General features: G+C 60.6%; 54 protein-coding genes, 4 pseudogenes and 1 riboswitch (1 of these 59 cut by a window edge). Of the genes and pseudogenes, 30 read left to right on the top strand and 28 right to left on the bottom strand.

Annotated features, from left to right (window positions below):
- Positions 1 to 137, bottom strand: partial view of a rhodanese-like domain-containing protein gene (locus tag BMF89_RS14440; RefSeq protein ID WP_078107799.1) — the start only. It extends 481 nt beyond the left edge of the window; 137 of the gene's 618 nt are visible here — the first part of the coding sequence; the start codon lies at positions 135 to 137; its stop codon lies off the left edge, out of view.
- 123 nt (positions 138 to 260) lie between these two features.
- Here BMF89_RS14440 and BMF89_RS14435 point away from each other — a divergent pair, with 123 nt between their 5' ends.
- The 6 genes from BMF89_RS14435 to BMF89_RS14405 all read left to right on the top strand — a co-directional run bounded on the left by BMF89_RS14435 (position 261) and on the right by BMF89_RS14405 (position 4,020).
- Positions 261 to 518 (top strand): metal-sensitive transcriptional regulator, encoded by a 258-nt coding sequence (locus tag BMF89_RS14435; protein WP_078107798.1) that lies wholly within the window; start codon positions 261 to 263, stop codon positions 516 to 518.
- 33 nt (positions 519 to 551) lie between these two features.
- The gene (locus tag BMF89_RS14430; protein WP_078107797.1) at positions 552 to 959 is read left to right on the top strand and encodes a DUF302 domain-containing protein; all 408 of its coding nucleotides are present in this window, start codon (positions 552 to 554) and stop codon (positions 957 to 959) included.
- A gap of 117 nt (positions 960 to 1,076) precedes the next feature.
- A complete protein-coding gene (locus tag BMF89_RS21980; RefSeq protein ID WP_171983503.1) occupies positions 1,077 to 1,733 on the top strand; it encodes a hypothetical protein in 657 nt (218 codons plus the stop codon).
- A 309-nt stretch (positions 1,734 to 2,042) separates the two neighbouring features.
- Positions 2,043 to 2,462 (top strand): metalloregulator ArsR/SmtB family transcription factor, encoded by a 420-nt coding sequence (locus BMF89_RS14415; RefSeq protein ID WP_139359675.1) that lies wholly within the window; start codon positions 2,043 to 2,045, stop codon positions 2,460 to 2,462.
- On the top strand, positions 2,459 to 3,409 hold the full coding sequence (locus BMF89_RS14410; protein ID WP_078107795.1) for a cation diffusion facilitator family transporter: 951 nt from the start codon (positions 2,459 to 2,461) through the stop codon (positions 3,407 to 3,409). The genes BMF89_RS14415 and BMF89_RS14410 overlap by 4 nt, the downstream gene beginning before the upstream one ends.
- Positions 3,409 to 4,020 (top strand): cation transporter, encoded by a 612-nt coding sequence (locus BMF89_RS14405; protein ID WP_078107794.1) that lies wholly within the window; start codon positions 3,409 to 3,411, stop codon positions 4,018 to 4,020. Before BMF89_RS14410 ends, BMF89_RS14405 begins: the two co-directional genes overlap by 1 nt.
- On the opposite strand, the gene BMF89_RS14400 is transcribed toward BMF89_RS14405, so the two are convergent.
- A complete protein-coding gene (locus BMF89_RS14400; protein ID WP_078107793.1) occupies positions 4,017 to 4,832 on the bottom strand; it encodes an MBL fold metallo-hydrolase in 816 nt (271 codons plus the stop codon). The genes BMF89_RS14405 and BMF89_RS14400 overlap by 4 nt on opposite strands.
- A 195-nt stretch (positions 4,833 to 5,027) precedes the next feature.
- Here BMF89_RS14400 and BMF89_RS14395 point away from each other — a divergent pair, with 195 nt between their 5' ends.
- Positions 5,028 to 6,137, top strand: coding sequence for an EAL domain-containing protein (locus BMF89_RS14395; RefSeq protein WP_078107792.1), 1,110 nt, complete (start codon positions 5,028 to 5,030; stop codon positions 6,135 to 6,137).
- A 25-nt stretch (positions 6,138 to 6,162) separates the two neighbouring features.
- On the opposite strand, the gene BMF89_RS14390 is transcribed toward BMF89_RS14395, so the two are convergent.
- Positions 6,163 to 6,807 (bottom strand): TetR/AcrR family transcriptional regulator, encoded by a 645-nt coding sequence (locus tag BMF89_RS14390; protein ID WP_078107791.1) that lies wholly within the window; start codon positions 6,805 to 6,807, stop codon positions 6,163 to 6,165.
- Positions 6,808 to 7,009: 202 nt separating this feature from the next.
- On the opposite strand from BMF89_RS14390, the gene BMF89_RS14385 reads away from it, so the two are divergent.
- A complete protein-coding gene (locus BMF89_RS14385) occupies positions 7,010 to 8,515 on the top strand; it encodes an FAD-dependent oxidoreductase (protein ID WP_078107790.1) in 1,506 nt (501 codons plus the stop codon).
- A gap of 18 nt (positions 8,516 to 8,533) precedes the next feature.
- On the opposite strand, the gene BMF89_RS14380 is transcribed toward BMF89_RS14385, so the two are convergent.
- Positions 8,534 to 9,109, bottom strand: coding sequence for an NAD(P)-binding domain-containing protein (locus BMF89_RS14380; protein WP_078107841.1), 576 nt, complete (start codon positions 9,107 to 9,109; stop codon positions 8,534 to 8,536).
- Between the two features lie 623 nt (positions 9,110 to 9,732).
- On the opposite strand from BMF89_RS14380, the gene BMF89_RS14375 reads away from it, so the two are divergent.
- The 3 genes from BMF89_RS14375 (at position 9,733) to BMF89_RS14365 (ending at position 12,841) form a co-directional block, all read left to right on the top strand.
- Positions 9,733 to 10,392 carry a response regulator transcription factor gene (locus BMF89_RS14375; protein WP_078107789.1) on the top strand — a complete coding sequence of 220 codons (660 nt, stop codon included), beginning with the start codon at positions 9,733 to 9,735 and terminating at the stop codon, positions 10,390 to 10,392.
- Positions 10,389 to 12,146 (top strand): hypothetical protein, encoded by a 1,758-nt coding sequence (locus BMF89_RS14370; protein ID WP_078107788.1) that lies wholly within the window; start codon positions 10,389 to 10,391, stop codon positions 12,144 to 12,146. Before BMF89_RS14375 ends, BMF89_RS14370 begins: the two co-directional genes overlap by 4 nt.
- A gap of 89 nt (positions 12,147 to 12,235) precedes the next feature.
- A complete protein-coding gene (locus BMF89_RS14365; protein ID WP_078107787.1) occupies positions 12,236 to 12,841 on the top strand; it encodes an ElyC/SanA/YdcF family protein in 606 nt (201 codons plus the stop codon).
- A 245-nt stretch (positions 12,842 to 13,086) separates the two neighbouring features.
- On the opposite strand, the gene BMF89_RS14360 is transcribed toward BMF89_RS14365, so the two are convergent.
- From BMF89_RS14360 to BMF89_RS14350, 3 genes are read right to left on the bottom strand one after another with little or no spacing between them, the layout of a single operon-like run.
- On the bottom strand, positions 13,087 to 14,529 hold the full coding sequence (locus BMF89_RS14360) for a dihydrolipoamide acetyltransferase family protein (protein WP_253190825.1): 1,443 nt from the start codon (positions 14,527 to 14,529) through the stop codon (positions 13,087 to 13,089).
- 2 nt (positions 14,530 to 14,531) lie between these two features.
- Positions 14,532 to 15,659 (bottom strand): alpha-ketoacid dehydrogenase subunit beta, encoded by a 1,128-nt coding sequence (locus BMF89_RS14355; RefSeq protein ID WP_078107785.1) that lies wholly within the window; start codon positions 15,657 to 15,659, stop codon positions 14,532 to 14,534.
- A complete protein-coding gene (locus BMF89_RS14350; protein ID WP_078107784.1) occupies positions 15,656 to 16,888 on the bottom strand; it encodes a thiamine pyrophosphate-dependent dehydrogenase E1 component subunit alpha in 1,233 nt (410 codons plus the stop codon). Before BMF89_RS14350 ends, BMF89_RS14355 begins: the two co-directional genes overlap by 4 nt.
- Positions 16,889 to 17,059: 171 nt before the next feature.
- On the opposite strand from BMF89_RS14350, the gene BMF89_RS14345 reads away from it, so the two are divergent.
- On the top strand, positions 17,060 to 17,524 hold the full coding sequence (locus BMF89_RS14345) for an Lrp/AsnC family transcriptional regulator (RefSeq protein WP_078107783.1): 465 nt from the start codon (positions 17,060 to 17,062) through the stop codon (positions 17,522 to 17,524).
- Positions 17,525 to 18,432: 908 nt separating this feature from the next.
- Here BMF89_RS14345 and BMF89_RS21670 read toward each other — a convergent pair.
- A pseudogene (locus BMF89_RS21670) lies at positions 18,433 to 18,780 on the bottom strand (integrase core domain-containing protein); the annotation flags it as partial.
- Between the two features lie 394 nt (positions 18,781 to 19,174).
- Between BMF89_RS21670 and BMF89_RS14330 the strand changes: the two are divergent.
- On the top strand, positions 19,175 to 20,701 hold the full coding sequence (locus tag BMF89_RS14330) for a polysaccharide biosynthesis tyrosine autokinase (RefSeq protein WP_078107781.1): 1,527 nt from the start codon (positions 19,175 to 19,177) through the stop codon (positions 20,699 to 20,701).
- Positions 20,702 to 21,175: 474 nt separating this feature from the next.
- Here BMF89_RS14330 and BMF89_RS14325 read toward each other — a convergent pair whose 3' ends face one another.
- Positions 21,176 to 21,478 carry a transposase gene (locus BMF89_RS14325; protein ID WP_078107780.1) on the bottom strand — a complete coding sequence of 101 codons (303 nt, stop codon included), beginning with the start codon at positions 21,476 to 21,478 and terminating at the stop codon, positions 21,176 to 21,178.
- Between the two features lie 197 nt (positions 21,479 to 21,675).
- On the opposite strand from BMF89_RS14325, the pseudogene BMF89_RS14320 reads away from it, so the two are divergent.
- Positions 21,676 to 22,081: pseudogene (locus tag BMF89_RS14320) on the top strand (transposase); the annotation flags it as partial.
- Positions 22,082 to 22,159: 78 nt separating this feature from the next.
- Here BMF89_RS14320 and BMF89_RS14310 read toward each other — a convergent pair.
- Both BMF89_RS14310 and BMF89_RS14305 read right to left on the bottom strand, forming a co-directional pair.
- The gene (locus BMF89_RS14310; protein WP_139359674.1) at positions 22,160 to 23,011 is read right to left on the bottom strand and encodes a hypothetical protein; all 852 of its coding nucleotides are present in this window, start codon (positions 23,009 to 23,011) and stop codon (positions 22,160 to 22,162) included.
- Positions 23,012 to 23,423: 412 nt separating this feature from the next.
- The gene (locus BMF89_RS14305; protein WP_216353825.1) at positions 23,424 to 24,278 is read right to left on the bottom strand and encodes a glycosyltransferase family 2 protein; all 855 of its coding nucleotides are present in this window, start codon (positions 24,276 to 24,278) and stop codon (positions 23,424 to 23,426) included.
- A gap of 561 nt (positions 24,279 to 24,839) precedes the next feature.
- On the opposite strand from BMF89_RS14305, the gene BMF89_RS14295 reads away from it, so the two are divergent.
- Both BMF89_RS14295 and BMF89_RS22175 read left to right on the top strand, forming a co-directional pair.
- The gene (locus tag BMF89_RS14295) at positions 24,840 to 25,934 is read left to right on the top strand and encodes an acyltransferase (RefSeq protein ID WP_078107774.1); all 1,095 of its coding nucleotides are present in this window, start codon (positions 24,840 to 24,842) and stop codon (positions 25,932 to 25,934) included.
- A 249-nt stretch (positions 25,935 to 26,183) separates the two neighbouring features.
- Positions 26,184 to 26,333 (top strand): hypothetical protein, encoded by a 150-nt coding sequence (locus tag BMF89_RS22175; protein WP_216353824.1) that lies wholly within the window; start codon positions 26,184 to 26,186, stop codon positions 26,331 to 26,333.
- 82 nt (positions 26,334 to 26,415) lie between these two features.
- Here the strand turns inward: BMF89_RS22175 and BMF89_RS14290 are convergent, their stop codons facing one another.
- From BMF89_RS14290 to BMF89_RS22635, 6 genes and pseudogenes are all read right to left on the bottom strand, one after another.
- On the bottom strand, positions 26,416 to 27,801 hold the full coding sequence (locus tag BMF89_RS14290; RefSeq protein WP_171983502.1) for an O-antigen ligase family protein: 1,386 nt from the start codon (positions 27,799 to 27,801) through the stop codon (positions 26,416 to 26,418).
- A 59-nt stretch (positions 27,802 to 27,860) separates the two neighbouring features.
- Positions 27,861 to 28,802 (bottom strand): hypothetical protein, encoded by a 942-nt coding sequence (locus BMF89_RS21665; RefSeq protein WP_139359673.1) that lies wholly within the window; start codon positions 28,800 to 28,802, stop codon positions 27,861 to 27,863.
- A gap of 80 nt (positions 28,803 to 28,882) precedes the next feature.
- The gene (locus BMF89_RS14285) at positions 28,883 to 30,796 is read right to left on the bottom strand and encodes a glycosyltransferase (RefSeq protein ID WP_078107772.1); all 1,914 of its coding nucleotides are present in this window, start codon (positions 30,794 to 30,796) and stop codon (positions 28,883 to 28,885) included.
- Entirely contained in the window at positions 30,786 to 31,955 is a 1,170-nt protein-coding gene (locus BMF89_RS14280; protein WP_078107771.1) for a glycosyltransferase family 4 protein, read from the bottom strand. The genes BMF89_RS14285 and BMF89_RS14280 overlap by 11 nt, the downstream gene beginning before the upstream one ends.
- Positions 31,956 to 31,969: 14 nt before the next feature.
- Positions 31,970 to 33,121 (bottom strand): glycosyltransferase, encoded by a 1,152-nt coding sequence (locus tag BMF89_RS14275; protein WP_078107770.1) that lies wholly within the window; start codon positions 33,119 to 33,121, stop codon positions 31,970 to 31,972.
- Between the two features lie 84 nt (positions 33,122 to 33,205).
- A pseudogene (locus BMF89_RS22635) lies at positions 33,206 to 33,379 on the bottom strand (hypothetical protein); the annotation flags it as partial.
- Between the two features lie 350 nt (positions 33,380 to 33,729).
- Between BMF89_RS22635 and BMF89_RS14270 the strand changes: the two are divergent.
- The 5 genes from BMF89_RS14270 to BMF89_RS14250 all read left to right on the top strand — a co-directional run bounded on the left by BMF89_RS14270 (position 33,730) and on the right by BMF89_RS14250 (position 40,138).
- Positions 33,730 to 35,166: a sugar transferase gene (locus BMF89_RS14270; protein WP_078107769.1), complete on the top strand. Its 1,437-nt coding sequence runs from the start codon at positions 33,730 to 33,732 to the stop codon at positions 35,164 to 35,166.
- Between the two features lie 48 nt (positions 35,167 to 35,214).
- Positions 35,215 to 36,528 (top strand): UDP-glucose/GDP-mannose dehydrogenase family protein, encoded by a 1,314-nt coding sequence (locus BMF89_RS14265; RefSeq protein ID WP_078107768.1) that lies wholly within the window; start codon positions 35,215 to 35,217, stop codon positions 36,526 to 36,528.
- 99 nt (positions 36,529 to 36,627) lie between these two features.
- Complete coding sequence (locus BMF89_RS14260) at positions 36,628 to 38,418, top strand: DUF4012 domain-containing protein (protein ID WP_253190824.1); 1,791 nt, start codon at positions 36,628 to 36,630, stop codon at positions 38,416 to 38,418.
- 186 nt (positions 38,419 to 38,604) lie between these two features.
- On the top strand, positions 38,605 to 39,216 hold the full coding sequence (locus BMF89_RS14255) for an LPXTG cell wall anchor domain-containing protein (RefSeq protein WP_078107839.1): 612 nt from the start codon (positions 38,605 to 38,607) through the stop codon (positions 39,214 to 39,216).
- Between the two features lie 319 nt (positions 39,217 to 39,535).
- The gene (locus BMF89_RS14250) at positions 39,536 to 40,138 is read left to right on the top strand and encodes a low molecular weight phosphatase family protein (RefSeq protein WP_078107766.1); all 603 of its coding nucleotides are present in this window, start codon (positions 39,536 to 39,538) and stop codon (positions 40,136 to 40,138) included.
- Here the strand turns inward: BMF89_RS14250 and galU are convergent.
- Positions 40,135 to 41,025, bottom strand: coding sequence for a UTP--glucose-1-phosphate uridylyltransferase GalU (galU, locus tag BMF89_RS14245; RefSeq protein WP_078107765.1), 891 nt, complete (start codon positions 41,023 to 41,025; stop codon positions 40,135 to 40,137). The two genes, BMF89_RS14250 and galU, sit on opposite strands and share 4 nt — an antisense overlap.
- Positions 41,026 to 41,268: 243 nt before the next feature.
- Here galU and BMF89_RS22630 point away from each other — a divergent pair, with 243 nt between their 5' ends.
- The 5 genes from BMF89_RS22630 to BMF89_RS22795 all read left to right on the top strand — a co-directional run bounded on the left by BMF89_RS22630 (position 41,269) and on the right by BMF89_RS22795 (position 43,786).
- On the top strand, positions 41,269 to 41,394 hold the full coding sequence (locus BMF89_RS22630) for a hypothetical protein (protein WP_290439680.1): 126 nt from the start codon (positions 41,269 to 41,271) through the stop codon (positions 41,392 to 41,394).
- An 89-nt stretch (positions 41,395 to 41,483) separates the two neighbouring features.
- Entirely contained in the window at positions 41,484 to 42,092 is a 609-nt protein-coding gene (locus tag BMF89_RS14240; RefSeq protein WP_139359672.1) for a hypothetical protein, read from the top strand.
- 166 nt (positions 42,093 to 42,258) lie between these two features.
- Entirely contained in the window at positions 42,259 to 42,513 is a 255-nt protein-coding gene (locus BMF89_RS14235) for a hypothetical protein (RefSeq protein WP_078107763.1), read from the top strand.
- Positions 42,514 to 43,063: 550 nt separating this feature from the next.
- Positions 43,064 to 43,372: a hypothetical protein gene (locus BMF89_RS21655; RefSeq protein ID WP_139359671.1), complete on the top strand. Its 309-nt coding sequence runs from the start codon at positions 43,064 to 43,066 to the stop codon at positions 43,370 to 43,372.
- A gap of 3 nt (positions 43,373 to 43,375) precedes the next feature.
- A complete protein-coding gene (locus tag BMF89_RS22795; RefSeq protein ID WP_078107762.1) occupies positions 43,376 to 43,786 on the top strand; it encodes a MauE/DoxX family redox-associated membrane protein in 411 nt (136 codons plus the stop codon).
- A gap of 165 nt (positions 43,787 to 43,951) precedes the next feature.
- Here the strand turns inward: BMF89_RS22795 and BMF89_RS14225 are convergent, their stop codons facing one another.
- The 5 genes from BMF89_RS14225 to BMF89_RS14205 all read right to left on the bottom strand — a co-directional run bounded on the left by BMF89_RS14225 (position 43,952) and on the right by BMF89_RS14205 (position 50,084).
- Complete coding sequence (locus BMF89_RS14225) at positions 43,952 to 44,434, bottom strand: carboxymuconolactone decarboxylase family protein (protein WP_078107761.1); 483 nt, start codon at positions 44,432 to 44,434, stop codon at positions 43,952 to 43,954.
- Between the two features lie 38 nt (positions 44,435 to 44,472).
- Complete coding sequence (locus BMF89_RS14220) at positions 44,473 to 45,807, bottom strand: LCP family protein (protein ID WP_078107760.1); 1,335 nt, start codon at positions 45,805 to 45,807, stop codon at positions 44,473 to 44,475.
- A 128-nt stretch (positions 45,808 to 45,935) separates the two neighbouring features.
- On the bottom strand, positions 45,936 to 47,051 hold the full coding sequence (locus BMF89_RS14215; protein ID WP_078107759.1) for an LCP family protein: 1,116 nt from the start codon (positions 47,049 to 47,051) through the stop codon (positions 45,936 to 45,938).
- 8 nt (positions 47,052 to 47,059) lie between these two features.
- Positions 47,060 to 48,358, bottom strand: coding sequence for a CBS domain-containing protein (locus tag BMF89_RS14210; protein ID WP_078107758.1), 1,299 nt, complete (start codon positions 48,356 to 48,358; stop codon positions 47,060 to 47,062).
- A gap of 64 nt (positions 48,359 to 48,422) precedes the next feature.
- A complete protein-coding gene (locus BMF89_RS14205) occupies positions 48,423 to 50,084 on the bottom strand; it encodes an NRAMP family divalent metal transporter (protein ID WP_253190823.1) in 1,662 nt (553 codons plus the stop codon).
- Between the two features lie 250 nt (positions 50,085 to 50,334).
- Positions 50,335 to 50,506, bottom strand: a riboswitch (M-box (ykoK) riboswitch).
- Positions 50,507 to 50,553: 47 nt separating this feature from the next.
- Between BMF89_RS14205 and BMF89_RS14200 the strand changes: the two genes are divergently transcribed.
- Positions 50,554 to 50,919 (top strand): metalloregulator ArsR/SmtB family transcription factor, encoded by a 366-nt coding sequence (locus BMF89_RS14200; protein WP_078107757.1) that lies wholly within the window; start codon positions 50,554 to 50,556, stop codon positions 50,917 to 50,919.
- Positions 50,916 to 51,383 (top strand): peptidase, encoded by a 468-nt coding sequence (locus BMF89_RS14195; RefSeq protein ID WP_253190822.1) that lies wholly within the window; start codon positions 50,916 to 50,918, stop codon positions 51,381 to 51,383. The genes BMF89_RS14200 and BMF89_RS14195 overlap by 4 nt, the downstream gene beginning before the upstream one ends.
- Positions 51,384 to 51,385: 2 nt before the next feature.
- Here BMF89_RS14195 and BMF89_RS14190 read toward each other — a convergent pair whose 3' ends face one another.
- Genes BMF89_RS14190 through BMF89_RS14180 form a run of 3 tightly spaced genes read right to left on the bottom strand, consistent with a single transcriptional unit; the run spans position 51,386 to position 53,807 of the window.
- On the bottom strand, positions 51,386 to 52,075 hold the full coding sequence (locus BMF89_RS14190; RefSeq protein WP_078107755.1) for a hypothetical protein: 690 nt from the start codon (positions 52,073 to 52,075) through the stop codon (positions 51,386 to 51,388).
- On the bottom strand, positions 52,072 to 52,881 hold the full coding sequence (locus tag BMF89_RS14185; protein ID WP_078107754.1) for an ABC transporter permease: 810 nt from the start codon (positions 52,879 to 52,881) through the stop codon (positions 52,072 to 52,074). The genes BMF89_RS14190 and BMF89_RS14185 overlap by 4 nt, the downstream gene beginning before the upstream one ends.
- Positions 52,878 to 53,807, bottom strand: a complete 930-nt coding sequence (locus BMF89_RS14180; protein ID WP_078107753.1) for an ABC transporter ATP-binding protein — start codon at positions 53,805 to 53,807, stop codon at positions 52,878 to 52,880. Before BMF89_RS14180 ends, BMF89_RS14185 begins: the two co-directional genes overlap by 4 nt.
- A gap of 38 nt (positions 53,808 to 53,845) precedes the next feature.
- Between BMF89_RS14180 and BMF89_RS14175 the strand changes: the two genes are divergently transcribed.
- Positions 53,846 to 54,361, top strand: a complete 516-nt coding sequence (locus BMF89_RS14175; protein WP_171983500.1) for a DUF2127 domain-containing protein — start codon at positions 53,846 to 53,848, stop codon at positions 54,359 to 54,361.
- Positions 54,362 to 54,394: 33 nt separating this feature from the next.
- Here the strand turns inward: BMF89_RS14175 and BMF89_RS14170 are convergent, their stop codons facing one another.
- Entirely contained in the window at positions 54,395 to 55,069 is a 675-nt protein-coding gene (locus tag BMF89_RS14170; protein ID WP_139359670.1) for a hypothetical protein, read from the bottom strand.
- Positions 55,066 to 55,755, bottom strand: a complete 690-nt coding sequence (locus BMF89_RS14165) for a cation diffusion facilitator family transporter (protein ID WP_171983499.1) — start codon at positions 55,753 to 55,755, stop codon at positions 55,066 to 55,068. Before BMF89_RS14165 ends, BMF89_RS14170 begins: the two co-directional genes overlap by 4 nt.
- Positions 55,756 to 55,910: 155 nt before the next feature.
- Here BMF89_RS14165 and BMF89_RS22435 point away from each other — a divergent pair.
- A pseudogene (locus BMF89_RS22435) lies at positions 55,911 to 56,317 on the top strand (HNH endonuclease); the annotation flags it as partial.

The following is a 56,317-nucleotide window of genomic DNA, read 5'->3' as shown; positions in this document are numbered from 1 at the left end:
CCCTTGATGTGCAAGGACTCGAACTCGGCGCCGGAACGCACATCGATGACCATCAGGTCCTGGTGCTCGGCGATCCAGGTTCGCAGGGCCTCCGGGGCAAGGGCGATAACGGCTGAAGCCGCGGAAGGGGAAGTCATTGCTGGCCTCTCGATAGGAAAACGTGAATACCCCACCGAGTATTACAGATACCCCCGGGGGTAGTCAAAACACCCTAGGGGGTATATAGTTGATGGAAGCGCACCCCACCAATGGAGACCCCTATGGAACTGAACCCAACCGAACTCACGCCTGTGATCAACCGCCTCAAGCGCGCACAGGGCCAGCTCGCCGCCGTCACCCGCATGCTGGAGGAGGGCCGGGACTGCAAGGACGTCGTCACCCAGCTCGCAGCTGTATCCAAGGCCCTCGACCGTGCCGGGTTCGCCATCATCGCCACAGGCCTGGAACAGTGCATCACCCAGAAGGACGCAAGCATGGACAGGAAAGACCTGGAAAAGCTCTTCCTCTCCCTCGCCTGACCATCCCCGCACTCAAGTCCCCCAAGGAGAACCATGACTTACACGCTCAGCACGACCATCGATCTTCCGTGGGCCGAAGCACTGGACCGCACCCGGGACGCCCTGTCAGCCCAGGGGTTCGGAATCCTCACCGAAATTGACGTGCGTTCCACCTTCGAAGCCAAGCTTGGAGCCGAAGCCGCTGACGCCGTGGGCGACTACACCATCCTTGGTGCCTGCAACGCGGCGCTGGCCAGCCGGGCCATCGCCGCAGAGCCGGAAATCGGTGCGCTACTGCCTTGCAACGTCGTCGTGCGGCGCGGCAAAGACGCTGGCACCACCACCATCGAGGCCATCGACCCGCAGACGATGGTCCAGCTCAGCGCTGCGCCTAGCGTCGAAGAGATTGCCGAGGATGCCGGCACTCGCCTGCGCAAAGCCCTCGCCACCTTGAGCAGCTAGAAAGGCCTTGCCAGCCAACGAAGGCGCCCCGGCGGTCCACCGAACCAGTCCTGGGATGTGAGATGGCCGGACCTGTTTGCCGATTCCGCGTGGATCACGGCGGCCGGCTAATCCGCTATGAGCGGCCTCAGCTTCCTCTACCGGATCATCGAGTCCGGGGGGCACGGGGAAGGGATTGCCGGTGTATTTGGGGGCGGCGGCGTCCATCAGGTGAGCCCACTGGCCACCGGCGATGTCCGCTCCGTCGACCCCGGCATAGTATTTTCCGTTGATCCTGATGTCCTGGTTCACCCATTGCGGTCCGATGCCCTTGTAGCTGCCGAACCAGGAAGCGGTCGAGATTCCCGTAGTAGCACCGACGGTCCAGGTCATGGTGTTTCCGTCAGTAGTACCGGTCTTGGCGAAAATATCGTGATCCTTGTTGACGGGAATGTTGTAGCCGGACCCTTTCACCAGGACGTTCTGCTTGCCACCAACACGGTCAGCAACCTGGTGCAGCAAATGGTGACTGCGGGCCTGGTCGAACGCACCCCTCGGCCGGGTGACCGCAGGGCCGCGAACCTGAGCCTGACACAGAGCGGCACGGAGATATTGGCGGCATGGCAGGCCGCCAACGACAGACGACTCGGGCAAGCCCTCGAACGGCTCCCGGAGAGCTACCGGAACGCAATCGAAAACGCCGTCCCCGCCCTGGCGGCCCTCGCCGCATTGCTCGAAGCCGACGACGAGGCCCAGAACCGGGATCAGGCCGGGCAAAACGGGACACGGCCGTAGCGGATTGGCGTTATGGTCCCTAGCGTCGCAGGGCGATGACGACCACGACCGCGGTCGCCAGAGCGAGGATCCCCAGCCCCACGTACGCGAGCACGTGAAGGCGCTGCTTCCGAATTTCCTGCTTCGATTCACGAGCCGACAGCCCAATCATCTTGTTCCCCATACCGGGAACAGTACGCCGCAATTGTTTCGCTCGGGCGACAAACGGGATAACTCCTACGAAGTTCCCAGACGGCAGCCTCTGGCTGGGATTTGTGGCCCCTTCGCCTATACTGACCTCTGAATACTTGTTCATACGTTGGAGGTCCCGTGGCTGCCCGTGAAGCCGTCGATGAATGCGGCGTGAAACTTGTCGACCCTGACAAGGTCGAACTCGTCCGTGCGTCCCTGCCCTCGGATCATGACATTGCCGAGCTTGCTGATGTGTTCTCGCTGTTGGGCGATCCGGGACGCTTGCGTCTGTTGACTTCCCTGCTGGAAGGCGGGGAACTGTGCGTGTGCGACCTCGCGGCGACGACGGCGATGAGCGAGAGCGCGGTCAGCCATGCGTTGCGGCTGTTGCGCGCCCACCGGGTGGTTTCCGTTTCGAGGCGCGGCCGGATGGCTTATTACCGGCTGGATGACGCCCACGTCCGGATGCTGCTGGACCTGGGCCTGACCCACACCGGTCACACCGTCGCCGTTCACCCCGAGCGCACGGCTCGTTCCAAGAAGGACAGTGCCCAGTGAGCACCAACCACACCCACGACTCCCCAGGCAACACGGCCAAGCACCACGGCCACAGCCACGCGATAGCGGCGAACGCGGACCGGCGCTTTCTGGTGATTGCGTTGGCGTTGATTGTCGGGTTCATGATCGTCGAGGTGATTGTCGCGGTGGTTTCCGGGTCCTTGGCGCTGCTGTCGGACGCCGGGCACATGCTTACCGACGCCGGGGCGATCGCCGCCTCGCTGTGGGCGATCAGCCTCGCGGCCCGTCCGGCGCGGGGAATCTGGACGTTCGGGTTCAAGCGCGCGGAGATCCTCTCCGCGGCGGCCAACGGAATCACTTTGCTGGTCATCAGCGCCCTCGTGGCCGTGGAGGCCATCCACCGCCTCGTCGATCCGCCACCGGTCGAGGGCGGTCCGGTCCTGGTCGTCGCGATCTTCGGGGTGATCGTGAACCTCGTGGCGGTGTGGGTGCTGGCCAAAGCCAACCGGTCCAGCCTGAACGTGGAAGGATCCTTCCAGCACCTCCTGACCGACCTCTACGGATTCATTGCGACGGCGATCGCCGGGCTCGTCGTCCTGACCACCGGTTTTACCCGTGCAGACGCGATCGCTTCCCTCATCGTGGTGGCCCTGATGCTGCACGCCGCGTGGGGGTTGCTGCGGGACTCCGGGAGGATCCTCCTGGAAGGCGCACCCGAAGGTGTGGACCTGGACCAGGTCAGGAAACACCTGCTCGAAACCGGGCATGTGCACGATGTCCACGATCTGCACGTCTGGACAGTCACCTCGGACCTGCCTGCTCTCTCCGCGCACGTTGTCCTGGACGAGAGCTGCTTCCACGACGGACATGCCCCGCTGATCCTTGATGAACTGCAAAGCTGCCTCACCGGGCATTTCGACGTCGAACACTCCACCTTCCAGCTCGAACCCGCCGGCCACGCCGTCCACGAAACCGGAACGCACTGATGACCACTCCCCTGCCTCAGCAAGGAACCAAGGACCGCGTGATCTTGTTGCGCCGCGGGTTGCGGCTGGAATACGCAACCCTGGGCTGGAACGTGGCAGGCCTCGGCGTCCTGGCAGCCGCCGCCATCCAGGCCGGTTCCCCGGCACTGGCGGGTTTCGGCCTGGATTCCCTGATCGAGATCTTTGCTTCGATCGTGGTGGTGTGGCAGCTCAAAGGTTCCCACAAGGAGCGCGAAGCCCCTGCGATGCGACTGATCGGGATAGCCTTCGCAGTGCTAGGCGCCTACTTGCTCATCCAGGTGGCCGTCGTGTTTGCCACGGGAGTCCGCCCGGCCACCTCAGTTCCGGGGATCGCCTGGACGGCCCTGACCTTCGTGGTCATGCTCGCCCTGGCGTGGGGCAAAATCCGCACGGGACACCGCATGGGCAATCCGGTGCTCAGCGCGGAAGGAAAAGTGACCCTCGTGGACGCCTACCTGGCCGGCGCGGTGCTGGCCGGGCTAGCACTGAATGCCCTGTTCGGCTGGTGGTGGGCCGATCCCCTGGCGGGAGCCGTGATCATCTATTACGCAGCCCGCGAGGCCGGGCACGCCTTCAAGCACACCGCTTAGTGCTGCGCTTGCGTCTCCTGGAGCCGCTTGATGAACCAGCGTGATTGCTCGGGTCCGTAGGGAAGCACCGGGATCGCTTTGGTAGCGTCCGACGGCGTGTCCCGGATCGACTGCCTGGCCTGCCGGACCGCTGTGGACATGGTGTTGGCCATGGTCTTCACGAACTGGTCGCTGCACGGCTTGCCGTGGCCGGGGATGAGGAACTCGTAGCGGTGGCGCAAAGCGGAGATGTGCCGCAAGGCGTCGGCCCAATCCTCCGGGTAGGAGTCCTCGAACGAGGGATGCGCACCTTGTTCCACGAGGTCACCGGCGTAAAGGGTGCTGGGCGTGCCGACCAGGAGGTCGCCGTCGGTGTGGCCACGGCCGAGGTAGAACAGCGTCGCGGTGAGGCCGCCGAGGTCAACCAGCACAGGCTGATCCTTGACGATCGCGTTGGGAATGACGATCTCGACGGCGTCGCCGTGGCCCGCGGCCATCTCAGGTTCCGTGGCGGCGACGAAGCGGCGCTGGTGGTCGCCGTCGTCGTCGATTGTCGCCGCACAGTTGACGTGCCCCCAAAACTCCGTGACGCCGTCGTCGGCAAAAACGGCGTTGCCGAAGTAGTGGTCGTAGTGGGCGTGGGTGTTCACGACGACGAGCGGCAGCTGGGTCTTTTCGCGGACGGCCGCGAGGATCTGCTTGCCCTGGCGGGGGCCGCAACCGGTGTCGATCACCATGGCTCGTTCCGTTCCTACAACGAGGCCCGTGTTGAGCAGGCACCCTTCGGTCTCCAACACATAGTTGTTAGGGCCGACTTCGAGCCATGCTGACATTGTTTCTCCGTCTGATGCGTTCCGGCAGTGTTCAGGCCTCGATTCTACCCACGTGGAGCTGGGAGGATCGAGAGCGCCTTTCCTTCCAATTGAGATTTCATTCCAATGCACGCCTGCTGGATTGTTCGCCTGTAGTATTCCCCTTGTTTGCAGGTCCCGGGCTCGGGGGGGAGCTAAAGGCAAAGGAATGATTTCATGTCGACGCGAAAACCGTCTCATTTTGCATTGACCGACGCCGGGTTGCGGGCCAGCGGGGAGACTGCCGAGCGGCCGCTCAAGCAGCTGAGTGGGCTGCGCCGCCAGGTTCTCGAAATCATCGATGAAGTCTTGTCGGACTCTTCGCAAGCGACGGACGCTGTGCGTGAGCAACTTCGCCAGCACATTGCCGCCAACCCCGGGCATCCGGAAGAGGCGTTGCTGGAGCACTTGTCTGAGCTCAGGTCGGAACAGCCGGACCAGCAAGGCGAGAGGGACGAGCCGGCCGAACAAGGCGAGCCGGCCCCGCAGGACGAGCCGGAGTCTCAGCACCCAAGCAGCCCGCGGCTTGAGGCCGTGCTCCGGGACCACATGCTGATGACCGCCTTCCAGCCCGTTTTCGACCTCACCACGGGCACGCCGGTCGGCGCCGAGGCGTTGACCCGCTTCGTCAGCGACAGCGGAGATCCTGCCGATTTCTGGTTCGCGGAAGCCGAGGACTCGGGGCTCCGGACCGATCTCGAATTCGCGGCGTTGGAGTCGGGGCTTGAGGCCGCGCTCAAGCTGCCGCCCCACCTTTTCGTGGCGCTGAAGCTTTCCGACGAGGTCTGCCTGGATCCGCGTCTTCCAGGGCTTTTCGAGCAAACTCCGGTGGCGCCGGGTCGGGTGATCCTTGAAGTCTCCGGGAAGTTTCCGCAAGATCAGGCTGATTCGCTCGACGCAGCAGTGGCTCCGTTGCGCAGTGCCGGCGTGCGGTTGTGCATCGAGAATACGGGTTCCTTCTTTGCTGCGGCGAGCCACGTTCTTCGGCTCAAGCCGGAGATGATCAAACTGGAGCGGAATCTGACTGCGGGCCTGAACCTGGATTCCCTCCGGCAGGAACTCGTCGAGGCGGAGGTTGCGTTCGCGCGGGAGATCGGGGCGGTCTTGACTGCCCAGCGCATCGAAACCAAGGACGAGCTCGACACTCTTACCGGCTTGGGTGTCCCCCTTGGACAGGGGTATCACCTTGGCCGGCCCTCGGTCCAGCCCCGCGAATGGGCAAAGTGGGCCGGAAAAGCCGGGCGCCTCGCCTCTCCCGGCGGTCGCGGCCGCACCGCGCGCACCTGACCCGGCCCGCAGGACTCGGGACGTCTCAGGCGGTTACCGGGCGCTCCGGACCCCGATGTTGTTCTATCAGCCAGGAGGCCATCTGTTGGGCGCGCTTCGACGCCAGGACGTCCCCTTCGGTGGCCGAGATGATGGACCCCTTCATCAGGATGTGCCAGGAGCGCGCGAAATCCTCGGTGCGTTCCAGTCCGGCTTCTTCTGCCAACTCCTGGATGTGCCCCCTGATCCTGGCAAGGTAGCCGATGCTGGCTTTGCCCAGGGGATGTTCACGCCCCATTTCAAGCAGGACGTTGATGAACGAGCACGCCTCAAAATCCTCCCGCTGGAACCAGTCGCCGAAGACGTCAAAGATCGCGAGCAACTGCTCCTCGGGGGTGTTTCCCCGGTTCCGGGCGTCGGAGATGATCAAGTCCACGGTCCAGATCTGGTCGCGAAGCGCCAGGAAGGCAAGAACCAGATCGTCCTTCGAGGGGAAGTGGCGGTAGAAGGTGGCCTTCGCTACTCCTGAACGCTCGATGAGCTGATCGACCCCCACCGCGCGGATCCCGCGGCGGGAGAAGAGTTCGTAGGCGGCGTCCAGGATACGATCCAACGCGTCATCACGGGTGGTCGTTTGTCCGGCTGGCAATGAAGACGAACCGGGTGCTTCCGAGGCATCTGGCGTACTCATGGTGAGAGTAATCGTACTCCCGGAGCAAGCAGACAGACCGGTCTGTCAGACCCCGTTTTTCGTTGACTCGGCACAGCATCCCGCGAAGCCCGCACGCTCCCCTATTGCTTCTCTTGCGGCCTTCTGCTTCTCTGGCACTACCGGGCCGCCGCCGCGCTAATTCCGGTGTGGGCCGCGGCCGGCTGAAGGGACATGGGACGCTATGACTTCTCTGTGGCTAGACGCCCGCGAGGCTTCCGCAGCTGCGAGCCCCGATGAATTCATGCCAGGGAACAGTTACGACGCCGTCGTGGTCGGCGCCGGGATCACGGGCCTGGCCACGGCCCTCATGCTGGCACGGGCCGGCAGCAGCGTGCTGGTCCTCGAGGCCCGGCACATCGGTGCGGTCAACACCGGCAACACCACGGCCAAGTTGAGCCTTTTGCAGGGCACTACGCTGTCCAGGCTCCGGGACCAGTATTCGGTGAACGTGGTCCGCGCCTACGTGGACGCGAACCGGGCAGGCCAGAAGTGGCTGCTCGAGTACCTCGAGGGCCGGGGTGTGCCTTTCCAGTACCGGGACGCTTACACCTTCGCCACCACGCCGACCGGCGCGGAACACCTCGTCGCCGAAGCCAACGCTTCCCGGGCGTGCGGGCTCAACGTCAAGTCCACCCGCGAGACGGGGCTGCCGTTCGACGTCGACGCCGCCTTGCGGCTTGCGAAGCAGGCCCAGTTCAACCCCATGGACGTCCTGGATGCGCTGGCTGCGGACGTCCGGGCTGCCGGCGGCAGCATTGTTGAGGGTATCCGCGTCATGAACGTCCGCAACGGCGATCCCCTGACGGTGGTCACACGGAAGGGCGAGGTCCGCGCCCGCAACGTGGTGCTCGCCACCGGGACACCCATCCTGAACCGCGGACTGTACTTCGCGAAGCTGCGGCCCAATCGTTCGTACGCCGCCGCGTTGCGGCTGCCGGACGGCATCAACCCGCCTCCCGGAATGTACCTTTCCGCGGAGCCGCCCACCCGCTCACTGAGGGACTATCCAATGCCCGACGGCGGGTCGTTGCTTTTGGTGGGCGGGTTCGGTCATGCGGGTGGCCGGGCGCCGTCGACGCAGGTCCATGTGAATGAGCTGCTCGGTTGGGCCCAACAGCACTATCCGGGGGCCGAGGTCACGCACACGTGGGCTGCCCAGGACTACCAGGCCGGCAATCTCATGCCGTTCTTCGGCAGGCTTCCCCGGGGCCACGGGAAGATCTTCTTCGGCACCGGCTACAACAAGTGGGGCATGACAAACGGTGTTGCGGCGGCGCTGGATATCACTGCGGATATCCGTGGCGAAAAGCCGGAGTGGGCCCGCACGATCCACCACCGGATCACCGGTGCCCGCGGGGCAGCGTCGACGATTTCGCTCAACGTCGAGACACAGCAGCAGAATTTCCGGGACAAGGCGGCCTTGAAGAAGAAGCCTGCCATCACGGAAGAGACCAGCCCCGCCGAGGGAACGGGCGTCACAGGACTTTTCCACGGGAAACCCGCCGCTATCTGCACGGTGGATGGCGTGGTGTGCCGGGTGTCGGCAGAATGTGCGCACTTGGGCGGGATCCTGCACTGGAACGACGCCGAGAAGTCCTGGGACTGCCCGCTGCACGGATCGCGATTCTCGGCCGCGGGCAAACTGCTGGAGGGGCCGGCCACGCACAATTTGTTCAAGCTGCAGTAGGGGTTGGCGGGCTGGAACTCAGCTCGGGTTGAGGCCCAATCGTGCCGCCATCTCGCCGGGGCGGTTGAAGCGGTAGAAGAACGGACCGAGTTCTCCCCTGTCCAGCGTTGAGGTCAGGGCGATGAGGCTTTCCAGCAGTGGAGCCTTTGCCAAGTCGCCAAGGTGGATCGGCTCGAATCCTGCGTCCCTGATGAGCTGCTCGGCCACCTGGCGAGCATCGGCGTCGGACGCGTAGAGGGTTCCTGGAGGCATTGGCTCCGCATCGACGGCGTCGTAGATCGACGCGAAATTGGTGTTGAACGCCTTTGCGGTGGGCCCGCCGATCATCGCTTTGACCTGATGGGCGATCGAGTCGTAGCCCGGCGGCCGATCGCCGAAGGTATTGCTGGCATCGATGGTCACCTTGCCGTCGAGGCCGGCAATGTTGGCGAGCCCGACGGCGATCGAGTCTCCCGGGATGGCGACCACCACCACGTCAGCGCCGGTGGCATCACCGCCGTCACGGCCGAGCGCAGTCACGTCGTGGCCTGCGGCCGTCCAGCGTCGTGCGAGGGCGCCGCCGACGTGACCCCGCCCAATCACGGTAATCCGCATGGATTCCACCTATTCATTTCGAGGCAAGTACCGACGACGGGCGCCTCCCGGAGGAAGCACCGACGACTATTCGCTGGGACCCACCGGCTCGTGGCCACCCGATTCACCACGTGAATTTCGTTCGGCGTCGAGGCAATCATCGCAGCGACCAACGAATTGATGTGGGCAATCGGGCCCGCCATCGCCCTCCCCGCGGAGCAACGTAACTTTCATTCCGGCATCCTAGTCCCCCGCGCTGATCGTCGGAAGGCGTCCTGGCCGTGTCCTTCCTGGGAACGGCCGGTCGCAATACCCGAACCCCGGCAGGCGAGCGCAGATTCAGCGGCGATATCCTCGCGGCATGGGGAACTTCAGAACGGGATATCTGGCCAGGGATGAACGGCGTGAGCGTCGGAGAAGGTTTCAGCGGAGACTGTCCTACGTTGGATTGGCGATTCTGGCTGTCGCCACAGGCGTCGTTGTCACGATCGCCCTCCGCCACTGAGGCCGTCGCCTGGGGCAAGCACTCCGGCAGGCGGCGTCGCGAAGCGGACCGCGAGCGCGCCGCCGTCGTAATCCATCCTGAGTTGTAACAACTGGCTGCTGCCGGTGAATCACCGGGCGCGCTCGGATAGCCTTCAACCATGGGGGATCTGGGGTGGGTTCGGCGGGTGCTGGTTGTCGAAGATCAACCATTCATGCGCGGGCTTGTTGCCGAGGCCTTGAAGGGCGCGGAATTCGACGTGCATGATTGCGCGTCCGCGTCCGAGGCGCTGTCGATGTTCGCCGCCGTCGATCCCGATGTCCTGGTGACGGACATCGATCTGGGAACCCGGCCCAACGGCGTCGAACTGGCGCATGTCGTGAAGTCGCTCTCCCCGGGGTGCGCCATTGTGTTCCTCACCAACTATCCGTCGGAAGCTCCCTTTTCCGAGTTGCCGGCCGGGGCAACCTTCGTCAACAAGGCGTCCCTTGACTCCGTGGACGGCCTCATCAGTGCAGTGAACTCGACCCTCGTGGAACTTCCGCTCACCGTGACTCCCCCTGTGGCGTCGGACGCAGCGAAGATCGGCGCGCTGACCCGCGTACAGCTGGATATCCTGCGCATGATCGCGGAGGGCTGGTCGAACGCTGAAATCGCCAAACAACGGGGAAGCAGCATGCGATCCGTGGAGAAGGCCGTTTCGCGCACGTTCGAGGCGCTCGGCTTGAACCGTAGTCCGGGCGTGAACCCGCGTGTTGCCGCAGCGACGCTGTATGCGCGCACGTTCGGGTGGCCGGACCCTGCCGATAGCGGCCAATGAGCGGCCGCTCCCCTGCACTCTGGGCCCGGGGCATCGGAGGTAACAATGCCCTGAGCCTCTGGTCGTGGCTTCTGACCTTGCCCTTGTCGCTGACGGTCATGAACATGTTCGCCGGATCGAACACGCTGTCCGGGACCGGATCGGCCACGATGGTGGGGGAACGTGCCGGCATCGCGATCCTGCTTCTTGCGCACGTCATGCTTGGTCTTTTGGGGATACTCCTTCGCCCTTTGATCACGGCACGCCCGAGCCCTAAGGGCAGGATCACGACGGCGTTCGGCACCTTCGCGTTGTTGGGCGCCTGCCGCCCGGTCCTCGTCGCTTGGTCCGCGCAGGTTCTGAACATTGCGGACCTCAGCGAAAACCTCTGGGCCCGCATCCTCATCAACGTCGGGATGGCCCTGGTTTTCCTTTCGGCGATTGCGATGCTGACGGACTCGATCCGCGGGCACGCCGTGCTTGAACGCAGGCTCCGCGCTGCTCAGGCTGTGATCGAAGCGCAGCTCGGATTCGATGAGAACCGTCTGCGCTCGATCCGATCCGACTATGTCACCGAGCTCTCCACACGCCTTGACGCGGCCCTCCCTGCCGGGATGATGACAAGCCTCGACAGAGCCGAGGCCGCACGCCTGCTACGGACGATCTCCGATAGCGTCGTCCGCCCGATGAGCCACCAGCTCTTCCACGACCACACACCTTTGCCGCCCGAGTCAGCCCCTCCGCAGCGGCCTTCCCGTGCAGAACGCACGCCGGGGCTGGCGCACTTGATCCAAGCTGCACCGGTTGCTTTGCCTGTCCTGCTCTTCGCTTCACTCATCGCGGTGCGACTGCTGACGGAATACGGCCTCCTTTTCCTTCTTGTTCAGTGGGTTGTGGGCGGGGCCATCCTGCTCGCCGGAAACGCCGCGACGGCCCGGACGGTGCGGCGGATCACCCATCCCCTGATTCGGATTTCCGCCATGACCCTCTGCTACGCGGGCACGGCCGCAATTGGAGCGTCGGTGACGTGCCTGCTGCAGGACGCATTCGGCTATGCCCCGTACTTCTACTGGTCCGCCATCTGGGCCTATCCGCTGACTGCGCTCACTGTGGCGGTTCTTCGAGCTGCCGAGAGCCAACGACGGCGGCATGAGGTCAGGCTGGCACGCTCGCTCAACGAGCAACTCAAGCTAGCCGACCGCGCGCACCAAAAGCTGCTCCACACCCGTCGGCGGGTCGCCAGGATTCTGCACACCAAGCTTCAGGGAAACCTGGTTTCGAGCGCCCTCGCCTTGGCTGCTTCCGGAGGGAACGATCGCGAAAGGGATCTTGCCCCGCCACGGGTGAGGGACATCCTGACCCGTGCCGTGACTACTGCCCAGAATGAGATTTTGGAGGAGTCGCCCGGGCAGGCAGGGAGCGCAGCAGCGAGTATCCAGGACCTGCTGAATACCTGGGGGCGCGTGCTGAAGCTGGCATGCGACATCCAGCCTGGAGTGTGGGTCTTGTGCGACGAGAACCCCGCCAGGGCCGAAGCAGTCATCGAAGTGCTCTCAGAAGGCTTTACCAACGCCATCCGACACGGTGAACGAAACAATGTCCGGGTCACGATCTCAACGGACACTAGAGGTCTTCAGATAGGCATAAGTTCCCCTGGCCGGCTCCGAGGCCAACTCCGCCCTAGCCTCGGGATGACAACCCTTCAGGCCCTGTCCAAGGACGTAACACTCAGCCAGGACGGCGACAACGTCGTCCTCCTGGTGGTTATTGGGTGAGGCCGCCAGTGGGAGTCCATGCCCGCAAATAGTAGTCTTAGATCCAGTGCAGCGCTGCCGCCCACATCCCGCTTTGGTAAGAGGACGGTATGACCCTTCTCCGCGATCACGAAACACAGGCCACCCCGCCAACCCGAAAGAAGAGATTGCTCTTTCGGTCCTTTGCGGTCATTGCAGCCTTAGCGATCGTCTGGGCCGGAGCCGGAATCTTTCTGTACGTTGCCCCACCCGCGGACGAGCCACAACACGCGGATGTGCTCTTCGTGCTGGGGCCGCCGGACCAACGCATGGTCTACGCCGAACAGTTGATGCAGCAGCGGTATGCACCCACGCTTGCGGTCTCAAGCCCGGTGGATCAACACGGCCGATTCGAGGCGAGCATCTGTGGCGCTCAGCGCTCGTACCGCATTATTTGCTTCAAGCCCGAACCTTTCACGACACAAGGCGAAGCGCGGGCGCTGAAAAGTCTGTCCGAACAGTATGGCTGGAGGAGCGCGGACGTCCTGACCGCCCAGTTCCATGTGACGCGGGCCCGGGTGATCGTCAGCCGCTGCTACGCGGGAGACCTGCACATGGTCGCCGATCGGCGGGCCCTGCCACTGATCTCATTGACCAACCCCACCTATTCCTGGGGGTATCAGTACCTCTACCAGACGGCGGCCTTTGTCAAGGTCGCGATACACCCGAGCTGCTGAAGGTCAATGAGTGAGCGCGATGGCCGACACCACGGCGGCGATAACGAAGAACGTCACCAGCCTTAGATATACAAACAGATCCTGGCGCGTCCTCCGTTGCCGCTTGCGTCGCCATCCCGAACGGTATCCCCCATTGTTCATGGTGTCAGGCTAGAGGCGTCCCAAGAGTCGAATTAAGAGTGATGAGTACCTGTTCTTCTAGTCGCTTTGAAATCGAGCTTGAGATTATCGAAGGACAATCGCCCTTACAAATCCATCAGCGCCGTTCCCGGACTCTCAATCGCGTCCGCAACATACCTCAAGAATCCGGCTGCCGTTTCCCCATCGCAAACCCGGTGGTCGAAAGCCAACGTCAGCTCGGTGACCTTCCGGACGGCGAGTTGCCCGTCCACTACCCAGGGCTTGTCGATGATGCGGCCTACGCCAAGCATTGCTACTTCGGGGTAGTTGATGATCGCTGCAGAACCGTCCACGCCGAACACGCCGTAATTGTTCAGAGTGAAGGTCCCGCTAGCCAACTCCGTCGGCGTTGCCTTTCCCTCACGGGCGACGGCGGTGAGCCGGCGGATCTCAGCATCGAGTTCGCGGGCGTTCAACAAGTGAGCGTTGCGGACCGACGGAACCACGAGTCCGCGGTCCGTCTGCGCGGCGAAGCCAAGGTTGATGCCGTCGAACGCGATGATCTCCTGCATTTCACCGCCGGCCGTATCCTCTGCTGTGACAAACCGGGTGTTCAGCTCCGGGAATTTTTTTAGCCCGGCTGTGACAAAACGAGCGATGAACGCGAGCAGCCCGGGAGCGCCGTGCGGATCACGCGTCTTGAGTTCGGCACGCATCTCCAGGAGCGCAGTGGCGTCCACGTCGACCCAGACAGTTGCCTCAGGGATCTCGGAGCGGCTGCGGGTCATGTTCGCCGCAACAGCCTTCCGGATCCCGCGGACCGGAGTGCGCGAAGCCACCGTCAGGCCGGTACGCGAATCCTGGTCTCCGGTAGAGGACTGGACAACGGCGGGCACCTCTACCGGCGTGGTCTCGCGCGTGGCCCCTCCGATGGCAGCCTCAATGTCGCGACGCAGGATGAGCCCGCTCTCCCCCGAGCCAGGCACTGCGTCCAACGAGACACCATGGTCCCGGGCCATCTTCCGCACCAAGGGGGAAATCACTGCAGAGAGCTTCCCCGGAATCCGCGTACGGGACAAAGAGAGTTCGGCAAAGTCTGGCTCCGGGCTCACCGCAACGGCAGAACCGGCAGAAACCTTCCGCGGCCGGGTGCGGCGGGCCTCGCCACCTCCGGATGTTCCGTAGCCAATGAGGACGTTCCCGGATCCGGCCTTCTCTTCGGTGCGGTAGGTTTCGGCAGCTGCGGCGACCGCGGATGGCTCGGAGACCTTTTCTTCCACAGGCTCGGGCTCAGCCTCTGGTTCAGCCGCAATCGAAGCACCAACAGGAGCCACGGAGATCAGCGGCTTGCCGACGTCGAGTGTCTGGCCGGCCTCGCCGTGCAGCACGGCGACGATGCCTGCGTACGGCGAGGGCACCTCCACCATGGACTTGGCGGTCTCCACCTCGGCGATCGGCTGGTCGATGCGGATTTCGTCGCCCACGGCCACAAGCCAGTTGACGAGTTCAGCCTCGGTAAGGCCCTCCCCGAGGTCCGGAAGCAGGAACACCTGCATTTCTGCGCTCATGGTCAGTTCTCCCATTGAAGGTCGTCAACGGCGTCGAGGATGCGGTCGACGCTCGGCAAGTAGTAGTGTTCCAGCTTCGGAGCCGGGTACGGGACGTCGAAGCCGGTCACCCGGCGGATCGGCGCGGCCAGGTAGTGGAAGCAGCGTTCCTGCACGCGGGCCACGATTTCGGAGGACACGGAGGCGAATCCATGGGCCTCGGCGATCACGACAGCGCGCCCGGTCTTGCGCACCGACGCGCAGACGGTTTCGTCGTCGAAAGGAACGATCGAGCGGACATCGATCACCTCGAGGGAGCGGCCTTCTTCAGCGGCGGCAGCGGCGGCGGCAAGCGCGGTCGGGACCGAGGGGCCGTAGGCGATCAGCGTCGCATCAGTGCCGGGACGCGCGACGGCGGCCCGGCCTTCGCTGCTGGAACCCGCGGAAACGTTAGCGTCGTGTTCGGCGCGCAAGGCGCCCAGGTCCACTTGGTCTTTGGACCAGTAGAGCTTCTTGGGTTCCATGAACATGACGGGGTCGTCGGAATCGATGGCTTCGCGGAGCATGCGGTAGCCGTCCGCGACAGTCGCCGGTGTGTAGACCTTCAGGCCTGCGGTGTGGGCGTAGTAGGACTCGGAGGAGTCACAGTGGTGCTCCACGCCACCGATCCCTCCCGCGTAAGGGACACGGATGACCATGGGCAGCTTAACGGCGCCCTTGGTCCGGTTGTGCATCTTGGCGACGTGGCTGACGATCTGTTCGAAGGCCGGGTAAGCGAACGCGTCGAACTGCATCTCGATCACAGGACGCATTCCGTTCATGGCCATGCCCACGGCCATGCCCACGATGCCGGACTCGGCCAGCGGGGTATCGAAGCAGCGTTGTTCTCCGAACGTGGCCATGAGGCCGTCGGTGATCCGGAAGACGCCGCCCAGGCGGCCAACGTCTTCACCGAATACCAGGACGGAAGAGTCGGCTTCCATGGCGTCCGCCATCGCGGTGTTGAGCGCCTTGGCCATGGTGATGGTCTGCGGACCTGAGGCTCCGGCGACGGCTGCTGCACTGGCTGCCGCACTGGCGGTGGCGGAGCTGACGTCGCCGGTTGCGGCGTGCTCGGTGGCCTCAGAGGATGTGGTGACGGCGGGGCTCATTTGCCTGCCTCCTTCTGGCTGGATGCCTCACGGGCGAGTTCGTCGGCGAGCAGGGCGGACTGCTCCTTCAGTTGCGGCGTAGGGGTGGAGAAGACATAGCGGAAGAGATTCTGCGGGTCTACGGGTACGTCTTCACCCAGACCTTCGCGAAGCTGCGAGGCAACCGATTCGGCCTTTGCTGCGATTCGGGTGGAACCGTCATTGTCGAGGAGCCCACGGCCGGTGAGATAAGACGTCATGCGGCTGATGGGGTCCTTGGCGGTCCATTCGGCCACTTCGCTGTCCTCGCGGTAGCGGGTGGCGTCGTCGGCGTTGGTGTGGGCCTGCATGCGGTAGGTGTGGGCCTCGATGAGGAGGGGACCGGAGCCTTCGCGGGCGAGTTTCACTGCCCGGTCCAGCACGGCGAGCAAAGCGACGAGGTCGTTGCCGTCAACGCGTTCACCGGCCATGCCGTAACCGACGGCCTTGTGCGCCAGCGACGGCGCCACGGACTGCTGGCTCAGGGGTACCGAGATGGCGTACTTGTTGTTCTGGACGAAGAAGATGACGGGCAGGTGGAAGACGGCAGCGAAGTTGAGGGCCTCGTGGAAGTCGCCTTCGCTCGTGGCACCGTCGCCGCACATGGCCAACACCACGGTGTCCTCACCGCGCAGTTTGGCGGCATGCGCAACGCCGACGGCGTGGAGCAGCTGGGTGGTCAAAGGCGTGCACTGGATGCCCACCTTGTGCTTGGTGGGGTCGTAGCCGCCGTGCCAGTCGCCGCGGAAGATGGTCATGGTCTCCACAGGGTCGACGCCCTTGGACATGACTGCTACGGCATCGCGGTATGTGGGGAAGAGCCAGTCGCCTTCGCGGAGGCACAGAGCTGCCGCTACCTGGCACGCTTCCTGGCCGTGGCTGGACGGATAAACGGCCATGCGGCCCTGCCGGACGAGGGCGGAGTTCTGGTCATTGACGCGGCGCCCGACAACAAGTTGTTCGTAGGCTGCCATGAGTTCAGCGTCGCCGGGGATGGGATATTCGTGGCCGGGTTCCGTGCCTTGTTCACCTTCGGGCTTGAGCGCGCCGGAGGGATCGACCATCTGGATCTGGTGGCGGGCAGGAAGCATGTAGTCTTCCACGCTGATGCCGAACTTGCGCCGCACTTCGGAAGCCTGGTCGTTTGAGTCGGTGGCGTCCGGCCGAGCGTCAGCCAGACCCTGGGCCTCATGGTCCGCGGAGATCGTCATTGGTCCGTCCTTCTGTATCCACTATTTGTCACCAGTATGTTCCCTGGAGAAGTTTCGTATCCAGCTCTGGGCAGAATCGTGGAAAAGCTTGCCTGAAACCCTTAGTCTGGAAGACGGATTGCAAATGTGAGCTGGGTAACGGGCCCACGCTGTGGACGAATTGGAGATGCAATGGCCGAGGTCGAAGCGGATCAGGCAGAGGTTCCTCTCGACCAAGTGGACAGGGACATCATTGCCGAACTGACGCGGGACGGCCGGATGTCCGTGACCCAGGTGGCGGAAAACGTCCACATCAGCCGGGCACACGCGTACTCAAGAATCTCGCGGCTGACGGGCGAAGGAGTGCTCACAAAGTTCACCGCACTGGTGGACCCCATCAAGGCCGGCTTGAAGTCATCGGCCTACGTCACGCTGAAAGTGCAGCAGCACTCTTGGCGTGAGCTCCGCGAAGAGCTTCGGCTCATTCCGGAGGTACAGCACATTGCGCTGGTGGGCGGCGATTTCGACGTCATCCTGCTGGTCCGTGCCACCGACAATATCCACCTGCGCAGGGTCATCTTCGACAGACTGCAGTCGATGCCAGGAGTGCAGGACACGCAGACGTTCCTGGTGTTCGAGGATCTGGATACGCGGTAGGTGCCGAGCTCTTTGCGCTCTGGGACATTTCGTGCGACTACCGCGGCCGATCAACCTACGTCGTCGGACATGCGCACGCCATCAAGGCGGCACAACAAGTAGGACGGCTCATCTTGTTCTTTTCGCGCTTCCGAGTGGGCGAGGATTAGAATGCCAACTGCTCCGAGGACGCGAAGACTGCCAAACATCGTAGCCAAGCCCAATACGTAGTGTTCAAAGGACCCGCGTCGCTACCGAAATAGGGCCAGGAACACCACACCCGTCGTGACCAGCAACAGGGCGATCAACCCCCCGAATTTGAAGCGTTTCCGAGTGGTCTTCCGATAAGGGTTGATGTCTACGTAGCCCGGCAACGCGTCCTCCGATTTGGTCTGCCTGAGAGTTCCCCGAATAAGTATCGGCCACAAGTCGGTCCAAGTAAGCCGAATAGGGACGGCGGCCATGGGGCGCCTGACCAATTGGGACAAACGAGCACGGATGGACTCCTGTCCAGGATCGAAGTCACCATAGATCGGACACGCAAGAGCTGTCAAATTAAGTATTGTACGTCGACAATTTTTGTCAAAGATGATCACGTGCACTCGTTTTTACGCCACGGCTTCAGCCGAAGTTCGCAGTAACGCCAACCCCAATGACCGACGATTCACCTCACGGATCCTGACCGAACTGTCTCGCACCCGGAGGTTGCGAACGAGCGGGTCAGCGTAACGCGTCGATTCGCCCCACCACGGATTTACCCACGACTTAAAGGTCTCCTGCCGGTGGGCGCGCCATTGGGCAATTACGCCACCACGTACACCGTCTGCCGCTAGGCTCGAAACGTGCCACACAACTTGAAGCGATTGTCCCGAGGCGCAGTCCTATCGCTCGCGTGCAAGGGACTGCCCCGGATTTCGTTGACTCGAGGTTCAGTGTCGCTTGGCGGCTTTGAGGCCGCTATTTATTGTCTCAAACTCGACGGGTGTTAGCCGTCGGAGGCGGCGTTTCCGGTGGTAGGTTTTCTCGATCCACGTCACGATCGCCAGTCGCAGGTCCGCCCTCGTGGACCATCGCCGGCTATCCAGGACGTCCTTCTGCAGGAGCGAGAAGAATGATTCCATGGCAGCGTTATCGGCGCACGCGCCGACCCGGCCCATCGATCCGGTGAGCCCGCTGCTCTTCAACGTCCACACGAAGACGTTGGAGCGGAATTGGGAGCCGCGGGGATCGTGGATCACGATTCCTTCCGGCTCGCGGCGCGCTATTGCGTTGTGCAAGCCTCGAGCCCAAGGTTTTGGCATGCAAGGAAGATATGGCCCGCCGTAGGGCAGACGCTAGGTGGCATCGCCCTCGCCGAGAAGCCTCATGCCTCTGCACCCAGCTTCTGAGCTTCTGATGAAGTGAAGGCGATCTCCACCTATCCCTCCGCAGTCCATCGGACTAACCGGCATCTGGCGGCAGAGGTCGCTCAAATAGTCAGATGTCATCTGCAAACGAAGTCGAGCGAGAGGCGGCCCGCTCGCTCCCAGAACCAACCCGAACCGGACAGTGGCCATGCCAACGCGAAGAGCAGGAGGCTACGGACGGTACAATTGCGGAGACCGCACGAATGTTGCCGTTCTGGGGGTGCTTCGCGGCAGCGCCCAGTCATCAGTACAGGGGGACTCTGGTTTGGACTTACGCGATTATTTGCGCATCGTTCGACACAATTGGATATTGATTGTGGCCACAACCTTAGGTTGCCTGCTGATCAGTGGAGTCGTGACAGTCCTATCAAAACCGACTTATTCGGCCGATACGCAGCTGTTTGTCGCCATTCAGAACTCCGGGTCTGTCCAAGAGTTGCAACAGGGGAATACCTTCAGCCAAGCACGCGTTCAGTCATACGCAAAGACGGTTGGATCTCCGATCGTGCTTCAGCCGGTTATTGACTCACTCGGTCTCCATGAGACCTCGGATGAACTGGCTCGTCGCGTCACCACTTCGACCGATCTAAATACGGTCATAATCAACATCTCAGTGACGGACACTTCCCCCGCCCAGGCCGCCGCGATCGCCCAAGCAGTCTCGGGTAGTCTCATCAAGACTGTCGATACGCTGGAAAAACCGAAAACCGGCGGCGCTTCCCCGGTGAGCCTTTCGATTATAAAACCCGCGACAGCCCCGGTGACCCCTTCGGCACCCAATACACGTTTGAATTTGCTTATCGGATTCCTCCTTGGCTTGGTACTGGGCGTCGCAGCTGCCGTATTGCGGACCGTTCTTGACAACAGAGTTCGGGGAGAACTTGACCTGCGACGCGTCACCGACGCTCCTTTACTGGGCGGGATATCCTTCGATCAGGACGCGGTGAAGAAGCCCCTTCTTACCCAGACTGAGGCGCAAAGTCCTAGAGCAGAGTCCTTCCGTCAATTCAGAACAAATCTCCAGTTCGCCAACGTTTCGGGCCAAGCGAAGACAGTTCTTATTACGTCCTCGCTTCCAGGTGAAGGCAAGAGCACGACAGCCACGAATCTCGCGATAGCCTTGGCGCAGGCTGGCCAAACCGTATGCCTTATTGATGCCGATCTGCGACGCCCCATGGTTAGTGAATACCTTGGACTTGATGGCAATGCGGGTCTCACGACCGCGCTGATCGGCACGGCTGACATCAACGATCTTCTTCAAGCGTGGGGAGAGGAAAGCCTCTTCGTTCTCACATCAGGTCAGATACCTCCCAATCCAAGCGAACTATTGGGATCGGTAGAAATGAAGCAGCTTATTCTTCGATTGGAAGAAGCGTTCGATCATGTCGTGATTGACGCGCCGCCCCTTCTTCCAGTTACAGATGCCGCAGTTCTGTCCCAACACGTCGGAGGTGTCGTGGTGGTTGTTGGTTCTCAGAAACTTCGCCACAATGACCTTCAAAAGGCGCTCAGCTCCCTTGAAATGGTTGGATCGAATGTCCTAGGTGTGGTCTTAAATAGGTTGCCCGCTAAAGGGCCTGACGCGTACACATACGGGTACTACAGCCAAAAGGAAAGCCCAGCTCTGAAAGCGACTGTCGGCGCGGCAAGCGAAAATCAGCGATCACGCAGACTGCCAGATAATTCATTTGACGGGTTCATTGACCAGGAGTTTGAATACGACAAGGCGGAGTCCCCTGAATCAATGCGACCTGCAACTGTATTTCCCAATGATCGGGTTCAGCGCAGATAAAGTGCGTTCCTGGACCCATGCACTATCCAGCTGCGAGCGTGAATAGGGATCTTCGCATTTAGGCCTGGTTGGCCTGTTTGACGATTATTCACAGTTCATGGGGAAATAGATTCCCGGGATGATCCTCATGCCGCCGTCCGTACGGCATTTCTCAAGAGAACGACGGGTTTGCAGTTGTCTTGGTTGCGGTATCCGTGGGCGGTGTGTTGATGTTTGACCTTGCCTGTAGTGGCCCCGGTAATGATCAGCACCCCGATCTCTTTTCATCAGCGGCAGACGGTGCAGTAGAGCTTGTTCGTTTCCGACCGTGCGGCTGACTTCACCATTTCCTCAAGTTCTTCTTCGCCGTCGCGGCGTCCTGCAGGGAGCCGGTGCGCAGCAAAACCCGGTGCTATTCCTTTACCTATCAGACGGCTTGGAGCGTACCGGTCGGATCGTCAGCGCGAACACTTCCTCCAACCGCAGGACCTCCCTCTATGTGAGCGTGTCGGCGTGGCGTAGAAGCAGCGCCCGGTGCGCCCAGGCCTTGTCCACGGCCCTGTCCCGGCGGCCCTTGGCCTGTTGGGAGAGGTTCTGCGGTGTCTCGGTGACGGACTGGTTGGCCAGGGAGATCAGGCGGAAATGACCCACGGCGACGGCGGTGCGGGGAAGCCACATGCGCAATGCCTTGCGGAATGCCGCCGAGGGGTCGATCGCCACGACCTGCAGGGCCAACCGGCCGGACAAATAACCGGGCGCTCCACCAGCTAAACAACTCGAATACGAAGCAATCGTCATCCAACTCCCAGCCTGACGCACCACATTTTCGTCTTAGCACACTTATCGCAGCAGGGCCACGTGCCCTCTTGTCTTCGAGGACACGGACTCATTTCCGACCCAACCACGAGGGGCCTCATTGCGCGGGCTGGCCTGCAGTGGAGATCTCGGACAGTGGGCCCTCTTAAAATGAGGGTCTACCGAAAGTAGAGATCAGCATGACCGCATCACGCAGACGATTTACCCAGGAGTTCAAAGACGAGCTGTGTCGCGAGGTGATCGACCCGTTCAAGCCGATCAAGGACGTGGCCACCACGTACGGTGCTGGCCCCGAGAAGCTCCGCAACCGCGAAGCCAACGGCCGGCACGGAAACAGATCTGACCGTCACAGAACGGGCCCGGCTGAGGGAGCTCGAGCGCGAAGTTCAAGAGCTGCGGGCAGTCTGATGGCCTGTCAACCACGGCCGTTTCCGCTTAACCACCGAGGCTGACGCTGAGGCAGCCGCGGGCATGCCCGACCTCCTCAGACGGGACTTCACCGCCGACCGCCCCTGGGTGATGTTCGTCAGCGACATCACCTACATCCACATCTGGCAAGGGTTCGTCCGCCTCGCCACCGCCCTGAAAAACGAGCGCGTCTATCGGACCGTTTACGCCACCAAATCCCAGGCCCGGAGCGCTGTCGAACTCCCTTGGGTCCTCCTACGGGGAGTTCGACAGAAGGCTGCCGATCCAGATCCCGGATAGTCCGAGCGTAATCAGGCCCGAAACCCACGCCATTAATTTGTCGCCGAGCGACAGCAGCAAAAGGAAACTCGAAGAAGCGTCCACCAAGGCATACGCACAGAGAAGGGCCACCAGGCCAAAACCCCCCGATTGCGTTGACAGCGCGACGGCGACCACGATGACCGGGACTACAACGATCGTGACCCTAGAAGCACTTGGGGGGAGAAACCTGAAGGTCATACGTTGAGCTACAGAAGACGACGCGGAAGCAACCAACCACAGTGCGACGATTACGACGGTCGTGAAATACTGCGGGAAAGCTAAATATCCACCGATTGAGCCTGCGATCGCAACTCCGCCTATGAGGGCGGCCAGCTGTCGCAGGAACTTCCTTGCAGCCGCCGGAGAGTCAGTGTTTTGGTGGACGAGGCGCGGCATTATCGCGTTCACGAAGGTAGCCGAGACTGATCCAACTATCTTCATTGGCAACGACAGCAAGGTGAGCACCGCCGGTGGAAGGATCAATGCCAGGGACTGCACTACCATCAGGCCGCCGTAGCTCACGAAGGACTTAGTGAGGAACCACCAGTGCGCCGCATGCCTCCGCTCCGGTCTGGACGGCAAGCGCCGGAGAGCTTCTCGACCAACGCTTTTCTTGGCCATCAGTGCGATGAATGCTGCATTCGCTAGGCACAGGGCGGCCATCATGGCCGTCACCGTCACGTCGGATGAGGGCCAAGGGGCCAGTAGCACCAGTGTTGCTAGCGCATTTGCGGGAAGTGCAACGGCAGCTACCCATTGCGGTGATCCTTCAGCTTCAGCAGACACAGCCCGGAACCATAGGCGGGCTTGAAGTAGGGCGTTGAGGGACGCAAGCACAAGTACGGGAATCAAGGTGGGCGTGACCCTGCCCTGGACCCAAAGCCAGCCTGCTCCCGCTGCGACGGCAGCTAGGGCGCCCAATGGGACGAGCCGCCCGAATCTCTTTGCCCCCCTTCGAGTTACCCGGTCAGCGCTGAGCATCATCGGATACAGAACTCCGACGATGAAAATCTGGATTGGCAGGTTGCCGAGATTAAAGAGATAAAAGTAGGCGTCCGTCGCGTTGGTCGGTCCGTACCTCCACAATAGTGCCGCCAACTGGGCGAGCCCGGACACTTGCGAAGCTAGGGACAGTGCAGGCGCATGGAGGTTCGCTCGACCGCGGACAAGGATTTCGCGAGCCCGCCGAACGGTGGAGTTACGCGACACGTCGTAGAGCAATGGTGCCGGAGAAGACGCCTCGAATGATGGAAGTCACGCGGCGCAGTCGGTCCTCCTCGAATAAGCTTACGACGATGGCCTTGCGAAACAGCACAGCGTACGTTCCGGCTAGCCGGCGCTGGTGAACCATCAATTCTCGCGGTGAACTGCGGTGCTTGTGCGCGTAGTAGAGCATGTCCCGGGCCATATGGTAGCTACGGAAAGCGGAGTGGTGGTACGCGGTCATCGGTCCGTGGCGCGTGATCTGACCGATCTCATGAAGGAGCGTCGATCCGGGCTCGCGGATGATCCGAAACCCAGCTTCCCGAAGGCGCAGGCAGAAGTCGAAGTCAACGAAATCAATGAACATGGCCTCGTCGTAGCCGTCTACGGACTTCCACGCTTTCACGCTGCAAAGAGATCCAGACGTGATGCAGTAGTCAACGTCAACGGGAGGTCCGGATTCGATTACCGGGCTGGGATCCGAACGGTCAACTATGGAAGGGCAAACTACGCCAACTTCCGCGTCAATGCTTCTTGCCAGCGAATCGACCATCCCTCGTGCAACCACCGAGTCCTGGTCTAGGAGGAGAGCCCAAGCCATACCTCGCTTCGCGGCCCACGCCATCACCTGATTCAGGGCTGTCGCGATTCCGCCGTTTGACGTGTTCGCCAAGATATATAGCCCTGGAAATTCGTCACGGAGACTTTCGATGCTACCAAGATTCTCGGAATTGTTGTCAATGATGACAATCTCACCGACTTCATGAAACGCCGCTGTTAGGTTTTCGCGGAGCCGGCCAAGGTCTGGGTTAAAAGTGACAATGCCAGCGACCGCAGATGATTTCCCCATGCCAGCCATGCTAGCAGTGGCGATCTATAGAATTCGGCCGGTCACCCTATTTGACCTGAGCCAAATCGTGAGCCCGCGGTGGCAGACTCTGGCCGTGGCGGAAGAGATACTCTGGCAGCCGCAGCACGCCCATAGGCCCATGCCCGTAGTGCCGGCGGTGGAACTCGCAGCAGTCGAAGGTGCGCCGATACCCAAGGAGCCCCGCCGGTGAAGCTGGATTACAGCAACGGCGAGACTCACGGGGGTACCCGCGTTCGCGTACGGGTGGACTCACGTTCACATGCTGGTGTCAGTGCCTTGGCCGACGGACTACTACGAAGGCCCCAAAGAAGTATGAGTGGCAGCGACCAGGGTGCGGCGCCGGACCATCAATCCGGGAGTCCGTTAGACAACCAAAGTCGCCACCGTCCGATGACGAGGTTTCGGCCGTTGTGAAGCCAGGCACCAAAACTGGTCTTGTTGTAATCAGCGGCATCTGGGGTACAACTTGGGTTTGCAGCCGATACACTAAGGGTGCTTTCGCCTGGGTAAGCGGCGATTATTCAATCTGGGGGTACCACTATGTTCGGTCTCTTTCGCGCACCAAATCAGGCAGACCGGAAACCGGGCCTTGACCTCATCAGGGGCCTTGCCATTTTTCTTGTTCTCCTCCGACATGCGGGGGTGCTGGGCGGTGCTGGCATTGTTGGCGTCGTCATGTTCTTCGCACTGAGTGGATATTTGATCACGGGGTTGCTGATTAGGAGCCTGGGAGAAACGGGCAGGATCGATTACCGCAGGTTCTACTTGCACCGGGCGTTCCGGCTTATCCCAGCACTGGTGTTCATGCTTGCCATCTGGGCCGCCATTGAGGCCGTCTGGAATCCGCTGGGAGACAGACCGAAGATAGGCCGATCCCTATTCACCGCGTTGACCTACACCGAGAACATTCCTGGCTTCGACCACGGCAGCATAAACCTCAGTCACTTGTGGACGCTGGCCACCGAGGAACAGTTCTATCTTCTGTGGCCACTTGTCCTGACCCTCGGTGTGAGGTTCGGGAAGACTCGTCTCTTCACGCTACTCTCCTTGGTCGCGATCCTAGGCGCGTGTGTGGCCTCAATCATCCTGGTTTACCCCTTGACCTACAAGGTCTACACGCTGCCGACTTCTTGGATGGCGGCCATGCTGATCGGCGCGGCTGCGAAACTGGGTGAAGCCCGGCTGGACAGAATCATAAAGGGCCGTAGGCGGGTTGTCGCTGGCATCTCACTCGCGGCTCTCATGATTATCAGCGTCGCCCCCGAGATGAAGGACTGGCCGGGCGCATACTTCTTGATCGGACCCTTGGTTGCTATCGGTTCGGTCGGCCTGATCTTTGAACTGAAGTCATGGCAGACGTTGCCGTCGAAGTGGCTGAAGCCCATGTTGAACCTTGGCATGATTTCCTATGCGGCTTACCTTTGGAACTATCCGATAGTGAACTGGATAGGCAACCCGCCACGCAATATGGCAGAGGGTCTGGCAACGATCTCGCTAACCCTCATCGCGGCGATTGTTAGCTGGTATCTTATCGAGCGCCCCGCCGCCAATCTTCGCAACATTATCGATCGGCGGAAGGCGGATAGGCTGGCGGCAACGCCCAAGCCTAAGCGTGCCGCCAGCACCATGACCTGACCAATCTGTGTCCCCACGGCGTCACGCCACACGGTACTATCTGACCCGATCGGCTTTGTAGGTGTGGTGTCGTAGAACCGGATACCAGCCCCGGTTGTGGCCGCGCTGAGCGCGGACGGCGAAAAAGCCCCGCCCACCGAGGTGGACCGGGCGATTTCAGTTTGGGCACTTAACCGGCGTTGTGTAGCCCTCATGCTTGGGGCACGTGCAAGCGGACTAGCGAGTCCGAATCGACCTTCATCCCTCTCCATGGAACTGAGTCATATGGGGGAGGCCTTGCAGGTTTTTGTTTCCGTTGTCGCGGCCGGTGGCGGGCTGGTTGATTTCGATGTCGCGATGATCATCGGCGCCCTTGTCGGGGCCAGCATTGAGTCCTTCGCCGCGAAACTTCCCAGGTAGCCGTGCTCGGTAGAATAAGCCCGGCTTATCACTGGCTGAGAGGCCCTTGGACGCTTTTGGAGACCTTATGCTCGGGGCAGCACTACGAGGGAAGCAAACTTGAAGATGCGGCGTTCGTAGTACCGTCCACTTGGGCAGGGGAAATAGCAGGGGCATTTCTATGCATTGCGTCTTGAACCACTTTAGTCCGATGATTTCCGTTGCGGGCGTTCTGGTTTCCAGCGTACTTGGTGCCATTGGGGAGCTGATTTACGATCAGTGGAGTGGTGGCCGTACTTCCCGGCATCATGGCCAAGGCGAGCAGCATCCAGGTCACCGGGAAGAATGTGGCGTTGGAGAAGAGACTGCTGACAAGCACGATCAGTAGGGCTTGACCCTCGATCGTTCGCATCGACTTCATGGCCACAAAAGTGAAAAGCATGATGAACGGTACCGCGAGGTACTTTCCATCCACCCACATTGCAAGAATCCAGTTGCTTGCGACATTGTTGCTAGAAGCTACGCCTGAGATGATGTCTCCCCACACGCCTACGCGACCGCTAGCACTTAGTCCATGGCCGTAGAACGGGGCCATATCTGCCAGCCGCATCAGAGAATCGAACTGTCGCACTCGCGCTTGTCCGGATATGTCGTCGCCGCTGACTTGAAGTGTCTGGCTGAGCCTTGTTGCGAGGTTGTTCACCAGCGTGGGAACAAACATGAACACGCATACCGTTGCAGCGGCGATAACTCCCACTGCGGCCGCCCTGCCCCTAGTCGATTGGTGGTCTTTCTCTCGTTTCCTCGCGAACCAGCTCGTGACGATCACGACGGCCACGCCCACAGCCACAGCGATCCACGCAGCCCGTGCAAACGCGAGGATGAAAGCGGCAGAGTTGACCGACACTGCCAGCACGCGCAGAGAACGACGCATCGGTATCCGCCACGCCATGACTGCCCCTACGCCGGCAAACATGCCTAGCCAGTCAGGTTCAGGATAAAGTCCAATCGGCCTTCCGAGGGCGCTGACGCTAAGATGCCACGGATCAAGCGGCACGATTTTTAATACCTGCAAAACGCCGACAATACTACTGAGCGTCACCATCGCAAGAAGACCGCCGAGCATTTGCCTACGGTCTTCTTTCGTCGAGAGGGCGATGATCAGAGCGGATGAAGCAGCGAGCCCGATGAGCTGGTAAACAAGCGTGTCACTGTTGACCAGATCGCCAACAACAGACGTGAAAGCCATGAGGGCAACGGGTATCGCAATCAACACAATCCGGATGGCGCTCTTTGGGTTGTGAGTTCCGCCCTTATAGAGCGCCCACGCAATCACCAAGATCGTAAACACATGGACTCGGAACACCTGGACGGCGACGAGACCAGCCGATGCGCCAACGAGCAACGAAAGGGCCGCCCGACCGTTGCGGAGAGTCCCGAGTACTACCACGCCCAGAATGCATAGAGCGACTATCAGCAAGGTTTCCATTATCCCCATTGGGACAGTTTAGGCTACAGCTACTCCTTCGCACCTCCTGTTTCCAGCGCTCAATCTCGGCGGGAATGGAGCTGAATTCCGCGCTGGTCACGGGTTCGTCGCCCACGCTCGGCACGTACTGGGTGATAAGCGGCTTCCAAAGCCTCGCCAACCCGGCCAATATAGGCGTTCAGGCTAAAAACTTCCTGCCAAAAGCAACGAATAGACTCATCGTTTCCCTCTGCCGATTGAGAAACCAGCCTCAGTTGGGGTAGAAGAGGCATCTCAGGATCGCACAGAACAATCGATGGTCCCTGCACATATTCCTTCATGCCGCGACTAGGAGTCACGCCCACGGGAAGTCCGGTTTCTAGCGCTCCGACCAGAACCATGTGGCCAGCTGCCCTCGTTCCATCCCGGAGCGGAAGGAACACCACCGTGGCTGTACTCATCAAGTCTCCGAACGCATCGGGATTCAAACGCCCCGGCCGGCACACAACGCTTGTCCCTGAAACAACTTCGCCGGCGGTTCCTCCCACAGCCAGCGTAAGACGGACGGGCTCGCTACTTGCTAACACCTCTTGCTCCAAAAGGCGGATCGTTTCTTGGTCGCGATCTGAAGTCCCGCCAACAAAGATATGGAATTCGTCGCTCGGCTGCTTTTTCGGATACCCGAATGTATTTCCATAAAGAACGGCAATAGAACGCCCTCCAGACCCGTTCCAGGGGGCCGTCTCAGATTCAGAAAGTGTGACTACAGGAACATCGCCAACAAGCCGACGCAATATCCTCCAGCTTCGGCTACCTGGCTCAGCATAGATACCCGTCACAGCGAAGTTTCGACGCCCTGTGAGCCGCAAAGCAACACCAATCCAGGGATTATTAGCCAGATAAGGTCCACGGCAGTTCCACAATAACGTCCGGAGCGCTAGGACGAAGGAATCAGCGCCGATACCCAGCACTCTAGATCCGAGCCGCTTGCCATTGACGGCGGTCGACTCTTGTCGAAACACGCGACGAACGTACGAAGCTTCAAGCCAGGCCCGGTCAGACGCCGGATCTGCGGGTCCAATCGCCAACAGTGTGTAAGGGGTCACCGCTGCCACAACCTATTCAATTCCGAAGTCGACTTGAACATCCACTGCCGCCAGTCCGAGACGGTCCTATCGAAGACATCACCAGCAGCGGAGAGCGTCTCCGCCCGACCAAAACCAATCGCGTGGCGGACGGCCGACGACCACGGCTCCGCTCCTGTGACATCGCCATCGCTATCGTCCCTGACCAGAAGTTTCGAGCTCGAACCGTACAAGTCCGCCAGACTAGAGCTCGACCGTCCGACAATAGGGGTACCCGCTTCAAGTGCGCGAATTGCAATCCCGCTCTGATAGAAGCGCTTATATGGGACAACAATCGCGGAACTAGAATGAACCAAATGATCCAATTCGCTCTCAGTGACAAAGCGAGAATCCACACTCCATCCTTGCACTGCAGGCCACCCTCGACCCACTATTTCAAGCAAAAACTCTGATCCGAGCTCTGAAGCAATGGTGTGCAACGCGCCGATATCTCGATCCTGTTTAAATTGACCAAGTACTCGAACCACCGGTCTATGATTCTCAGCGCCGCCATGTACTTCCCTTCTTCGGTCGGGAGATAGCATCGGGTGTGCCAACAATTCAAGGGACTTACCTAACCCAATATGGCGCATTGCTTCTGCCGCGGCCTGACTGTGCACGATAACCTGGGGTAAGTCCGGAACCATGGAAACCATGCGAGCAACTTTTTCACCGCCTCCAATAGCACGCACTAAAGGCTTTGGATCATGGTAAACGATTGAGGTCGAATCTCCACAAATAAATTTAACTGCGAGAAGATCAAGAAATCCAATAGCGGGCCAAGTTACGATTATGCGAGCACCGCTAAACCCTCGCGATCTTCTTGCTGCGAGATTCAAAAGGCTAAGATAACCCGAAACCCAGCGAAGGCGACCCGAACCGGAAAGGGAGGGCTCGCTAATAGTGTGGACCTCAACGTCAGCACCAGATCTTCTCAAGGTTTCTGCGAGTGCCTGAGTGTAATGAGCTAGAGCTCCGCCCAGCGGATTGACTATGAAAATCCTAGGCGACAAAGAGGAGACATGAGTGGGTCTCATAGTCATTCCGGCCAACCAACCCGCGAACAGCTGAGACCATCCGGGACGTCTATGTCTCTTGACTAGATCGCGCGCGATGGTACGTATCAATATGTAGGGAGCTGAAAAGACTCTTTGAATCGAGGTTCCGTTCTTCGCTTGAAACAACTGAATGTTGCGCGTGTGGTAGTACGCCGGAATCCCTCCAGAAGATTGCCACACGACCGCTTCCGGCACGACGATTACGTCCCAACCGTGTCGCTGCAGCTCTTGGTGGTGATCCACTTCTTCCATATACAAAAAGAAGTCTTCATCAATTCGATGGGTTTCAATTACAGCTCTTCGAAACAATAGGAATGCACCATCGAGCCAAGAGACCTTCCGCGAGCGTTCGCCATCTAACTCACTCCTCGGCGATTGGTGAGCGATGTGCCGGGGCAGTCCAAGAATGGAAGAAAAATAACCTCCGACTGACCATACAATTTCAGAATCGTCGCCCGTGACGAGCGCTGGACCAACGACCCCGGCCGACGGATTCATATCCAGTGAGTGCCTAAGTCTGAGAAGAGCACCATCCTCAGGAAGTGCCTCATGGGTCGACACCAACAAGTATTTAGCGTCTTTCGTTTGCTCTGAATGCCAAGCTACACCATAATTTACCGCCGCACCGTAACCCGAATTAGGACAAACCGCCAATTCAACGCTATCAGGGAGAAGAGATCTTAGTTCCATCTGGCGAGCTGGCTCTTCGCTATTATCCACTACGAGAAGTTTGGACGGCTGGATGCCTTGGGCGATCAAGCTGGCGATCGTCCCACCCAAAGTTTCATAACTTCTATGATGGACTATGATTGCCGCAATATCTTCAGTATTCATTATTGCTACCCTTATTAATTTTAGCGGCAGAATTCGAATGCAGCCATGAATCGGCCACAAGACGCCCCTGAATTTCGGGCAAGGAAGCAATCACGTCTTCACGTTTCAGTGGCGATCTGAGAGCCCGGACGATCTCTGCGGAAAGACTGGTCTCGAGACTGCTCTCGGAAATCACAATGTGGCCAGCCGTGCGCAACCAGCTCGCTAGGCCTGTTTCATCCGTTGTCACCACAGTCAATCCTGCCGAGAGCCCTTCTATGATCGGTAGACCAATCTGCTCTCTCCATCGCCCAAATCGTCTCGAGGGCGCGATGATGACGTTGGCTTGGGAGAGTAGTCGAAGAGACTCATGATGCTGGACGAATCCGGCAAAGCGACGGCTCAAAGGAAAATTCCCGCACCACTCGGATACTGCTTCGGCGTATTTCCCGTCACCCACTATCGTGAGTACCGCTTCAGGAAGGTTACGCTCGACAGTTGGCCAGGCGTCCATCAGGTCAAGGACGCCCTTTCGATCGTCTAGCATTCCGACGAAAATGGCATTAAGGCCGTTCACAGCCGGATCATCCAGGGATGCGGGAACCGCCGGCCTGCCGGGCAATTCCTCGATGAGTTTGTGTGGAATATTCTTCACGTAGTCTAGGGACAGATACAGATCTCGAGAAGAAGCGCTTCCAAAAGCAATACGATCAATGGTCTTTCGAACGAATAGTCCAAAAATCAGACAAAACATCCTGACGACAAAGAACGGAAGCTTCCCAGAAGGCCAAATGAGTCTGTTCAGATCATTGTTTTCAATTGCGTATGTCACCGCCATTTTACGCCTACCCTTGACCAGGCCACTCGTCTTCCAGACCAGAAGTATCAGAAAGTTCTTTGGAGCGAATCGAAGCCAAAGTGGTTCAGGGACCTCAAGTATCGCAGCTTCTGAAAGGGCGACTATGCGCAGACATTCAAAGAAACCCACCTTTTGGAAGGAATGCGGAATGGCAGTAGTGCCGAGATCGTATTTTTCATCGAGATAGAGCATTAGCGCAGGATGCATGTCGTGCGCCCGCTTTACATGCTCTGCCCTTAGCTCGGGTCGTATTCGGATGTGAGAATATTCAGCCAATTCATCAGATCGCTCAGAATTGAAATTGCTCTGTTTATCCACCATTTACCTCGATCATCTCAATCGGCGTTTTGAACGTCAGATTTTGCGTCCAGTGCTAGGGGTTTGATTTTCAGTAATTTAGCTCCGGCAATCGTCTCCTCGTAATCTCGGCAGACATCTCGCCAATTATAGCTTTCCCGAGCTCGACTTTCGTTAAAAACGCTTGCTGCTTTTCTAACCTCCGGGTTTGTCAGCATGTGGCGAATAGCCTGCTCGATAGCCGCTGGCTCCGCGGGCACAAGATGATCCTCGACAGTCAGGACTTCTAAATTGTACGGCGTGAAACGGGCAATCACAGGAGCTCCACAGGCCATCGCTTGGACTAGAGCAGGATTGGTCCCGCCAACACTATGTCCATGGAAGTAGACACCGGCATGTTGCCACAATGAGAAGAGTTTCTTATCGTCACTTACGTGGCCGAGCCAGGTTACATTCGGAGATCCGACGCTGAGGGTCTTTGCCATCTCGTCAAGCTCGCCACCATATCCTGTCGACCCCACGATGACCACCGGATGATTCACGGCAATCTGCTCCGCAGCGGTAAGAAACTCGGCAATCGTATTTTCGGGAACGAAACGGGCGACCATCAGTACGTAAGTTCCGGACTCTAGTCCCGGAACGACGTCATACTTGCCCGGAGTCTCGCCTCCGTACGGAATGAAAGTGCTGTCTCTTCCGAATTCCTCTTTCCAACGGCGCTGAATTTCGATGGAATCACTAACTAATACGGTTCCGAAACGGGCGGTAAGTCGGGCACCCATCTTGAATACAAATTTTGCCAAAGCGCCCCACTTGGCCCTTTCCCATTCAATCCCATCCACATTAACGACCGTGGGAACTCCACGCATCTTAAGCAGAGGAAGCCAGAATCCATTCGCAACATTCATTATCAAGGCCACATCGGGTTTGTTAACCAACGAGTGCACGACGGATGTTAAGCCGAATGTTAGCGTGCTTAATGACTTACTTTCGAGTCCAATAGTTTCGACTGTTTGGATTCGGTCGTCCCTCATTGGGTCGTCGTGTTTGGTGGCACCCTTTCGACCGTAGACAGTAACTTTCCACCCATTGTCCGCGAAGAATGGTGCAAGTTTTCTTACGGCGGTCTCAAATCCTCCGTAGTAGCTTGGATACCCCCGAGTACCGATGATTGACAAAGACTTCGACATATTCCCCATTCCTTCGCCTCACGGTTTACAGGATTCAATACACTCGCAATTTATGGTTGGCGAAAATCAATCTCCGGCCAGCGTTCAAGCCCACTCAGGACCAGCGCATTCGACTTCTCGTGCTGAACAGGCCTTTCGGTCATCCCGACTGCGGTACCCGTTGAAGAGCAGCGTGGACGGGGCGTAGTAGTTCATCGGTTTTGAGCCACTATGCACAGGTTGCTTGTTGCCAACGAGGGTGATTGGACGCAGCCGCGATCCAGCTCCCCCCCAAGAATGTTCCCCGCATGCGCCAAATCATGTCGGGTTCGTACCGCTTCCGCAAACCGGCCACGCTAAATAACATGTAGGTCATTCTGGTCAGCGGGGCCGTCGTTACCAAATCTGTCCGTCTTGTCCTTGAACGGCTTCCGCAAACCCGATTCCGGATCCGGCCAGGTTGCATTGGACCAGAAGCCAGGTTACTTGGGAGCGTGGAACTGCTCGGGCTGCAGTCAGTTCCAGCCCGAAAGATAATGCGTGAGGCTGCGGCGGGCCTGTACTCTACCCATAGGCAGCAACGGACTTCGCTTCACGGAGGCCTGGACCTACTATCTTGGGGATAAATATTGGGGACACTCACGGATTGGCGTGTGCGGACGTCCCGCACCTTACGAGTGGTCGATGGGTTCGTGGTGGTTTGGGCCGTTGCCGGTGCATATGTAGTGAGATTTGGGCTGGATCCAGGTGTCGCCGTCCAAGGGCATGAATCCACTTACGTGTGGCTGTCAGTCTGCTTGGCTGTAGTTTGGTGGTTCATGCTCGGTGCCTGGAACAGCAGGCAAAGCCGTGTGCTCGGATCCGGACCGGACGAATACAAGCGAGTAGCGGCTGCTTCCCTCTGGCTATTTGGCCTAGTCGCAATAATCTCTTACGTATTTCGATTTGATACTGCCCGCGGCTACGTTGGCGTCGCGCTACCGGTCGGTCTTTTTGGATTACTCCTTGCTCGATGGTTGCTTCGTCAACATCTAAATTTGCGCCGGCAAGGCGGCAAAAGCATGTCGCGACTTCTCGTGCTCGGAGGAACAAGCGCCGTTGCTCATCTTGCGAGCACGCTCGTGAGGGCCAAGCATGCGGGCTATCTTCCGATAGCCGCGTACACGCCGGGGTCGCCAGGCGGCGAGGTAATCGAACCCGTTTCAGGACTTCCTATCCTCGGCCACGGCCCCGACATTGGTTCTATCCTCGACGCAATTGACTCATGCCAAGCCGACGCCGTCGCCGTTTCTGCCGGGGTTCAATTGCACCCACAAACCCTCAGACACCTTGGATGGGAACTGGCATCACGCAATGTTGGGCTGATTATGGCCCCAGCCCTCACTGACATCGCCGGTCCAAGGATCCACACCCAGCAGGTAGCCGGACTGCCTCTGATTCACGTAACAACCCCGTCTTTGGAAGGCGGACAACGGGTGGCCAAACGGCTTGTCGATGTTGTGGTTTCGGGCATACTTGCAGTCCTCGCGGCACCCTTAATGGCTATTGTGGCCATTCTCATTAAGTTTGACAGCAGCGGACCGGTGCTCTTCAGACAGGAGCGGGTGGGAATGGAAGGCACTCAATTCAGCATGCTCAAGTTCCGATCGATGGTGGCCGATGCTGAGGAGCGACTCGGTGAACTTGGGCACCGGAATGAAGGCAGCGGCGTACTCTTCAAAGTCAAGAATGACCCCAGAATCACCCGCGTGGGCCGCGTGCTCCGAAAATACAGCCTCGACGAACTGCCTCAGTTGTTCAACATATTCGCAGGATCCATGAGTCTAGTCGGTCCTCGCCCGCCCCTACCTCGGGAGGTTGAGGCGTATGAAAGTGATGTCCGCCGAAGGTTGTTGGTCAAGCCAGGTCTGACTGGTCTTTGGCAGGTCAGTGGTCGATCGAATTTGTCATGGCAGGATTCCGTGAGGCTCGACCTGTACTATGTCGAAAACTGGTCGCTCGCTGGCGATATTGTCATCATCCTCCGGACCGTCCGTGCAGTCTTCCGCGGCACCGGGGCATATTAGGACGATTTCGAAAGCCATCGGCTGGCCTCTTGGGGAAGGAATACACTGATGCGCATCTCAGTCATTGGTTGCGGCTATTTGGGTGCCGTGCACGCCGCTTGCATGGCGAAACTCGGACACGAAGTAGTCGGCATTGACATAGACGAAAGAAGGATCCTTGAGCTCTCGGCGTCTAGAGCGCCCTTCTATGAACCAGGGTTGGATGAACTACTCAAGGACGTGCAAGAAACAGGACGGCTGTCGTTCAGCACCGATGTATCTGCCGCCGCCGGGAGCACCGTTCACTTTATATGCGTGGGGACACCCCAGAAGAAAGGCGAAAATGGCGCCGATCTGCGCCATGTCGATGCAGCAATGGAGGCGCTCCTCCCAAATGTAAGACCAAGCGACCTTGTGGTCGGCAAGTCAACTGTCCCGGTCGGGACCGCTTCCCGTCTGGCTGACCTTTTGTCCGAGTATCAACCCGATGCCCACCTCGTGTGGAATCCTGAGTTCTTACGTGAGGGGCACGCAGTCGAGGACACTCTTTCCCCAGACCGTCTGGTCTACGGCGTCGAGGAAGGCTCGGAAGACCATGCTGCCGTCACCATTTTGGACGAGGTTTACTCCGCTCCGCTGGCAAATGGCACCCCACGATTGGTCACAGACCACCCGACAGCAGAGCTCGTCAAAGCAGCAGCCAACTCGTTCCTGGCCACCAAGATCTCGTTTATTAACGCCATGGCGGAGGTTTGCGAAGCTTCCGGGGCTGACGTGACCCGACTAGCCGATGCTATCGGAATGGATGACAGGATCGGCCGCAAATTCCTCAACGCCGGCATCGGCTTCGGCGGTGGGTGCCTTCCCAAGGACATCAGGGCCTTCATGGCCAGGGCAGGCGAGCTGGGCGCCGATCAAGCGTTGACCTTCCTGCGGGAAGTGGATTCCATCAACATGCGCCGCCGCACACGGGTTGTTGAGCTGACACGCGAACTCTGCGGAGGAAGCCTACTGGGACAACACATCACGGTCCTCGGTGCTGCCTTCAAACCCGAAAGCGACGACGTTAGGGACTCGCCAGCGCTCAGCATCGCTGCCCAACTCCAACTCCAAGGTGCCGTTGTGACGGTCACAGACCCGAAAGCCTTGCAAAACGCTGAGAAACGTTTCCCGGAACTGCAATACGAGCCGGATCTGGATACCGCGATGGCTGGAGCCGATACGCTGCTCTTGCTAACGGAATGGCAGCAATACAAAGACCTTGATCCTTTTGAGGTCAGCGAGCGCGTCAATGGGCTTCGAATGCTTGACGGACGAAACGTCCTGGATGCTGCCAAATGGCGCGCCTCCGGCTGGCAGTACCGCGGACTCGGAAGGCCATAAAGAGTGAACGATAGTCAACAAATCGAACCGATACCAGACGAAAACGAACTGCATAGGTCCACCAGGAGATCTCTCTCAAGAAGACGCCGGCGCCCCCTGTTGACCATCGGAATTTGCTTAGCTGTACTTCTGGTGACCGGTGGCGCCGCAGCCTTATGGATAACCGCGAAGGCCTTCACCATAAAGGCCGAGCTTGAGTCCTCAGCGCAGCTGGTGCCCAAGCTCAAGGAGAGTGTCCTTCAGAATCGTTCGGGGGACGTATCTTCCGAGGTTGATGAGTTACGTCGCCATACTGCGGCGGCCCGGGACGCCGCATCCGATCCTCTCTGGACCCTGGTCTCGGCCGCTCCTTGGCTCGGAGCGAATTTCTCGGCCACAGCAGAAGTTGCCCGCTCTGCCGACGATGTCGCAAATTTGGCGATCGCTCCCCTGGTTAAGGTCTATGACTCCCTGAACTGGGACAAACTCATGCCAAGCGGCAGCGGGACGGACCTTGAACCAATTCGAAAAGCAGCCCCCGCGGTCGCCTCGGCCGCACAAGCAGTCCGCGCCTCAGCAGAACGCCTAAACGGGATCGACGCCAGCAGCCTTCTCCCGCAGATCTCGGGGCCGCTGACTCAAGCCAGGGAGCAACTCACTTCCACAGTGGATGAGTTGAACACGGCGTCCGACGCAGCCGCTCTAGCCCCTGCCATGCTGGGCTCGGACAAGCCGCGGCACTACCTACTCCTTGTGCAGAACAATGCGGAGGCCCGCGCCACCGGTGGTATTCCCGGCGCACTGGTAGTTCTTACAGCAGACAAGGGCAAACTCAGTCTCTCCGCTGAAAGCAGCGCCACCGAACTGGGCGCATTCAATCCGCCAATATCGGTGGACGCCGAACAGGAACGTATCTACAGCTCTCGAATGGGCACTTTCATGCAGGACGTCAACTTCACTCCCGACTTTCCCACCTCCGCTGCTACTGCGCTAAAGATGTGGGAGCAGAAGAAGGGCGAGCTACTTGACGGCGTCATCTCGATCGATCCTGTGGCGCTCGGATACATTCTGGATGCCACAGGTCCCGTCAGTCTTCAAGAGCCGCAGATGATGGCTCTTACTGAAGGGAAATTGCCTGCCCAGCTCTCCGGCAAGAACGTCGTGAAGACTCTGCTCTCTGACGTCTATGCCCAAATCAAGGACCCAAACGCACAGGACGTCTACTTCGCTGCCGTGGCGAAGGAAATCTTCGGTGCCCTATCTTCCGGTAAAGGCGAGGCGAAAAGCCTGCTTGCCGGAGTTGGGAAGGGCGTAGACGAGCACAGGGTCCTGCTCTGGTCAGCGGACACGGAAGAACAGTCCGTTCTCGAGAAGTACACTCTCAGCGGCTCCATTTCCGGCCCTAGTGTGCCGGCGGCCCAATTCGGCGCGTACTTCAATGACGGCACGGGCGCCAAAATGGACTACTACGTGAAACGCACCGTCCAGCTTATCCAGCAGTGCACAGCTGCCGATGGTTACGGGACCGTCAGGGTTCGAATCACGAGCACCAACACCGCTCCCATTGATGCCGCGACCTCATTGCCAAATTACGTCACAGCAGGAGGAGCCTACGGCGTACCGGCTGGATCGGTGCAAACGAACGTAATTGCGTACGGACCCGCCCAGGCCTATGTTCAAAGCGCTACTCAGGACGGGAAGACAGTTCCCTTCGGCTCGCAGCTCCACGGTGACCGCCCCGTGGGCACCTTATCGGAGCGACTGGCTCCAGGACAGACCAGCACGATTGAGTTCACTTTTATCAAGATCGTCCAGCACAGCCAGCCTGAGGTCGTTGTTACACCAACTGTTCAATCCATGGACAAGGTAATACTCCCGACTCAATCGGCAAGCTGTGGAGCCGCAGGATAGACGGGGTGTTAACCCTTTGTAACGAGTTTGGATTTACTTTGCAGTAAGCAGCCTTAGGATGATAGCTTCTCTCTTGGGTAGGTCTCGGATTTCAGTTCACGTGTTCGTGGTGAATGAAATCACATCATCGCAATGAATTACGTAGCAGTTCTCAAGCACGTACCAAAGGTCTCAGGGGGACAAAAATTGAAGAAAACACTTGCAGTGCTCGCGCTTGCGGGCAGCATCGCACTCGTCGGCTCGGCTCCGGCAATGGCCGTCACGTACCCGGCACCGGTCGACCACGGCGCCGTTTCGGGATCCATCGTCACGCCCGGCGCAACCATCACCTTCTCCGGAACCGGCTTCGCCCACGGTGAAACCATCCACATCAGCATCGTCATCACAGCACCCGGCGGGCCGCAGGGTGCAGCAGCACCCGGCGCAGGCGCGGCAGTCATGGCAGTTGGCAGCTCGCTTTCGCTCGCTCCGACCGAAGTGAATACGACTGCCGACGCCAACGGCGCTTTCGCTGTGCCGGTCACGCTCACCGAAGCAGGTACCTACCAGCTGACCGCAGTGGGCGCACAATCCGGGCACACCGTCACGGCGACCGTCGTTGCGGCCGCACCGGCCGCTCTGGCAAACACGGGTGGAGCAGCACTGGCAAACACCGGCGGTGTCGGCCTGGCCAACACCGGCGTCGACTCCAGCCTGATTCTTTGGGGCTTGGTTGGCGCTGGCGCACTCGTAGCCGGCACGACTTCTGTAGTGGTGGCCCGCCGCCGCGCAAAGAACGAAACCGTAGCAACAGCCTAAACGCCAAACAAAAGGAGGGGTTGTTTCCGGTGATCCGGAAACAACCCCTCCTTGTTTGCGCATACGGTAATTTATGAACATGGGGAGACATTGGCGACGCCGCAAGAGGCTGAGCTTCAGAGTGGAGTTGCCTACGATTCCACGTATTCCGGCCATTCCGGGTGAGGCTTGGCCCGTCATTTTTCTGATCCTGCTGGCCATGGTTTCCATCGGCGTCGCTGCTTTCGCGCTGATGCGGCATTCCTGATCACGACTCCCGTGTTAACTTGTAAAACACAGGTGCCACGCACGCCTGCCAGCTAGTGAAAGAGCTATACCTTTGGAAACGCCCCACCCCATTCGGATCTTGACCGTCTGCACCGGAAACATCTGCCGCTCCCCCGTAGCCGAACGACTGCTTCAAGCAGGCCTGGACCAGGTCCTCCCCGGCGGCTTCGAAGTCCGCAGCGCCGGCACCCGCGCCATGGTCGGCAGCCCCATCCAACCGCTGTCCGCAGACATCATCCGAACGTACGGCGGCACTCCCGAGGATTTCGCGGCCCGGCAGCTCACCTCGAAAGTCCTTCGGGAATCGGACCTAGTACTCACTATGGCGTCCCACCATCGCGGTGAAGTGCTGCAGCTGGATGCCTCCCTGCTCAAACGGACGTTCACCATCAGGGAGTTCGCACGGATGGTGACGGCCCTTGAAGAACGAGGCGACGCGCCGCCGTCGGGCACTGATTACGCCCAACAATGGCGAGAACTGCCGGCACGGGCATCCTCCGTGCGCCACCTCGTCCTTGCGGCAACATCCTCGGACAACGACGTCGCCGACCCCTACAAACAGGGCGCCGACGCGTACCTACGGATGGAAGACGAACTCGCCCCGGCCATCCTCAGGATTCTCCGCTATGCCCGGCTAAGCATGCAGCACTCCTAACCCAGGAACGCCTTCATCCAGGTTTTGAGGTCTTCGCCGAATTCGGCCCGCTCGGACGCCAGCGTAATGACGGCCTTCAAGTAGCTGAGCTTGTCCCCGGTATCGTAGCGACGTCCGCGGAAGACCACCCCGTAAACGCCCGCGCCTTCGCCTTCGCCCTTAGCGAGGGTCTGAAGCGCATCGGTCAGCTGGATCTCGCCACCGCGCCCTGGCCCGGTCTCTTCGAGGACACCGAACACAGCCGGATGCAGGACATAGCGCCCTATGACGGCCAAGTTTGATGGCGCCTCCTCAACGGAAGGCTTCTCCACAAGGCTGTTGACCCAGACGTAATCCTCCCCCGCGATGGGTGTAACGTCCGCGCAGCCATATGCGCTGATCTGCGACGGATCCACTTCGATGAGAGCAATCACCGAGCCGCCGGTCTTCGCGTGGACGTCGATCATGGTTGATAAGAGCTGATCGTTCTCGTCAATCAGGTCGTCCCCCAAAAGCACGGCAAACGGTTCGTCCCCAACGTGCTGCTTGGCGCACAGCACGGCATGCCCCAAGCCCTTCGGTTCGCCCTGCCGAACATAGTGGATGGGCCCAAGCCCGGAGGCATGCTGCACGGCGTCCAAACGGGCTTCGTCGCCCCTCAGCTCCAACGTGCGTTCAAGATCAGGTGCCCGGTCGAAATGGTCTTCAAGAGCGCGCTTATTACGACCGGTGATCATCAACAAGTCAATGAGGCCCGCCTCCACGGCCTCCTCGACCACATATTGGATAGCCGGCCGATCCACCACCGGCAACATCTCCTTTGGCATCGCCTTGGTGGCAGGCAAGAACCGCGTGCCCAAACCGGCGGCCGGAATAACTGCTTTACGAACTGATCTCCCCATAGACATAGGCAAATCCTACGAATGGATTATCGAAAGTGCGAATCCCGGAGGCAAGATTCCGGCGCGTCCGACCGAGAAGTCGTCCGCTGCGGGCGCAAAGCGTGGCCGTCGACAGGTAGGTGCGGAGATTGGTTTGCTGTCCGGCGCCTCCTGCACCCGGTGACCTGGGCTAGTCGACCGAAGTTTGCCGCAGGCTGTCCAGCCCGGACCACTGTCGGCTCGCTCGAGCCGCCCGCCCGAAGAAGAAACATGGAGGACGAACGCCGTCCGAAGGCAAGAACCTGGCAGATCGCCGACGTCAGGATCCCGGCCGTGGCGCCTCTGCTGGCGGCGGCTTGGATGGGTGTGGATCCCTGGCAGATGTTCGGGCGCTGACTGCAGTCGGAAAGTCGCGGAAATTGCCGGAATTAGATCCCCTAGATGCCATGCCAGACGAGCAGAGGAGATTGTAAGCATCATTATATTTGCCTGACCACACTATCATTGAACAAATTTCTTTTTTCTGCTACCTTCGGGGAACTTACAAAGACGTTTGGAATTTCGGGGGGAAATTCATGCGCACATCAATAAAAACAACCATTCTCGTCGGTACAGTCGGCGTTTCCGCCATCACACTTACCGCCGCAACGCTCAACGCTCCTCCGTCGATATCATCAGCCTCAGACGTCGTTCCGGCTTTCTTATCGCGACAGGCGGAGTCTGATAAATTACCGGACACATTCATTGCCACTTTTGCGCCAACCGGCGCCGATCTCACAAACGCCCGCTTTCTTGGGGCCGGTCCGAACGCTCGATACTTCGCCGTCACTCGCGGTTCGGACAAGATTTGCATCGCAACCATCGGGAAAGCTGCCGAGCCCCTCGGTTTGGCCTGCACCAACGTCAAGGGCTTCGAGGGCTATGGGCTTCGAGTCGGCAACGATGACCGTAGCGAACAGGCTTGGTTGATATCTCCACACGGAGCGGCCGGAAATACGCTGAAGAGCGCGGACGCCGTTGCGGCCACGAGCAAGGGCGGCCAATGGAAGCAGATCGCCCCCAGCCTTCTTGTACTGGAGCCGAGTAACCAATAGACGAGCGGTCAACGTTCAGCGCAAAATTGCGATCATAAATTTTGGGGGAAGTATGAAAAACATTAAGCGAATTACGATCGTTGCTCTCACAATCGTGTGCTCCTGGTTCCTATCAGCTCCACCGGCAAGTGCCTATGGAGCCGACACATGGGCGGCCCAGCCATACATGTGCAACCCGGGCACGTTCTGGGGCGGCAGCAGCTGGCTCTATTACGGCGTGGCCAAGGCTGAAACGAAAGAGAACGGGAACTTTTGTTGGAACGGAAACAACACCGTTTCCGCCGCCGTCCACGATAACTATCGCAACGGATACAACTGGGCCGTTGGTCACAACGCAGTGGAAACGTACTACTCCACGCCGTATTACTCCACCTGGGGCGGCTTCCACTCGTGGGGCAACTCGGGCGCGCAGGTCACCTAATTCGGCGAGTGAATAACCGGTATAGCCGACCAACCTTGTGTCGCCACCCTCTTGGGCTCACTGGCAGGGCCGGGACCCCAAAGGCCCGAACTCTAGCGACCGCTGCTCACCCGGCTCTATGCCCGGTTCGCGTTCACGTGCCGTGATCAGCGGGCAGTTGACGCTTCGGAAGGCGTTAGCAACAACATCGAAGAGAATGGACGAGCATCATGGATCGTGATGAAAGCAAGGTTCCTCGCCGGCCCAGCACGAGAAGATCCTTCATGAAGGGGATGGCAGGAACTCTCGGCGTGGGTGCGATTTCAGCAGCTGGATTGGCGTCTGCAGCCGGGAGCGCATTCGCGGACCCAGCTCACCAGCATTGCGTCAGCACAGCACAAAAATTCATCGGAATGAGCTGCATAAACGGCGTATGGTGGGAGTATTACAAAGTGTATTGCACGGTTTGCCTCGGAAGTTGCGGGCCGGATCGTGAGATAAATACCTGTGTGCTCTGCTAGCTTTATACACGGCTACACACTGAAATTAATCCACATTTGGTGAGGTTGACATGAAAAACAAAGTACTTCTTGAATATGTAGGGGATTATCCTTCAGGGGAGTCTCCTGACCCTAGTAACAAGGGAATAATCAGCCTAGAGTTCGCGCTCGAACATCATGGGGGGTATAGCTTTGACATGGAACTACCAGATGGCAGTTTCATCCCTGTCTCCCTCGAGGAATTTCGCGGCAAGGATCCCAAAACTACGTTCATTGTCCTCGGAGTTGAATCAATCCCCGATAGCCCCGAGGACTACGCGCGTTGGGAAGCCAGGGTCGTTGCCAAGCGCGGGCCGATTCGAAGAACACCGCTTAGGTAGTCGATGACCGTCCTGCGGATCGCACTAACGGGATATTTGGCAGCGACGCTGCTGTTCCCCGCCATCCAAAAGTTCCGCGCCCGCGGGAAGCTCTCGTCATATTATGCGGAGCTCTTCAACACGAACGAGCCTCGGGCTCGCATCGGGATCGTTGCTCTTTGTGCTGCCGAGGCCGTCCTCGCCGTCCTACTGGTGCTTCACGTGCAGCCCATGATCACAGGTGGTGCAGTGATCGCTCTCTTCCTTGGATTCATCGTCTTCCGGCTCCGACTGCTACGACGATTCAACGGCACCACAGCCTGTGGATGCAACGCTGAAACCGGAGCGACCACGCGGTCGGAAAGCCGCGGAGGTGTAGCAGGAGTAAGCCTGTTGGCGGTTTTAGCCTTCGCCTGGACCCTTTTAGCTATTTAGCCTACTGGCTGCCCCTTCGTGGGCGCTTCCTCATCGCGCCAGTTGCATCAGTCATCGCATTGAGCCTCGGATGCTGGGGTCTGTACCTGTGGTGGCACATTAAGCGGAAGAATTCGAGCACCGAGCCTCCACCAGGCTGAGAGGAATCCTGCGACTCCGCGCCCTTCAGGACGACGGACGGGCCTTGCGCACAGGGTGCTCGCTCAGGATGGACAAGCGGTTGAAGGCGTTGATGCCGATGCACGCCATGCACAGCACGCTGATCTGTTCTTCGGTGTAGACCTTCCGCGCGCGTGCGAACAGCTCGGGAGTGGGACGGGCAGTGCTCATGCGCGTGATCTGTTCGGCAAGCTCAAGCGCCACCTGTTCGGCCTCGTCGAAGAGCCCCACCTCGCCATGCACCGACACCAGGGAAAGCCGCTGCTCGGTCTCGCCGTAGCCGATGGCGCGGCGGTGATGCAGGTCCAGGCAGAAAGCGCAGCCGTTGATCTGCGAAGCCCGGTAGTTCAACAACTCGAGTGTGCGGCGCGGGATCCCAGTCCTGTCCGCCTCGACAGAGACCTGACCCGCGTAGTCGGACAGGGCCTGATAAAGTCCGGGCTGCTGCTTGTCCAAATAGCCTGCGAGCTTCGGGGTATTTTCACTCATTCGCCGAGCCTATCGGAGAGAGCTACCTAGATGCTGCGCTACTTCACGCAGGGAATCGCACCGCCCTGCAGCGCCCCGGTGGAATCCGCGTAGACGTTGCTTGGGGGTGCAGGCGGAGCGGCTGGCGCTGCAGCCCCTGGGGCGGGTGCCGCTGGAGGTGCGGTCGCCGCCGTCGAGGCAGCCGCCGTCGTCGGGGTCGCCGTCGGGGTCGGTGCGGGAGCCGGCGGGACCGGGGTGAGGAGATCCTTGACGGTGGCCTGCACCTGGCGGATGTCGACGGTGTTGATGGAGGCACCATCGGGGGACGTGCCGAAGCCTGTGATCGGCAGGGTGGAGAAGGAGATGTTGCCGCCGGTCAGGGACGTGGCCTGCTGGGCCAGTTCAATGAGGTTCAGCTCGGAATCGACCACGATGTTCTTGCTCACGGCATCCAGGACACCCTGCATTTTCCCGATATCGGTGAAGGTCCCGGCGTCCTTGAGCTGGTGGGAGACCGAGGCAATGAAGGCCTGCTGGCGGCGTTCGCGGTCCAGGTCCGAGAACAGGTACGTCGGATCTGACGTGTCCCGGCGCTGCCGCACGAACGCCATGGCCTGCTTGGCATTGATCTGCTGCATGCCCGCTTTGAAGTCGGCCCCGGAGAACGTGTCCTGGGTGGCCTTGTTGACGCACACGGTGATGGGCGCGATGGCCTGGGCCGTCTGGTAGAACGCCGCCATGGTGACTTCGAGGAAGTGGTCGATGTGAACGCTGCCCAGGAACGAGGTGACAGTCGCGATTTCAGCCTTGCGTCCGGCGTCGCGCGCCGCCTGGTAGGTGGTGTCGTCGTCGGGCTTTCCCGCGTTGATCAACGAGGTCTTCTCCGCCGCGAAACCGTAGCCGTACGCCTCTTTGATCTTGGCCTTGAACGGGCCGCTCCCCGGGATGCCGTCCACCTGGACGTAGTCATCCCGGGGAATGGAAATACCCGTTGCTTTGGAACCGTCCGCGGGGATATGGATGAGCATCAGGACGTTGGAGTTGTAACCACCGATATTCTCATCGCCCGCGTGCAGGGCGTCGTACATCTCCGGGGGAAGGGGCTTGCCCTTTTCGTCAACCCTTGTATCGAGGCCCATGACCAGGATGTTCGTGTCCTGGGTCAGTTTCGGCACCGCCGCGGGCTGGGTTTTCATGTCCTTCAAGACATCCGAGCGCTGGACGTTGTTGTTGACCGCAACCGCCGTCGCGCCCACATAGGTGACAGCGCTGGCGGCTGCCAGGGCCACGGCGGCGACAACCGCCGTGGCCGAGATCAGGATGATCGATTTACGCCGGGACTTGCGGCGCATGTGGCGAGGACCTGGAGAGCTTGCCTGGTGTCCATCACTCATGAAATTCTCCTGTCCCCGCCGTTTTGGCGTGGTGGCTCGGTCCGCGGCGCGACCAGCGGGTAAGCAGATTGTAATCGGCCATCCCGGTTATGGCCCCGATGACGCGGGAAACCGTCAACCGCCAAGTCTCATTTGACGCAGGGAATGTTGCCGCCTTGGAGGGCTCCCGTGGAGTCGGCGTAGGTGCTGGTGCTGGGGGTCGGTGCTTGATTGGCCGATCCAGAGTTGGCGGGGGCCGGGGTTTCGGGTGCTGCGGTCGCCGGCCCCGGGGCCTGGGCCGGGTCCGGGGCGGTGGTGCTAGCACCGGGCGCCGGCTGAGTTGCCTGTGCGGGGGTGAGAAGTTCCTTCACGGTGGCCCGGACCTGGTCGATGTCCACGGTGTTGATGGACGCGCCGTCGGGGGACGTGCCGAAGCCCGTGATCGGCAGCGTCGTGAAGGAAATGTTTCCTCCGGTCAGCGAGGTTGCTTGCTGCGCCAATTCGATGAGGTTCAGATCGGAATCGACCACGATGTTCTTGCTCACAGCATCCAGCACGCCCTGCATCTTGCCGATATCGGTGAAGGTCCCGGCCTGCTTGAGCTGGTGGGACACGGATGTGATGAAGGCCTGCTGGCGGCGTTCGCGGTCCAGATCCGAAAATTGGTAGTTCGGATCGGACGTGTCCCGCCGCTGCCGCACGAAAGCCATGGCCTGTTTAGCGTCGATCTGCTGGATGCCTGCTTTGAAATCGGCGCCGGAGAAGGTGTCCTGGGTGGCGCGGTTGACGCAGACGGTGATGGGGGCGATGGCCTGGGCCGTCTGATAGAACGCCGCCATGGTGACTTCGATGAAGTGGTCCACGTGGACGCCGCCCAGGAACTGCGTGACGGTGGCGATTTCGGCTTTGCTTCCGGCGTCGCGGGCTGCTTGATAGGTGGTGTCGTCATCGGCTTTACCGGCGTTGATCAGGGAACTTTTTGCGGCGTCGAACCCGTAGCCGTAGGCTTCCTTGATTTTGGCCTTGAACGGATCGCTTCCGGGAATGCCGCTCACCTGGACGTAATCATCGCGGGGAATGGAAATTCCGGTGGCCTTGGAACCGTCCGCGGGGATGTGGATGAGCATGAGCACGTTTGAGTTGTAGCCGCCGATGCTCTGGTCCCCCGCGTGGAGCGCGTCGTACATCTCCGGTGGAAGCGGCTGGCCCTTTTCGTCGACCCGCGTATCCAGTCCCATGACCAGGATGTTCGTGTCCGTGCTCAACTTCGGGCCTAGTGACCGGCGCGTGTTTCGGAATCGACGTGGTTGCTGCCGGGCGCCGCACGGTGGTGTTCGCGGCGGGCCCAGTCGCTCGGGATCGCCGCTTCGAGGGCGTCGTCCACGGTGATGACACCTAGAATCCGGCGTTCGGCGTCCAGCACGGGGAGGGTGAGCAGGTTGAAGTCGGCCATGGTGGTGGTGACTTCGATGATGTCATCGCCGGGCTGTGCGCTGACGGGCTCGGCGTCGGACACGTCGCTGAGCTGCTTGTCCTGGTCTGACTGCAGGGCCTGGACAAGGCCGATGACCCCTGCGAGTGTTCCGTCCGGGTGGAGGGAATAGATGGTTGTCAGTGCTTCCGGTTGTTGGGCGGTGGCAGTTCGGACGCTGTTGATCGCCTCCGCGACAGTGGCTGTAGAGGGCAGCGCCGTGTAGTCGGTTCCCATCAGTCCGCCGGCCGTTGCGTCATGGTAGCCAAGGAGGGCCATGACTTTGGCGTGCTGGGTTGACGGCAAGAGGGCAAGGATCGCCTTGCGGCGTTCCTGGGGCAGGTCCATGACAGCATCTGCGGCGTCGTCGGCCCGCATGTGGGCCAACACATCCGCGACGTCATGGTCACTGCGGTCCTTCAAGATCCGCGACTGCCGGTCGTCGTCGAGCTCTTCAAAAACGTCCGCCTCAAGCTCGGGATCGTTGTGCACCTGGGCCAGGAGTTCGTGCTGTTCTTTGTCGGAGGAGTCCTCAATGAGATCAGCGATCTGGGCCGGCTTCATCTTGCGGAATCGTGCCGATTCCGAGCGCACCTTGCTGGAGTCCTTGTGTCCAATGAGAGGCAGGAACTGGTTCCAATCTCGGGTGGCGTGGGGTTTGTGGCTGCGCTCGGTCCGGAACCAGCGGGGCTTATGGACGTCGAGCCCGGTGGCCTCCCAGGTGTCTCCGTTCCGGCTGAGTTCGATGTCGTAGGCCTTGACCATCACGGTGCGTTCTGTGTCGATGAGCCGGTGTCCCAGGACGTCTTCCTGGAGCAGGACTTCGCCTTCGCGCCGGCTGAAAGGGCGCAGGTCCAGCTTGGTAGTCCGCAGCCGGACCCGGTCAGCATCGATGTCCGCCACATCCTCGACCGTGGTGAAGATCTGGGTGTTGCCCACACTGACGACCAGGCCGCTGAGTGTGGGGTAGGCTCCGTCGCGGAGACGGACGATCACGTCGGCAAGGACGCCGATCTGGTTGCCTTTGGGGTCGAGGACGGGCTGGCGCAGGAGGGTTGAAAGCATGAAACGCGATGCACTGGAGGTGTCTTTGGTGCTCATCGGTGGGAGCCTTTCGGGAGAAGGGGGCTTGACGGGCCTGCTGTGGAATTTACGCCCTCGGCGTTCAGCCGCCAATAGCCAGCTGAACCACACGGACGATGACCAGGATCATCGCGATCAGGAGGTAGGCGCGCAGGACCGTGAGCCCGGCCCTTCGCGCGGTGGAGAGTTTCGGTGCCTCGAGGAGGGTCAACGGGGGCATTCTCCACTCGCGGCGCTCGGAGTGGCTGACGGCCTCCCGGGCGGGGCCGGGACGGAAGGAACGATAGATCACATAAGCGATGCAGCCGAGAAGGCACGCACCAGCGCCGATGAAGATGATCGCCACAATGGTTCCTCCCGTCATGTCCGGGAACAGCACGCTGGACGTCAGGACCAGTGACAAGATCACGAGGATGCCGATGATGAACGCGGTGAAGATGTTCAGGAATTTGCCGTTGACCCATGGCCCGAGCACTTGCTTGTCATTACACAGCAAGAGCAGGAAGACGGTGGCAGATGGCAGGAGCACGCCGGCAAGCACCTGGACTCCCACGGTCAGCAAACCCAGGGGCGCTCCAGGAATCAGAACAACGATGGCCGAGATCAGCAAGATGCCGGCGAAGACGGCGTAGAACCCCTTGGCATCGGAAAACTTGCGGTGAAGTGAGTGCTTCAGGCCAAGGACATCACCGAGCGCATACGAGGTAGACAGACCAACGGCTGCGGCACCGATGATGGAGGCGTCAATCAGCGCGACGGCGAAGAGCACGCCAGCAGTCTTTCCAACATATTTGCCCAGGCCCTCGGCCACGCCTCCCGCGTCGGTGAAGTTTCCGAATTCAGGCTGGCCGGCGAACGTCGCGGCCGTGAATCCAATGATCGCCCCGGCGCCGACAATGACGATGGCGATACCGATCCAAAGATCGGCCTTTTCGTAGTTGATGAAACGCGGAGTGATGCGCTTGTCAATCAGGTAGGACTGCTGGAAGAACAACTGCCAGGGCGCAATGGTGGTGCCGACGATTCCGATGATGAGCAGCGTGACTGTTGACAGATCCGAACCAGCAGGTACACCGGGAACCACGAAGTCGTGAGCCATCTGGCCCAGGCCTGGGTGCGCCATCACGATGATCGGAACCAGCAACAGGGACCCTGCCACGAGGATCATGCAGACGCGTTCGAAGCGCTTGAAGGACCCTGTGGAGGCCGCCCCGATGATGACGGCGGCCGCTACGAGGACGCCGATGACTTTCGGGATGCCCAGGTAGTCAAGACCGAGGCTGATACCGATAAATTCCGTCACGATCGTCAGGGCGTTCAGGATGAATAAGTCGATCACGCTGAACGCGCCCCAGAACTTGCCGAACCGTTCCAGAATGAGGCGTGCGTGCCCGACGCCGGTGACGACGCCGAGCCTGAGCACCATTTCCTGGTTGACATAGAGGACGGGAACCAGCAGCAGGAGCGTCCATAGCAGCGAGGTGCCGTAGTTCTGGCCGGCCTGGGTGTAGGTGCCGAACGCTCCGGCGTCGTTGTCTCCGACCATAACGATGAGGCCAGGACCCACGACGGCGAGGAGAGTCTTCAGTTTGGTCTTCCAACCGCTGCCGGAACCTTCCTGATCAACCTTGATGGTGCCGAAGGCGCCCTTGATGTCGCCGATGTGCGCGCTGTCAAGGGATGCCGGCGCTTTATGTGCCGCAGGCATGGTGGGCTGCGGACCCGTGGGGATGTTGATGGGCATGGGGTGTCCTTCCCGGGACATGAAGACATCCACCCGTAGCATGCGGAGCGCACTGCCCTCGTGGCAGCCGGGTGGAGTCGCGGGCGACTAGTGGGGGGAGACATGCGCAGGCTTAACCCGCGTCAGAAGCTGGATTCAGTGCCGCGTCGAGGCGGCACCGTTGGATCGTTTATGATCATCACTCATACGGTGACCACCTCCAATCGGCGCTCTGCACAGCCAGGGAGGAGGCCGGGCGTCCCACCCGGCGGTTGCCCCTCCTCGTAAGACCTTTGGCACTTCGCGGCGTGAACCCGGCGTTCCGGGAGCCAATCGGGGCCACCCCTTAATGCCGGGGCGGCCTGTCCTGACCCGGGGCGTCTCTCGACGTTGGGGGTCGCTGGCATGTTTCCGCGAAGGAGCCTCAGCTAACGAACGGCACCTTGCTCAATATATATACCTCATTGTGTTCGTATGAAACAATATAAGCATGAATGCAGATAACGCCGTGTGCGGACGTGAGCCGGACAGCCAGTACGTCGAGCTAGCTGTCGAGGTGTTTGCGATGCTCGCCGACGCCACGCGCGTTCGGATCATTCTTGCGCTGCGCGACGGTGAATTACCGGTCACTCAACTGGCGGAACTGGTCCATAAATCACAGGCGGCGGTATCCCAACATCTGGCCAAATTGCGCCTCGGGCGTGTTGTGACCACTCGGCAAGAGGGGACCCGCGTGTTCTACCGCCTGGCGAATGAGCACGTCCGCCAGCTCGTTACTGACGCCATCTTCCAGGCCGAGCACTCCCTTGACGGAATACCGCGCCACCACCACGCCGACGTCTTGGAAGAAGTTTGAGTCAGCAGCGTGCCATGGCGAGCCTCACCGGCGTCGGGGTTCAGATCCCGGGCCACGGCAGCTTCACCGTGACGGTGGAAGCAGTGCACATGATCGACGTGTTCGGTGGAACCCTGCACTGCTACCAGGGTTCTGGTGGCTGCCGCAAACAAGGCCTCTACTTCTCCCGGACGGAGCCCAAAAAGTACCTCGAGTGCCTCGTCACCGAACTGCCCGGCCACGAGTCCGGTGCCGGCCTGAACGACGGACGGGAAATAGCGATCAGTGTCAGCCGCGAGCTCGCACCGAAGCTGGACGGTGCGGTTTTGCACTTCGGCATCTACAACAAAATGGAACGGTTTATCTGGCTATCGATGCCCTCAGTCCCAGGACATCCCTGCGTCTGCCGCAGATCCATCGGCGCCCCGGCCGGAAAACGCTCGCCTTGCCTCGATGACTCAGGGGTCGGGCTCAGCGATATCTGAGTTCATCGACGCTTGAGCAACACCGCAACCGCGGTCACGATGCACACTACGACGGCGAGGACCCCAGGCCCGGTCACGGCCTGACCGCGCCACCCTTCCCATGATGCGGCTGTCGGCAGAAGCAGCACGGCAGGGATCCCGGCCAGCGCGAGGGCCGCAATGTTGGCTGTCAGGCGCATCCGGCGTCGCGACCGCTCGGGTTTCCCGCGCTTCTGCAGCGGGGTGGGGCGCCAGTCGTCGGCTATTAGCCGGGGTACCCGCCTCACGTAGGCGAAGACGTGCACTGCAAGAGTGGCGAGCCAGACCAAGAAGCTGACAACGTGCACCCGGACCAGGATCTCCGGGGCAGGTCCGGTGACGGCCAAGGCGATCCCGCTGCCGATCAGCGTGAACGTCGACGCGACGAGCAGAGGAGCGATCACTCGCAGAAGTGGCCGGGGCGGCCCCTTGCGGCGGTAGGCGGGGTCCCGCGAGTAGTAGCGAATGAAGCGCCAGCCGGTGCTGGCCGTCTTGGCCACCACCGGGCCCGCCAGAAGCACTCCAACGAAGAAGTGGGCCACCATCAGGCTGCCCAGGGTCGGAACAGTAGCGATCTCCGCCACCGACAGCACCAGCACCACCGCACCTGTCAGTGCGGTGAGGCGCTCGTTGCCGACGACGCCGGAAGCCTCGCCTCGCGCTCGATCCGTCACGCTTTGACGTCCTGGCGTGGGAAAACGACGGCGCTCACCACAACGAAGACGGCAATCCACAAGAGTGCTGCGCCCAGGGCCGCCGGATAGCCCTGGGGCGGGGCCGGGCCAACCAGGGGCACAGTGGTCCCAACAATGGTGTTGAACACCCGGCCCGGGAACCACTGGGTGACCTGCGGCAATACCACCGCGATGATGCCTTCGACCACCAGGATGTAGGCCAGGGCGATTCCGACGCCGGCCGCGACCGAACGGGTGAGTATGGCGATGAGCATGCCCAGGGCGCTCACCCCGACGAGGCACAGCGCCTCATTGCCCAAGAACGCCAGGAAGACCCGCAGACCCTCCGGAGAGGTCCAGGCAGCCGTCTGAATCCCCTGGCTTTGGGCAACCACGAGGATGAATGTGCCGCTGATGAGCAGGGTGAGCAGCATCGAGAGCAGCACGAAAAGCACCAGTGCCAGCATCTTGCCCGCCAACCACCGCAGCCGGCGCGGCTCACAGACCAACAAGTTGCGCAGCGTCCCTTGGGACCATTCCGCGGCGAGATTGGCCGTCACCATCACCAGCGCGATGGCAATGATCAAGGATCGGGCCTGGCCAATGATCGAGACCAATCCCTGGGGTGTGGGGAACGCGGCAATCAGGCCTGTCATCTCACGCCCCGTGGCTCCGGATGCGATCTGGTGGAACGTCAGATAAGCGATAAAAGCGCTCACCACCAGCATGGCTCCCGCGACCGCCAAAACACTCCAGCGGCGGAACTTGGGCACTTCGCTGCGGAACGCACGGATCACGGAAATCATGGGTGGTCTCCTTTGATCAAAGCCAGGAACAGCTGCTCGAGGCTGGCTTCCCGTACCCGGAGGGTCAGGTCCGGCGCGCCGGCTTCCTTGGCCATCCGGTTCAAGGTCTCGGCAAAACCGGCAGGACAAGCGATGCGCAAGACTCCGTCCTCCCTCGTGACCGCATGACCGGCGTCGCCAGCAATCCGGGCCACCACATCCAGCTGGATCGCGTCCTGGGACTCGACAACTACTTCGACGCGCTGGGCCAACAGCTCCCGCGCCGGCCCGCAGAACAGGACCTTCCCTTGATTGAGCATAATCAGCCAGTCAGCGAGCTGTTCCAATTCGCCAAGCAAGTGACTGCTGAGCAGGATGGTCTTCCCTTGGCCGGCCAAACGGCGCAGCATCTCGCGCATTTCGATGATGCCGAGGGGATCAAGGCCATTGGCTGGCTCGTCGAGAATGAGCAGCTCCGGATCGGGCAGCAGGGCCATCGCCACCCCAAGGCGCTGCCTCATACCCAGCGAATACGTCCCGACCCGGTCTCGCGCCCGATCGGAGAGTCCCACCACCTCCAGCAGTTCGGCCACGCGGGATCCGGGATGGCCTCCAAGGCGGGCAAGCACCTCCAGGTTGGCCTGCCCTGAAAGGCCCGGATAGAACGCCGGCGCTTCGACCAGCGCTCCGACGCGCGGCAGGTAGCGCTCGGGTTCCGCGAGTGAGTGGCCCAGAACCGTGGCGCTGCCCGCGTCCGGCCGCACCAGCCCGAGGAGCAGGCGGATGGTAGTCGTCTTGCCTGCCCCGTTGGGACCGATGAAACCCGCAATGGCTCCCGCCGGCACACGCATGGTGAGGCCCTCGACGGCGGTTTGGCTGCCAAAGCGCTTGCTCAGGCCTTGTGTTTCAATGGCGAAACCTCGTGCGGGCTCAGAGGAGAGGGACATAGGAAAGAATGTATCTTGAGGTACCGAAGGGAAGTGTCATGACAACGAAATCGGCTCAAACAACCCTGCTCGACCGGACATTCCGCGTGAGCCTCGTCCTGAAGGGCCTGGACGGTGTTCTGGAACTGATCGGCGGCGTCCTTCTTTTGCTGGTGACGCCCAAACAAATCGGTGATCTGGTCAGGTTCCTCACCCAGCATGAACTCGCCCAGGATCCCCACGACTTCGTGGCGAACAGCCTGGTGCACATGAGCTCGAACCTCTCGGTATCGGCATCAGTGTTCGGCGCGATCTACCTGCTGCTCCACGGCCTGGTCAAAATCGTCCTGGTCTGGGCCGTCCTGAAGGACAAGCTCTGGGCCTACCCGTGGATGATCGCGTTCCTGCTGGTCTTTATCCTTTACCAGGGCTACCGGATCGCCGTGGCCTTCTCCTGGGGCCTTGTCCTCCTGACCGCCTTCGATATTTTCATCGTCTGGATCACCGCCCGCGAATACCGGCTCCACAAGGCACGAAGTCAAGAGTCCTCGGCCACGGCTCAGCCGGCGGACTGAGCGCCCCTACGGCCGGTTGAGAACGCGGCCCTGTCACGGGAGGGTCCGGCGTCGGGCTGCGACCATGGCCTGAGCTGCCGGCAGGCCGCCGATCAGCAACAAGGCCAGCGCAACAACGCCGACGGCGGTGCGGCCGCCGTCGTGGAAAGCGAACGCGACGATCGTCAGGGGGCTGCTGGCGATCATCGCCCAAGCCGCCCAAAGCGGGATGGCCCCCGCCCGGTACAACCCGATTCCGAACAGCACGTAGGCAACCAAGTGGCAAACAACGTAGACCACCAGATACGTGTTCATGACCGTGTCATTGGTGAACTGATCCAGCAACGCCGCATAAGAACCGCCGTCCCGAAGCTGAGCCATGGTGCTCGCGAGATCATCCAAGGCGGCCAAGGCAGAGAATGGCAGCCAGCCCACCACGCCCAGCAGCCCACCGATCGTGGCGAGCCACGGCATGCGACGGTAACAGAGGTAGGCGAGGCCGGCGGCTCCAGCGGGGAGCAGGAACGAGGCGATCACGAACGCTGCCACGTGCACGGCGTTCGTGACCGGATCAGCCGTCGCATTCGCGTCAATAGTTGAGGCTCCGGAAGTGTGGATGGCCGGGGCTAGCAGCCCGCCAACGAGGTAGCCCAAGGGTCCGCCGACGATCGCAATCGCGAGGACTATCCGCAACACCCGTTCGGTCCCGCGCATCGCCGGGGCGCTCATGGCCGCGAGCCACTGCGTCGATGCGCCCTCAGTGCCCCGAAGATTTCGATCAGCAAACGGACCGCGTGATATCCCACCACAAGGGCAATGATCGCCGCGACGACTGGATCAAGCCAATAAAGGCCCTGCGTAACGTAGATGACGGCACCGGCCAGTGCCACCCCGGCCGCAGCCGCGGCGTCGCCGGCGGTATCAAGAAGGACGGCACGCATGTTCAGGTCGCCGCCGGCTTTGTTGCCGCCGTCGCCGTCGTCGTCACCGCCGTCGTCACCGCCGTCGTCACCGCCGTCGTCACCGCCGAGGATGAGGGCGCCGACGAACATCACGACGGCGGCAATCCCGCTGACGATGAGCACCGGCAGTCCGTGAACCTCGCTGGTGCCGGTGATGAGCCGTCCGGCGGCGCCCGCCAGAATCGCGATGCTCAAGACGAGCAACCAGCCAGCGTTGACCCCTGCAGCCCACGTGGTGGCCATTGGGTACCCGCGTGGACGCGTGGGGGTCGGCGGCAGCTTCGACACCCGGACGGCCAACAAGGACACCCCGATAGCGGCAGCATCTGCCAGGTAGTCCACGCCCTCCGCGAGCACGCCCAAAGAATTCGCCGAGATCCCCACAACAAGCAACCCGGCCACCAGCACCAGGTTCAAGATCAGGACGACGCTCAGTCGACGTGTACGAGTCACCCCTTCAGGGTAACCATGCGGGACTGCGGGCAAGCTCTAATTGCAAGGCCGTGGCCCCTCAGCGGTCCCGAAAAAGTTCTACTAATTTTCCTGTTTTTGGGCGGGGAGGGCTTTTTGAGCCCATTACTGTCGTACCCCTCTGGAATGCTTTGGTTATGGAGGGGACTCGGGGAACGCAGCTGATGGGGACGGGCGCGCCAGCGGGCAGTGCGGGTCCGGTGTCGGGTGCCTGGGTGCGGGACTTGATCGATGCCGTGACCTCATTCCGGCCAGACCTCCCGAACGGCACGGCACCAGTTGACGGCGCCGAACTGATCAACCAGTTGCGTGGCCTGGAAGATTTGAAGTCCGCGGCAGCGGCCGCGCAGGCGAGGATCGCGGTCGCGTTCGACGCCGTCCAGCGCAGCGCCGACGCCGCGGCCGGGGTCCCGGCCGACGAACGCGGACGCGGCGTCGCAGCCCAGGTGGCTTTGGCCCGGCGGGAATCCCCCGCCAAAGGATCCCGGCTCCTCGGACTCGCGAAGGCGCTGGTCACCGAAATGCCGCGCACCCTCGCCGCCTT

This window comes from Arthrobacter sp. SRS-W-1-2016 (genome assembly GCF_002009585.1).
Classification (GTDB): Bacteria; Actinomycetota; Actinomycetes; order Actinomycetales; family Micrococcaceae; genus Arthrobacter; species Arthrobacter bambusae_A.
This window is presented reverse-complemented; position numbering and strand designations above follow the sequence as displayed.

Excerpts from the sequence above, each read along its gene's own strand:
- BMF89_RS14435 (WP_078107798.1), top strand. The coding sequence starts at position 261 with ATGGAACTGAACCCAACCGAACTCACGCCTGTGATCAACCGCCTCAAG.
- BMF89_RS14430 (WP_078107797.1), top strand. The coding sequence starts at position 552 with ATGACTTACACGCTCAGCACGACCATCGATCTTCCGTGGGCCGAAGCA.
- BMF89_RS21980 (WP_171983503.1), top strand. The coding sequence starts at position 1,077 with ATGAGCGGCCTCAGCTTCCTCTACCGGATCATCGAGTCCGGGGGGCAC.
- BMF89_RS14405 (WP_078107794.1), top strand. The coding sequence starts at position 3,409 with ATGACCACTCCCCTGCCTCAGCAAGGAACCAAGGACCGCGTGATCTTG.
- BMF89_RS14400 (WP_078107793.1), bottom strand. The coding sequence starts at position 4,832 with ATGTCAGCATGGCTCGAAGTCGGCCCTAACAACTATGTGTTGGAGACC.
- BMF89_RS14395 (WP_078107792.1), top strand. The coding sequence starts at position 5,028 with ATGTCGACGCGAAAACCGTCTCATTTTGCATTGACCGACGCCGGGTTG.
- BMF89_RS14390 (WP_078107791.1), bottom strand. The coding sequence starts at position 6,807 with ATGAGTACGCCAGATGCCTCGGAAGCACCCGGTTCGTCTTCATTGCCA.
- BMF89_RS14385 (WP_078107790.1), top strand. The coding sequence starts at position 7,010 with ATGACTTCTCTGTGGCTAGACGCCCGCGAGGCTTCCGCAGCTGCGAGC.
- BMF89_RS14380 (WP_078107841.1), bottom strand. The coding sequence starts at position 9,109 with ATGCGGATTACCGTGATTGGGCGGGGTCACGTCGGCGGCGCCCTCGCA.
- BMF89_RS14375 (WP_078107789.1), top strand. The coding sequence starts at position 9,733 with ATGGGGGATCTGGGGTGGGTTCGGCGGGTGCTGGTTGTCGAAGATCAA.
- BMF89_RS14370 (WP_078107788.1), top strand. The coding sequence starts at position 10,389 with ATGAGCGGCCGCTCCCCTGCACTCTGGGCCCGGGGCATCGGAGGTAAC.
- BMF89_RS14365 (WP_078107787.1), top strand. The coding sequence starts at position 12,236 with ATGACCCTTCTCCGCGATCACGAAACACAGGCCACCCCGCCAACCCGA.
- BMF89_RS14360 (WP_253190825.1), bottom strand. The coding sequence starts at position 14,529 with ATGAGCGCAGAAATGCAGGTGTTCCTGCTTCCGGACCTCGGGGAGGGC.
- BMF89_RS14355 (WP_078107785.1), bottom strand. The coding sequence starts at position 15,659 with ATGAGCCCCGCCGTCACCACATCCTCTGAGGCCACCGAGCACGCCGCA.
- BMF89_RS14350 (WP_078107784.1), bottom strand. The coding sequence starts at position 16,888 with ATGACGATCTCCGCGGACCATGAGGCCCAGGGTCTGGCTGACGCTCGG.
- BMF89_RS14345 (WP_078107783.1), top strand. The coding sequence starts at position 17,060 with ATGGCCGAGGTCGAAGCGGATCAGGCAGAGGTTCCTCTCGACCAAGTG.
- BMF89_RS14325 (WP_078107780.1), bottom strand. The coding sequence starts at position 21,478 with ATGACGATTGCTTCGTATTCGAGTTGTTTAGCTGGTGGAGCGCCCGGT.
- BMF89_RS14305 (WP_216353825.1), bottom strand. The coding sequence starts at position 24,278 with ATGGGGAAATCATCTGCGGTCGCTGGCATTGTCACTTTTAACCCAGAC.
- BMF89_RS14295 (WP_078107774.1), top strand. The coding sequence starts at position 24,840 with ATGTTCGGTCTCTTTCGCGCACCAAATCAGGCAGACCGGAAACCGGGC.
- BMF89_RS22175 (WP_216353824.1), top strand. The coding sequence starts at position 26,184 with ATGGAACTGAGTCATATGGGGGAGGCCTTGCAGGTTTTTGTTTCCGTT.
- BMF89_RS14290 (WP_171983502.1), bottom strand. The coding sequence starts at position 27,801 with ATGGAAACCTTGCTGATAGTCGCTCTATGCATTCTGGGCGTGGTAGTA.
- BMF89_RS14285 (WP_078107772.1), bottom strand. The coding sequence starts at position 30,796 with ATGAATACTGAAGATATTGCGGCAATCATAGTCCATCATAGAAGTTAT.
- BMF89_RS14280 (WP_078107771.1), bottom strand. The coding sequence starts at position 31,955 with ATGGTGGATAAACAGAGCAATTTCAATTCTGAGCGATCTGATGAATTG.
- BMF89_RS14275 (WP_078107770.1), bottom strand. The coding sequence starts at position 33,121 with ATGTCGAAGTCTTTGTCAATCATCGGTACTCGGGGGTATCCAAGCTAC.
- BMF89_RS14265 (WP_078107768.1), top strand. The coding sequence starts at position 35,215 with ATGCGCATCTCAGTCATTGGTTGCGGCTATTTGGGTGCCGTGCACGCC.
- galU (WP_078107765.1), bottom strand. The coding sequence starts at position 41,025 with ATGTCTATGGGGAGATCAGTTCGTAAAGCAGTTATTCCGGCCGCCGGT.
- BMF89_RS22630 (WP_290439680.1), top strand. The coding sequence starts at position 41,269 with ATGGAGGACGAACGCCGTCCGAAGGCAAGAACCTGGCAGATCGCCGAC.
- BMF89_RS14235 (WP_078107763.1), top strand. The coding sequence starts at position 42,259 with ATGTGCAACCCGGGCACGTTCTGGGGCGGCAGCAGCTGGCTCTATTAC.
- BMF89_RS21655 (WP_139359671.1), top strand. The coding sequence starts at position 43,064 with ATGAAAAACAAAGTACTTCTTGAATATGTAGGGGATTATCCTTCAGGG.
- BMF89_RS22795 (WP_078107762.1), top strand. The coding sequence starts at position 43,376 with ATGACCGTCCTGCGGATCGCACTAACGGGATATTTGGCAGCGACGCTG.
- BMF89_RS14225 (WP_078107761.1), bottom strand. The coding sequence starts at position 44,434 with ATGAGTGAAAATACCCCGAAGCTCGCAGGCTATTTGGACAAGCAGCAG.
- BMF89_RS14220 (WP_078107760.1), bottom strand. The coding sequence starts at position 45,807 with ATGAGTGATGGACACCAGGCAAGCTCTCCAGGTCCTCGCCACATGCGC.
- BMF89_RS14210 (WP_078107758.1), bottom strand. The coding sequence starts at position 48,358 with ATGAGCACCAAAGACACCTCCAGTGCATCGCGTTTCATGCTTTCAACC.
- BMF89_RS14205 (WP_253190823.1), bottom strand. The coding sequence starts at position 50,084 with ATGCCCATCAACATCCCCACGGGTCCGCAGCCCACCATGCCTGCGGCA.
- BMF89_RS14200 (WP_078107757.1), top strand. The coding sequence starts at position 50,554 with ATGAATGCAGATAACGCCGTGTGCGGACGTGAGCCGGACAGCCAGTAC.
- BMF89_RS14185 (WP_078107754.1), bottom strand. The coding sequence starts at position 52,881 with ATGATTTCCGTGATCCGTGCGTTCCGCAGCGAAGTGCCCAAGTTCCGC.
- BMF89_RS14180 (WP_078107753.1), bottom strand. The coding sequence starts at position 53,807 with ATGTCCCTCTCCTCTGAGCCCGCACGAGGTTTCGCCATTGAAACACAA.
- BMF89_RS14175 (WP_171983500.1), top strand. The coding sequence starts at position 53,846 with ATGACAACGAAATCGGCTCAAACAACCCTGCTCGACCGGACATTCCGC.
- BMF89_RS14170 (WP_139359670.1), bottom strand. The coding sequence starts at position 55,069 with ATGAGCGCCCCGGCGATGCGCGGGACCGAACGGGTGTTGCGGATAGTC.